At 42.3% G+C, this 57,671-nt stretch carries 50 protein-coding genes (2 of these 50 cut by a window edge); 22 read left to right on the forward strand and 28 right to left on the reverse strand.

The window, feature by feature from the left end; translation table 11 throughout:
* On the reverse strand, window positions 1–835 hold the 5' portion of the coding sequence (locus Q0993_RS00300) for a hypothetical protein (protein WP_299528624.1). 434 nt of this gene lie to the left of the window's left edge; only the first 835 of its 1,269 coding nucleotides appear in the window; the start codon lies at window positions 833–835; the stop codon falls past the left edge of the window.
* A 98-nt stretch (window positions 836–933) separates the two neighbouring features.
* Window positions 934–3,399, reverse strand: a complete 2,466-nt coding sequence (locus tag Q0993_RS00305) for a M14 family metallopeptidase (RefSeq protein WP_299528627.1) — start codon at window positions 3,397–3,399, stop codon at window positions 934–936.
* A gap of 154 nt (window positions 3,400–3,553) precedes the next feature.
* Between Q0993_RS00305 and bshC the strand changes: the two genes are divergently transcribed.
* Window positions 3,554–5,161 (forward strand): bacillithiol biosynthesis cysteine-adding enzyme BshC, encoded by a 1,608-nt coding sequence (gene bshC / locus Q0993_RS00310; protein WP_299528630.1) that lies wholly within the window; start codon window positions 3,554–3,556, stop codon window positions 5,159–5,161.
* 38 nt (window positions 5,162–5,199) lie between these two features.
* Here bshC and Q0993_RS00315 read toward each other — a convergent pair whose 3' ends face one another.
* From Q0993_RS00315 to Q0993_RS00340, 6 genes are all read right to left on the reverse strand, one after another.
* Window positions 5,200–5,745: a pyridoxamine 5'-phosphate oxidase family protein gene (locus Q0993_RS00315; RefSeq protein WP_299528633.1), complete on the reverse strand. Its 546-nt coding sequence runs from the start codon at window positions 5,743–5,745 to the stop codon at window positions 5,200–5,202.
* Between the two features lie 331 nt (window positions 5,746–6,076).
* Window positions 6,077–8,110, reverse strand: a complete 2,034-nt coding sequence (locus Q0993_RS00320) for a glycoside hydrolase family 65 protein (protein ID WP_299528636.1) — start codon at window positions 8,108–8,110, stop codon at window positions 6,077–6,079.
* Window positions 8,107–9,219 carry an ABC transporter ATP-binding protein gene (locus Q0993_RS00325; RefSeq protein WP_299528638.1) on the reverse strand — a complete coding sequence of 371 codons (1,113 nt, stop codon included), beginning with the start codon at window positions 9,217–9,219 and terminating at the stop codon, window positions 8,107–8,109. Before Q0993_RS00325 ends, Q0993_RS00320 begins: the two co-directional genes overlap by 4 nt.
* Before the next feature lie 18 nt (window positions 9,220–9,237).
* On the reverse strand, window positions 9,238–10,062 hold the full coding sequence (locus Q0993_RS00330; RefSeq protein WP_299528641.1) for a carbohydrate ABC transporter permease: 825 nt from the start codon (window positions 10,060–10,062) through the stop codon (window positions 9,238–9,240).
* A 2-nt stretch (window positions 10,063–10,064) separates the two neighbouring features.
* Window positions 10,065–10,946 carry a carbohydrate ABC transporter permease gene (locus Q0993_RS00335; RefSeq protein WP_299528644.1) on the reverse strand — a complete coding sequence of 294 codons (882 nt, stop codon included), beginning with the start codon at window positions 10,944–10,946 and terminating at the stop codon, window positions 10,065–10,067.
* A 2-nt stretch (window positions 10,947–10,948) separates the two neighbouring features.
* On the reverse strand, window positions 10,949–12,169 hold the full coding sequence (locus Q0993_RS00340; RefSeq protein ID WP_299528647.1) for an ABC transporter substrate-binding protein: 1,221 nt from the start codon (window positions 12,167–12,169) through the stop codon (window positions 10,949–10,951).
* Window positions 12,170–12,296: 127 nt separating this feature from the next.
* Here Q0993_RS00340 and Q0993_RS00345 point away from each other — a divergent pair, with 127 nt between their 5' ends.
* On the forward strand, window positions 12,297–13,172 hold the full coding sequence (locus Q0993_RS00345; RefSeq protein WP_299528650.1) for an AraC family transcriptional regulator: 876 nt from the start codon (window positions 12,297–12,299) through the stop codon (window positions 13,170–13,172).
* Between the two features lie 11 nt (window positions 13,173–13,183).
* On the opposite strand, the gene Q0993_RS00350 is transcribed toward Q0993_RS00345, so the two are convergent.
* Window positions 13,184–13,909, reverse strand: coding sequence for an SIMPL domain-containing protein (locus Q0993_RS00350; protein ID WP_299528653.1), 726 nt, complete (start codon window positions 13,907–13,909; stop codon window positions 13,184–13,186).
* A 78-nt stretch (window positions 13,910–13,987) separates the two neighbouring features.
* Here Q0993_RS00350 and guaA point away from each other — a divergent pair, with 78 nt between their 5' ends.
* From guaA to Q0993_RS00370, 4 genes are read left to right on the forward strand one after another with little or no spacing between them, the layout of a single operon-like run.
* Window positions 13,988–15,520 carry a glutamine-hydrolyzing GMP synthase gene (gene guaA, locus Q0993_RS00355; protein WP_299528656.1) on the forward strand — a complete coding sequence of 511 codons (1,533 nt, stop codon included), beginning with the start codon at window positions 13,988–13,990 and terminating at the stop codon, window positions 15,518–15,520.
* 1 nt (window position 15,521) lies between these two features.
* Window positions 15,522–17,717, forward strand: a complete 2,196-nt coding sequence (locus Q0993_RS00360; protein WP_299528659.1) for a LysM peptidoglycan-binding domain-containing protein — start codon at window positions 15,522–15,524, stop codon at window positions 17,715–17,717.
* A 5-nt stretch (window positions 17,718–17,722) separates the two neighbouring features.
* On the forward strand, window positions 17,723–18,127 hold the full coding sequence (locus Q0993_RS00365; protein ID WP_299528662.1) for an OsmC family protein: 405 nt from the start codon (window positions 17,723–17,725) through the stop codon (window positions 18,125–18,127).
* The gene (locus tag Q0993_RS00370) at window positions 18,115–18,666 is read left to right on the forward strand and encodes a DUF922 domain-containing protein (RefSeq protein WP_299528664.1); all 552 of its coding nucleotides are present in this window, start codon (window positions 18,115–18,117) and stop codon (window positions 18,664–18,666) included. The genes Q0993_RS00365 and Q0993_RS00370 overlap by 13 nt, the downstream gene beginning before the upstream one ends.
* A gap of 24 nt (window positions 18,667–18,690) precedes the next feature.
* On the opposite strand, the gene Q0993_RS00375 is transcribed toward Q0993_RS00370, so the two are convergent.
* Window positions 18,691–19,560 (reverse strand): TIM barrel protein, encoded by an 870-nt coding sequence (locus Q0993_RS00375; RefSeq protein ID WP_299528667.1) that lies wholly within the window; start codon window positions 19,558–19,560, stop codon window positions 18,691–18,693.
* 52 nt (window positions 19,561–19,612) lie between these two features.
* Here Q0993_RS00375 and Q0993_RS00380 point away from each other — a divergent pair, with 52 nt between their 5' ends.
* The 4 genes from Q0993_RS00380 to Q0993_RS00395 all read left to right on the forward strand — a co-directional run bounded on the left by Q0993_RS00380 (window position 19,613) and on the right by Q0993_RS00395 (window position 24,188).
* Window positions 19,613–19,855, forward strand: coding sequence for a DUF3820 family protein (locus Q0993_RS00380; protein WP_299528883.1), 243 nt, complete (start codon window positions 19,613–19,615; stop codon window positions 19,853–19,855).
* 48 nt (window positions 19,856–19,903) lie between these two features.
* Complete coding sequence (locus Q0993_RS00385; protein ID WP_299528670.1) at window positions 19,904–21,541, forward strand: CTP synthase; 1,638 nt, start codon at window positions 19,904–19,906, stop codon at window positions 21,539–21,541.
* 92 nt (window positions 21,542–21,633) lie between these two features.
* Window positions 21,634–23,502, forward strand: coding sequence for a membrane protein insertase YidC (gene yidC, locus Q0993_RS00390; RefSeq protein WP_299528672.1), 1,869 nt, complete (start codon window positions 21,634–21,636; stop codon window positions 23,500–23,502).
* A 137-nt stretch (window positions 23,503–23,639) separates the two neighbouring features.
* Window positions 23,640–24,188, forward strand: a complete 549-nt coding sequence (locus tag Q0993_RS00395; protein ID WP_299528674.1) for a DUF6515 family protein — start codon at window positions 23,640–23,642, stop codon at window positions 24,186–24,188.
* Window positions 24,189–24,467: 279 nt separating this feature from the next.
* Here the strand turns inward: Q0993_RS00395 and Q0993_RS00400 are convergent, their stop codons facing one another.
* From Q0993_RS00400 to Q0993_RS00410, 3 genes are all read right to left on the reverse strand, one after another.
* Complete coding sequence (locus Q0993_RS00400; protein ID WP_299528676.1) at window positions 24,468–26,972, reverse strand: fasciclin domain-containing protein; 2,505 nt, start codon at window positions 26,970–26,972, stop codon at window positions 24,468–24,470.
* Between the two features lie 334 nt (window positions 26,973–27,306).
* Window positions 27,307–28,305, reverse strand: a complete 999-nt coding sequence (locus Q0993_RS00405) for a fasciclin domain-containing protein (protein ID WP_299528678.1) — start codon at window positions 28,303–28,305, stop codon at window positions 27,307–27,309.
* Between the two features lie 285 nt (window positions 28,306–28,590).
* Window positions 28,591–30,495, reverse strand: a complete 1,905-nt coding sequence (locus Q0993_RS00410) for a fasciclin domain-containing protein (RefSeq protein WP_299528680.1) — start codon at window positions 30,493–30,495, stop codon at window positions 28,591–28,593.
* Window positions 30,496–30,790: 295 nt separating this feature from the next.
* Between Q0993_RS00410 and mnmA the strand changes: the two genes are divergently transcribed.
* The 4 genes from mnmA (at window position 30,791) to Q0993_RS00430 (ending at window position 35,353) form a co-directional block, all read left to right on the forward strand.
* The gene (gene mnmA, locus Q0993_RS00415; protein WP_299528682.1) at window positions 30,791–31,981 is read left to right on the forward strand and encodes a tRNA 2-thiouridine(34) synthase MnmA; all 1,191 of its coding nucleotides are present in this window, start codon (window positions 30,791–30,793) and stop codon (window positions 31,979–31,981) included.
* Window positions 31,982–32,014: 33 nt separating this feature from the next.
* A complete protein-coding gene (locus tag Q0993_RS00420; RefSeq protein WP_299528684.1) occupies window positions 32,015–32,968 on the forward strand; it encodes a nitronate monooxygenase family protein in 954 nt (317 codons plus the stop codon).
* 82 nt (window positions 32,969–33,050) lie between these two features.
* Window positions 33,051–34,760, forward strand: a complete 1,710-nt coding sequence (locus Q0993_RS00425; protein WP_299528686.1) for a GMC oxidoreductase — start codon at window positions 33,051–33,053, stop codon at window positions 34,758–34,760.
* 2 nt (window positions 34,761–34,762) lie between these two features.
* Window positions 34,763–35,353, forward strand: coding sequence for a gluconate 2-dehydrogenase subunit 3 family protein (locus tag Q0993_RS00430; protein WP_299528688.1), 591 nt, complete (start codon window positions 34,763–34,765; stop codon window positions 35,351–35,353).
* A gap of 32 nt (window positions 35,354–35,385) precedes the next feature.
* Here Q0993_RS00430 and Q0993_RS00435 read toward each other — a convergent pair whose 3' ends face one another.
* On the reverse strand, window positions 35,386–38,796 hold the full coding sequence (locus Q0993_RS00435) for a HEAT repeat domain-containing protein (RefSeq protein ID WP_299528690.1): 3,411 nt from the start codon (window positions 38,794–38,796) through the stop codon (window positions 35,386–35,388).
* 211 nt (window positions 38,797–39,007) lie between these two features.
* On the opposite strand from Q0993_RS00435, the gene Q0993_RS00440 reads away from it, so the two are divergent.
* A complete protein-coding gene (locus Q0993_RS00440) occupies window positions 39,008–39,424 on the forward strand; it encodes a hypothetical protein (RefSeq protein WP_299528692.1) in 417 nt (138 codons plus the stop codon).
* Between the two features lie 439 nt (window positions 39,425–39,863).
* Here the strand turns inward: Q0993_RS00440 and Q0993_RS00445 are convergent, their stop codons facing one another.
* From Q0993_RS00445 to Q0993_RS00470, 6 genes are read right to left on the reverse strand one after another with little or no spacing between them, the layout of a single operon-like run.
* On the reverse strand, window positions 39,864–41,195 hold the full coding sequence (locus tag Q0993_RS00445) for a DUF58 domain-containing protein (protein ID WP_299528694.1): 1,332 nt from the start codon (window positions 41,193–41,195) through the stop codon (window positions 39,864–39,866).
* Between the two features lie 3 nt (window positions 41,196–41,198).
* Window positions 41,199–42,197: a MoxR family ATPase gene (locus Q0993_RS00450; RefSeq protein WP_299528695.1), complete on the reverse strand. Its 999-nt coding sequence runs from the start codon at window positions 42,195–42,197 to the stop codon at window positions 41,199–41,201.
* Window positions 42,184–43,404 carry a DUF4350 domain-containing protein gene (locus Q0993_RS00455; protein WP_299528697.1) on the reverse strand — a complete coding sequence of 407 codons (1,221 nt, stop codon included), beginning with the start codon at window positions 43,402–43,404 and terminating at the stop codon, window positions 42,184–42,186. Before Q0993_RS00455 ends, Q0993_RS00450 begins: the two co-directional genes overlap by 14 nt.
* Window positions 43,397–44,137, reverse strand: coding sequence for a DUF4129 domain-containing protein (locus Q0993_RS00460; protein ID WP_299528699.1), 741 nt, complete (start codon window positions 44,135–44,137; stop codon window positions 43,397–43,399). The genes Q0993_RS00455 and Q0993_RS00460 overlap by 8 nt, the downstream gene beginning before the upstream one ends.
* A gap of 2 nt (window positions 44,138–44,139) precedes the next feature.
* Window positions 44,140–45,021 carry a hypothetical protein gene (locus Q0993_RS00465; protein ID WP_299528701.1) on the reverse strand — a complete coding sequence of 294 codons (882 nt, stop codon included), beginning with the start codon at window positions 45,019–45,021 and terminating at the stop codon, window positions 44,140–44,142.
* Window positions 45,011–45,976 (reverse strand): stage II sporulation protein M, encoded by a 966-nt coding sequence (locus tag Q0993_RS00470; RefSeq protein ID WP_299528703.1) that lies wholly within the window; start codon window positions 45,974–45,976, stop codon window positions 45,011–45,013. The genes Q0993_RS00465 and Q0993_RS00470 overlap by 11 nt, the downstream gene beginning before the upstream one ends.
* A gap of 32 nt (window positions 45,977–46,008) precedes the next feature.
* Here Q0993_RS00470 and Q0993_RS00475 point away from each other — a divergent pair, with 32 nt between their 5' ends.
* Together Q0993_RS00475 and Q0993_RS00480 are read left to right on the forward strand one after the other, a co-directional pair.
* On the forward strand, window positions 46,009–46,722 hold the full coding sequence (locus Q0993_RS00475) for an RDD family protein (RefSeq protein WP_299528704.1): 714 nt from the start codon (window positions 46,009–46,011) through the stop codon (window positions 46,720–46,722).
* A gap of 7 nt (window positions 46,723–46,729) precedes the next feature.
* On the forward strand, window positions 46,730–47,341 hold the full coding sequence (locus Q0993_RS00480) for a trimeric intracellular cation channel family protein (RefSeq protein ID WP_299528706.1): 612 nt from the start codon (window positions 46,730–46,732) through the stop codon (window positions 47,339–47,341).
* A 75-nt stretch (window positions 47,342–47,416) separates the two neighbouring features.
* Here the strand turns inward: Q0993_RS00480 and Q0993_RS00485 are convergent, their stop codons facing one another.
* On the reverse strand, window positions 47,417–48,127 hold the full coding sequence (locus tag Q0993_RS00485; RefSeq protein ID WP_299528708.1) for a peptidylprolyl isomerase: 711 nt from the start codon (window positions 48,125–48,127) through the stop codon (window positions 47,417–47,419).
* Between the two features lie 103 nt (window positions 48,128–48,230).
* Between Q0993_RS00485 and Q0993_RS00490 the strand changes: the two genes are divergently transcribed.
* The gene (locus Q0993_RS00490) at window positions 48,231–48,773 is read left to right on the forward strand and encodes a CoA pyrophosphatase (RefSeq protein WP_367279572.1); all 543 of its coding nucleotides are present in this window, start codon (window positions 48,231–48,233) and stop codon (window positions 48,771–48,773) included.
* Window positions 48,774–48,798: 25 nt separating this feature from the next.
* Window positions 48,799–49,614 carry a 1-acyl-sn-glycerol-3-phosphate acyltransferase gene (locus tag Q0993_RS00495; protein WP_299528712.1) on the forward strand — a complete coding sequence of 272 codons (816 nt, stop codon included), beginning with the start codon at window positions 48,799–48,801 and terminating at the stop codon, window positions 49,612–49,614.
* Here Q0993_RS00495 and Q0993_RS00500 read toward each other — a convergent pair.
* The 5 genes from Q0993_RS00500 to xerD all read right to left on the reverse strand — a co-directional run bounded on the left by Q0993_RS00500 (window position 49,611) and on the right by xerD (window position 54,565).
* Window positions 49,611–50,261: a hypothetical protein gene (locus Q0993_RS00500; RefSeq protein ID WP_299528714.1), complete on the reverse strand. Its 651-nt coding sequence runs from the start codon at window positions 50,259–50,261 to the stop codon at window positions 49,611–49,613. The genes Q0993_RS00495 and Q0993_RS00500 overlap by 4 nt on opposite strands.
* Before the next feature lie 4 nt (window positions 50,262–50,265).
* Window positions 50,266–50,760 carry an RNA polymerase sigma factor gene (locus Q0993_RS00505; protein ID WP_299528716.1) on the reverse strand — a complete coding sequence of 165 codons (495 nt, stop codon included), beginning with the start codon at window positions 50,758–50,760 and terminating at the stop codon, window positions 50,266–50,268.
* 76 nt (window positions 50,761–50,836) lie between these two features.
* A complete protein-coding gene (locus Q0993_RS00510; protein ID WP_299528718.1) occupies window positions 50,837–51,661 on the reverse strand; it encodes a carcinine hydrolase/isopenicillin-N N-acyltransferase family protein in 825 nt (274 codons plus the stop codon).
* A gap of 39 nt (window positions 51,662–51,700) precedes the next feature.
* Window positions 51,701–53,395: an alpha-glucosidase gene (locus Q0993_RS00515; protein ID WP_299528720.1), complete on the reverse strand. Its 1,695-nt coding sequence runs from the start codon at window positions 53,393–53,395 to the stop codon at window positions 51,701–51,703.
* A gap of 273 nt (window positions 53,396–53,668) precedes the next feature.
* Window positions 53,669–54,565, reverse strand: a complete 897-nt coding sequence (xerD, locus tag Q0993_RS00520; protein WP_299528722.1) for a site-specific tyrosine recombinase XerD — start codon at window positions 54,563–54,565, stop codon at window positions 53,669–53,671.
* 293 nt (window positions 54,566–54,858) lie between these two features.
* On the opposite strand from xerD, the gene Q0993_RS00525 reads away from it, so the two are divergent.
* From Q0993_RS00525 to aroQ, 3 genes are all read left to right on the forward strand, one after another.
* A complete protein-coding gene (locus tag Q0993_RS00525) occupies window positions 54,859–55,443 on the forward strand; it encodes a porin family protein (RefSeq protein ID WP_299528723.1) in 585 nt (194 codons plus the stop codon).
* A gap of 270 nt (window positions 55,444–55,713) precedes the next feature.
* Window positions 55,714–56,226, forward strand: a complete 513-nt coding sequence (locus Q0993_RS00530) for a hypothetical protein (protein WP_299528725.1) — start codon at window positions 55,714–55,716, stop codon at window positions 56,224–56,226.
* Between the two features lie 116 nt (window positions 56,227–56,342).
* On the forward strand, window positions 56,343–56,771 hold the full coding sequence (aroQ, locus tag Q0993_RS00535; RefSeq protein WP_299528727.1) for a type II 3-dehydroquinate dehydratase: 429 nt from the start codon (window positions 56,343–56,345) through the stop codon (window positions 56,769–56,771).
* Between the two features lie 83 nt (window positions 56,772–56,854).
* Here aroQ and Q0993_RS00540 read toward each other — a convergent pair whose 3' ends face one another.
* Window positions 56,855–57,142, reverse strand: a complete 288-nt coding sequence (locus Q0993_RS00540; RefSeq protein ID WP_299528729.1) for a DUF3817 domain-containing protein — start codon at window positions 57,140–57,142, stop codon at window positions 56,855–56,857.
* Window positions 57,143–57,203: 61 nt separating this feature from the next.
* Window positions 57,204–57,671 carry the 3' end of a dihydrolipoyl dehydrogenase gene (gene lpdA / locus Q0993_RS00545; RefSeq protein ID WP_299528731.1) on the reverse strand. 924 nt of this gene lie beyond the right edge of the window, so 468 of the gene's 1,392 nt are visible here — the last part of the coding sequence; its start codon lies beyond the right edge, outside the window; its stop codon occupies window positions 57,204–57,206.

Consider the following 57,671-nt stretch of genomic DNA (forward strand, 5'->3'; position numbering starts at 1 on the left):
CGGAAGATGCCGGTATTCCTAATCCAAGATGCCCAAAATACATACAAAGTCCAACTGCTTTGAGAAAGGTAGACTTTCCCGACATATTTGGACCATTCAAAACTATCACGTTACTGGTAGTTTCAAAGTTGTTTTTGACCGGTTCATCTATTGAGGGGTGATAAAACCTAACAAGCTTTATGCCTTTTTCGTTGATAGTTGGAAAAGTAAAATCATACTTAAGAATTCCAAGGTTTATGGAAAGAAACGCTTCAAACCTGAACAAGTCTTGCCAAAAGGTCGAAATCATTCCCTTCCCCTTGACTTTGCTAATTTTTTCGGTCAAATCAATTACATGTTTATCTTTCAAACTATGCTCTCTTACGAGGTTTTCATACTTTTTTAGCTCGAAGTTCGAAAGAAACTGCAAAATACGCCTAATATCGGTACGATAGCCTTCTGGAAACTGTTCTAAGTCTAACCGTATAAAATATTTTGATTCCAGGCGATGAAAAAATAATACAAGTTGATTAAGCTTACTTTTGTAGCTCGCTTTCTCCTTTTTAGAGGCGAATAACCTGTATCGAAACTTTCTTTGGGATAAGTCTTCAATTTTTGCATCGTTAAGAAAAAAATGAACTTCATTTAAGTACAGAACGGTATAGGAGTACTGCCGGAGAATTTCATGGTTGGCGGTAAATCCTCTGAGAACATTTTGGCGTTCTAAAATCTCGTAAGTAGATGCCAAAGGGGTTTCTAATATTTCAAGAATTACTTTCTTGGTGAAGGAGTTTAGCGAATAATTGAATAGGGGTAAAACTTCCTTCTCAATATTTAAGTCCTGTACATTGTTCATTCTTTGATTTAAAGAAATGCCTGGTTAAGGTACAAAGAACCAATGGATATGAGTATTCAGAATATCTTATAAGCCGTTTGTTGTTAGGATGCTTGCCATCACTCCAACATAAACAAGGCATTGGCCATAAAGAGTTTGCCATTTTCCCAAAAACCCCTAAAAAGAGGGTTATCCACCAGATAAACTACCTTGCCCTGTCCATGCGCTTCAACCCCAAAGACCAGGGTGCGATTCAGTTTTTTTTGGGCTTCGATACCGGCAAAACCGGCTACAGGTACCTGGGCCCCTTGCTCTAGATAAACCACGGAACCGCTGTCCAAATACTCGTAGGCATAACTTTCCTGCTTCAAGGTAAAGTAAATATCGTCATATCCGAAAGCCAGTGGATGCGTTGGATCTACCTTGGCCTTAAAAATAGCTCCCCTAATCTCCTTCCTTAACTGTTCACGTACGGTTTCCTCATACGGGAAGAGGTTTTCCATGGAATCCATTGGCGCCTCCCTTTGCTTGAGACCAAAACCATTTTCTACGGCTAAGCCTTGGATAGCCCCGCCCATTGCGATAAGTCGGCCTCCGTTGGACACCCATTTTTTAAGGCGTTGTAATTTTTTAACATCTGCGAAATCCGTATAACCGTCACCACCGGGTAGAATTAAGACATCATATCCGGACAAATCGACACTTTCCAAATAGCTCGTATCGATAATCGTTATCGGATAGCCCAATTGCCGCTCAAAGAAGTGCCATATTTCACCAAACCGCAAGGTAGAGGTAGGCTCTCCGGATAGCATTGCGACTTTTACCTTAGGGACCATACGTACATATTCCGATCCAAAATCCTTACCACTTTCAACAAAACCCGTATCTGTTGTCTCCAATGTAATATGGTGCTTATTGGCAATTTCGGTTAAAAGGGTATTGAAGTTTGCGTTGTTGGCATTATCACCTTTGGTAATGATCAAACTTCCGCGCTCATATTTTTTGCCGTTTGTGGCAAAAGGCTTTTTTGCATAACGAACCCGAATCTTTTCCTGTAAAAGCTCGGCCAAAAAACGGGCGTCCTTCATATGCTTCCACTGGGCCACATACGCGTAGTTATCTTTCGCGACACTTTTTTCTTTTGGTGGATCCATTCTCCAAGGATTATCCGTATTGGCCTCGATCTTCGTCTCAGAGGCCAAGGCATCCAAACCATAGGCATAAGGCAGGGACCAAGCGGTAATATCATAGGTAAGGGAATCACTTAATTTTGTGCTAGGTTCAAAAAGTACCTTTACCAAAGTGCCTTTGAGTTGGTCCGTTGAGACGACCATACTTTCTTCGGAGTTTTTGATGTTGCCCGTTTTTCCTGTCATAAATCGAAATCCTCTTGCAGTACCTCCTTTCCCGGACCCATATTCAATTTGATGTTGATCTAATAATTGGGCGAGGGCATTCAATTTGTCCTTTTCTCCATTAAGAAGATAACTCTTGTATTTATATTTCTTGCTCTTGAAGAACTTTTTGAATTCTGTGATGAGTTTCTCCGCATTCTTTGTGGAAATTTCTACTGTGGATAATCCAGTAGTATGATGGTGTACAATCCTATCCTTGAGGGTTAAGGTATCCCCAATTTGCGTAATGATGCCTAAACCGGCCCTTCCACTACCGCCCTGCTCATAGGTCATTCCAATTGCACCATTATAGGTAGGATACGTATCCCCATAACTGGGATAAAGCAGGTCAAAGGATTCCTTGGTAAAATAGAACCATCCTTCAGCATCGAAATATTTAGCATGATTTTTTCCAATGTCTATCTGAAAGGACCTTTGAAAAGCGGTAATTACCTCATGATAAGGTTCCGCTGCCGGAGCAAAGTAATAGGGCTCGTCAACACCTTGTTCATGAAAATCTACGTGTACGTGGGGAAACCATTTGTTGTATACTTTCAGGCGTTGCCGGCTTTCCATTTGTGTAAGCCAGGCCCAGTCCCTATTTAAGTCGAACATATAATGGTTGCTGCGGCCCGTCCACCATCCCTGATGGTGTTCCGTACTGTTGGGATCCACAGTATAAGGTGTATTCTTATATTGGTTGTACCAATTAACATAACGGTCACGTCCATCAGGATTTAAACAAGGATCAATAATCACCACGGTATTCTTTAGGTAATCGCTGTTTTCCTTCAAAAGTGAATGGATAGTCTTCATGGAAGCCTCTGTACCTACACTCTCGTTGCCATGGACATTGTAGCTAAGCCAAACGATAACTTTTGAAGCATTTCCCTCACCTCGCATGCTACGTAGATGCTCGGTGCGGATATTCTCTAAATTTCCCATGTTCTCCGCACTGGAAAGGTAGGCTAAAAAAAGAAGTCGCCCTTCGTTCGTTTTACCGTATTCCAAGAATTGCATTCGATCGGGTGCTTTTTCCGCCAAATACTTGTAGTAATCTACTACCTGATGGTGTCTCGTAAATTGGGTTCCCAGCGGATAGCCCAAAAATTCAGAAGGCGATTTCAAGTCCTGCGGAACTACCGAAAAAGGCAAGATGGCAAGCAATAAGGTGAGTAAAAATTGCTTCATAAAATAAGAATTAGATTTTGAAGTGTGTCAAATCTAACGATTATTGACTAAAATCGGTACCAAAATCCATCACAGGCCTTAAATTCGGTTTAACGTATTTTTAGGAACTCCAAAAAGTGATAGTTTTATCTTTACGCGTATTTTGACCCAATCTATGGATATTGAATGTCTTCCCTTTGATCGCACGGGATATTTTTCGGAATTGATATGTGATTATCTTAAGGAAAAAGAATCACTTCGTTCTTTTTACCATCGCTTTCCGAACTTGGAGAACTTTAGGGAACAGATACAGGAAAAGGCCAAAACATTTCCCCCGTCACATAGGGAAGTACTTTATGAGGCACTTCAAAAACAATATGACGGGGTTGACCTTACAAAAAAAACGGAAACCCATATCCGACAACTTAAGGAGCCGATTACGTTTACCGTCGTTACCGGGCACCAACTAAACCTCTTTACCGGGCCTCTTTATTTTTTGTACAAGATTATCTCTACAATCAACCTTACCCTTGAACTTAAAGCGTCATATCCCAAATACAACTTTGTGCCCATCTATTGGATGGCGACAGAGGATCACGATTTTGAAGAAATAAATTTTTTCAATTTTAAGGGTAAAAAAATACAATGGAACCCGGATAACCGTCCAGGAGGTGCCGTTGGGCATTTATCTACCATGGGGCTCGAGGAGGTTTACGAGGCCTTTGCGAATGAATTGGGAAATAACCATAGCGCCAGTACCTTAAAAGAACTCTTTAAAAAGGCGTATTTGGAACACAATACTCTTACCGATGCCACCAGATATTTGGCCAACGTTCTTTTTGGAGAATATGGATTGGTAATCATTGATGGGGATGATGTGGGGCTAAAAAGACAGATGGTTCCCTATGTTAAAAAAGATATTTTGGAAAAGACGGGGTTTCAAAAGGTATCTGAAACGATTTCGGGATTGGAAGCACTACCAACGAAATACGGTATTCAGGTCAATCCAAGGGAAATCAATTACTTTTATCTGACCAATGGTATTCGGGAACGCATCATTGAAAAAGAAGGGAGATTTTATGTAAACGAAACCGAGATAGAATTTTCAAAAGAGGAACTTTTGAAAGAACTTGCAGACCATCCGGAAAGTTTTTCGCCCAACGTGATTATGCGACCGGTGTATCAAGAGGTAATTCTGCCCAATCTATGTTATATTGGAGGCGGAGGGGAATTGGCCTATTGGTTGCAGTTGCGATCCACGTTCGAGGCCATGCACGTAACTTTTCCTATGCTGACCTTGCGAAATTCTGCTTTGGTAATCAGCAAAAAGCAGTATGGAAAGCTACAACGCCTAAATACGTCAACAGCCGACCTGTTCCTGAAACAAAGCAGTTTCATCAATAAGAAGATTCGGGAAATTTCCAATATTGACATCGATTTTGCTCCCCAAAAAAAATACCTGGAGGAGCAATTCAGGGCATTGTACGATTTGGCCGAACAAACGGACAAGTCCTTTTTGGGTGCGGTAAAGGCACAGGAAGTCAAACAGAAAAAGGGGTTGGATAAATTGGAAAAGCGTCTACTAAAGGCACAAAAGCGAAAATTAGGGAATCATGTGAGCCGGATTACGAAAATCCAAAATGAACTTTTCCCTAACCAATCACTTCAGGAACGCACCTTAAATTTTTCGGAACTCTATTTGGATTTGGGCGATGATCTCATACCCCTATTGATGAAAAAACTAAAACCCCTGCATCTGGAGTTTTTGGTGTTGACCTATTGATTTCACATGGTATTTTTCCGATGGGTACTTTTTTGGGTCTAGGGCACCAAAAATTCACTTTTCCATGAATGGTCTATTTTGGAATACTTGATTCTCAGGTGGCCAGGCTGTTGCAGTTTCAAGTACTCTATTTTGAAAGGTTCAATTTCTACCATGCAAAAATAATTGTTATCCTCAAGGTATTCCACGGCATGTGGATCTAAAATATCACTTCCGGGCGCTTCGGAGGTGGTGTAATCTTTTCGGCCTCCGGGCTTGATCTTGTTCCAATGTTTTTCCAGGGTTTTGGGATCGGTATGAATGCCCGCCAACCCCTCGATTTTAATCTGTACCATTTTTTCGGGATGATAAAAGAGAAGGCTTACTCTATTATTTTCCTTGATATGCATTATTTTTTTTGAACGTTGATCCGTATAGATGGAAAGGTCTAGATTATCCGATACTTTTCTGAGTACAACGGTCCGTAGTCGAGGCATGCGCTCCAGACCTACGGTAGCCATAGTACAATAACGGAAAGGATGCCCCTTTTCAGTTACCCCGTCTCTAAGCTCTTTCGACAATTCTTTCCAAATAACAGTATTCATTTTCAATGCTTTATACTTAAAGGTAAAAAAAAATGAATTATTAGGTAGGGTATTTTAGAAGTAGGTTGTTCTATAATAAATTGCTATGAAATTTTACTTAGTGTCATAAATAAGTTCATGTGTTTAGGTTGGTTTTTTGATTTTGACAAAAGCCTCGATGTAGGGTCGAGGCTTTTTCTTTAACCTGGACCTCAAAAATATGCCCCACTATATATAAATTGAGAACCCCGCCCGATAACTATTGGCGGGGTTTTATTTTTGCCTGACTGCAGACGAAATGAATGGTCAAAATGTCTCAAGTAGTGAGCGGATAGGAAAAGAGCGATACAGATTAATGTTCAACAAAAAATGTCTCGTTTTTTAACCCTATCCCTTTTAGGGTAAGCGACTTCCACTCCTTGGGTAGGATGGGTTTTTTTTGCACGATACCTTCTTCCGTAATGTCCAATCCCCCAAAGCCGAAAAGGACTACCTGCAGCATCCCCCCGGCCCCGGTGGCAAAATAAGGGTTGTCACTAGTGGCCGCCTCCGCCAAGGCACCAAAGGGAGGGCGTTTGTTAGGTTCATAACTTCTACGGAACAAACGGTATGCCTCTTTGGCATTGCCCAAGCGGGCATAAATCACAGCGAAGACCGATTGCCCCATAGCCGGGCCTTCCTCCGCTAATTTAGGCTCATAGTATTTTAAATCTTTCAAAACAGTTGTTTCGTCATTGACCACATCCAATGGATAGGTCAGTAAATTTACGTCAGCTTGTTTTATGCGTTCACCCTCATAGTTGGCATGCTCCTTTGTAGTACCATCCGGAAATTTCAATATCCTAATTTTGGAAGCTACCTCTACCCATTCCGGATTAGGCCTTTCCCCAACTTTGTTTGCTGCCAGGGTGGCGAACTCCAGAGCGGTAATGGCGGATCCGTTGGTAAAGGCATTATCGTCTACGTTCGGGGCGAATTCGTTGGCCCCTACCACGTTTTTGATACTGTGTGTACCGTCCTCATTTTTAGTAGATCTACTCACCCAATAATCGGCCACTTCCTTCATTAGGGGATAGCCTTTTTCCTTTAGCCATTCTAGATTTTTGGTAACCCGATAATAGTTCCAGAAGGCAATGGATACGTCTGCGGTAATGTGATGCTCAAAAGTCCCTGTCAATGCCCAGGCCGGGGTTGCCTCCTCACCGGTATCATCACTTTCCCAGGGGAACATGGCCCCTTTGTACCCAAAGTTGATGGCTTTTTCCTTGGCCTTGCCCAGCCTATCCGATCGATAATTTACCAGTGAACGGGCTATATCCTGATTGAGCATCAATAGAGGGGGAAACATCCACAATTCCGTATCCCAAAAAATATGTCCATTGTAGTTTTGGGAAGAGAGCCCCATTGGGGCAATACTCAAATCCGAATCTCCTCGCGAGAAAGCGTAAAGGTGATAGAGTGCTAAACGAACATCCAATTGATCCTGGAGATTACCTTCAATAATAATGTCCCCTTCCCATAAGTCGGCCCATAGTTTTTTGTGTTGGTCCAAAAGATCTTTTCTAGGTGTGAGCAGATTAAAAATTACAAAGCGTTCCGATTCCGATTGAGGGTCTTCAAAATCTTGAGTACTACACTCTGCACCAGTCCAGGCAAACTCGAATTCCTCCCCTTTTTTGAGTTCCTTTTCAAAGGAGAGCCGGTTATCGTATTCGGATACTTTTTCATGGACCAACTTGGGTCTCTGATGTTCCCGGGTGGAGTTAATGGCATGCCAAATAAAAGTGGCTGATGTGCCCACGGTATGTTTTCCCAATCTGCTCTTGGCCACCGTTTGAAGAATGGGCATCGTAGTCTCCAAATCTTGTAACACCCGGAATGTGCTAAGAGGTTCCAAGTACTCTTCAGGTGTGCTGATCTTACCAGTTGCCTTAACGGAAATTGATTTTGTAGGAATTAATTTAATATCCACATAACCAGAGTATTGAACATTTCTAAGTGCATAAATGGTATAAGTAATCTTAGCTTTGTCCTTAAAGTTAAAGGAGGTGGTAAAAGCGGCTGTTTTCATATCCAGAACCTGCTCAAAATCGCTTATGTTTCCCTCTGTTATCTTTTCGCCATCTATCTCCAAATCTAAATTGGCAAAGTTCATTCCCAGTAGGATTTTGCTAACCCCTAGGGGCGATTCCTTGTCATAGACATTATTCAAAATAATTGATTTGGTTTGAAAAGGCTTATCCTCTGGCAGAATACCGATTCTACCGTTGGCCGTAACGATTCCGGTATACTTCTCGACTTTCCCGGAGGAAATGGTCCATCCCTTTTCTTGGGCTATTGCACTTAGGCTTAATGTCATGATCAATATAATTGCAAGTCTTTTCACATTATTCTTTTTTCGGTTTCCTTATCAAAAAATCTTAGACGTTCTATATCTACGCCAATACATATTTCGGACCCAATTCCATAACTAAACTGGGAGTCGCTTCTAAAGCAAAAACTGTGCTCGGGATTTCCAATGAAGTGGAAATATACAAAAGTTTCGCTTCCAATGGGTTCTACCGAGTCTACGACTATTTCCATATTTTCTGAAAGTCTTTTCGATTTTTCAAATTGTTTATCATAGATGTATTCGGGACGGAAACCAAAAAATACTTCCTTACCTATATAAGGTTTTAGGCCGGGCCTTAAGTCTTTTGGAATGGCAAATTCCAAAGATTTAGATTTAAAGGTAGCTTCTTCTTTTTGTATGACTTTCCCGGGTAAAAAATTCATGGAAGGACTACCGATAAAACCTGCTACGAATTTGTTTTGTGGATTGTTGAAAAGATTCATAGGAGTATCAAACTGTTGCACTATGCCATCCTTTAAAACCACAATGCGATCTCCCATGGTCATGGCCTCAATTTGGTCATGGGTAACGTATACAATGGTAGCATCCAATTGTCTATGCAACTTTTTTATTTCGGCCCTCATTTGTACACGTAGCTTTGCATCGAGATTGGAAAGTGGCTCGTCAAATAAAAATACTTTTGGATTCCGTACTATAGATCGTCCAATGGCCACTCTTTGGCGTTGCCCGCCGGACATATCTTTAGGTCTTCTATCCAGTAGGTGGGTAATACCTAAGACCTTGGCCGCATGTTCCACCTTTTGCTTTATTTCGTCTTTTGGTGTTTTTCGCAGTTTTAGGCCAAAGGCCATATTATCAAAAACGGTCATATGGGGATATAGGGCATAATTCTGAAAGACCATGGCAATATCCCTATCCTTTGGAGACAGTTCGTTCATGCGTTCTCCATTAATTTGAAGCTCTCCATCGCTTATCTCCTCCAGACCTGCAATCATTCGGAGTAATGTTGATTTTCCACATCCCGATGGACCTACGAGAACGATAAATTCCTTATCCTTAATATTTAGATTGGCGTTTTTAATCGTGGCACTCTCTGCCCCGGGAAATACTTTTTCCAAATCTTTTACAGCAATTGTGGCCATTTTATAGCAAATTAGTTTTTATCCTTTTAATCCAGAACTCGCAACGCCCTGGACAAAGTAGCGTTGGAATACGATAAAAATCATCAATGTCGGCAATGATATCAATATGGTACCGGCCATAAGCAAAGGCCAATCCGTCAATAACTCCGTTCTTAGGCTTGCCATGCCCAGCGGCAAGGTATACATGTCTTCGGTGTAGGTTACGATTACAGGCCATAGGAATTCGTTCCACGACCCTTGAAAGGTGTAAATCGCTACCGCGGCCAGTGCAGGTTTTGAAATGGGTAGGAAGATTTGCCAAAAAATCCTAAAATAGGAACAACCATCGATTAGGGCTGCTTGTTCCAAATCTTTGGGGATAGTTTCAAAAAACTGTTTCATCAAGAAAATATTGGTGACCCCTACCAAACCTGGAATAATCAATCCTCCATAACTGTTGATCAGTTGAAATTCGTTCAATATGATGAACTTGGGGACAAGTAGTATTATTCCTGGAATCATTAAGCTGCTTAAGAGCAATCCAAATATCAATTTTCGACCCTTAAACTCCAGTCGAGCGAAGGCAAAACCTGCCAAGGCTGAAAAGAAAACGTTACTAACGGTCTGTATCAAGGTAACCAAGACACTATTGAACAACCATTTGCCAAAAGGAAGTTCCTTCCAAACGTTTTTATAATTATCCAAGGTAAATCTTTCGGGGAACAATTTTATGGGCCACTCAAAGACGTCTTTGTCCGCGTTGAAACTGATGGATAACGAAAACAAGAAGGGGCCTATATATATCAAAGTAGCCAACCCGAGGATACCAAAGAACACTATTTTTTGAACTTTAAGCTGTTTCATTTTCAATAGACGTCAGGGGGGAAGTATTTTTTTTGGATCAGTGTCGTTGCAAAGATGAGCAAGGCGAGTACGGCCGCGGATGCCGCGCCAAACCCAAATCGGAAATATTTAAAGGAGTTCTGATAAACGAAATAGGACATGGTGGTCGAGGCATTGTCCGGACCGCCACTGCTCATGATAAATATTTGGTCAAATACCTGAAAACAACCAATTAAACTCATGATTACTACAAAGTAGGTCACCGGGCGGACCATAGGAACCGTAATTTTCCAAAATTGTTGCCATTGATTGGCCCCGTCTATTTTGGCTGCCTCGTAGAGGCTGGCTGGAATATTCTGCAGCCCCGCTAAAAAAGAGACCATAAAATATCCGGAGGTAGTCCATACATTTAATATCATAATGGAAGGCAAGACGGTAACAGGGTTGGTGAGCCAATCAATATTTGAATCCACACCGAGGGCATTCAGGCCGTAATTCAAAAGTCCGGGTTTGGAATATATCCAGACAAAAATGATGGAAGTAACCACGGAAGAGGTAATGGCCGGAATATAAAAGGCGGTCCTAAAAAAAGCCCTTCCCCTTATTTTCTGGTTCATGATAAATGCGAGGAAAAGGGAGAGCAAGGTCTGTACAGGGACCACCCCGATAGTATAAATAATGGTATTTTTAATGGCCTTTATGAATACGGGGTCTTTAAAGAGTTCAAAGTAATTCCCCAACCCGACAAAGGGCTTGTCCGGAATGAGCAAGTTCCAATCATAAAAGCTTACGACAAAGGCAAAACCTATAGGGAAAAAGACAAAAATGGACAAAAGGAGCAGGGGAAAGGCCAAAAAGAGATACCCCCAGAAAAGCTGTTCTTTTTTTCTACTTTTAAATTTCATCTTTAGTCCAGTGTATATTTTTCCAGAGTTTTTCCGAGTTCCTTTAAAGTTTTTTCAATGTCCTTGTTCTTGTAAAAAATTCCTTGCATGGCCGCTTGACTTTCATCGTACCACCGTTCTTTCATATTTATCTTGTACAGTTTTGCATATTCAACACTTTGCATAAAGGTGTTCAGTACGCTATCTTCATAAAATCCATTACTGAGCGCGACACTTTTTCGAGTGGGAAGCGCTATCCCGGAATTGGTCCAAGTTTTCATACCTTCTTTTCCGGCAAGGTAGGACAACATGGTCCAGGCCTCTTTTTTATGATTACTTTGTTTGGGAATTACCATAGCTACCGTAAAGGCAAGGGTACCCCTTTTTTTACCCTGGGGAAGCTCGGAAACTCCATATTCCAAGTCGGGCGAATTGTCCCTGAGATAAGGGATCAACCAAGATCCCGAGATAGTCATGGCACACTGTTCCCTTGAAAAAACATCACCCATCCAAGCTGCCCCTTGATCCGCCGGAATTGTGGATACCCCATCGCGGTAGAGCGACATGAAAAAATTCAATGCCTCGATAAATTCAGGTTCACCCACCCGCACAGTGCCATCCTCCGCAACCAATTCTCCCCCATTTTGTAAGGCAAAGGGAAGAGCAATGTCAATCGAAGGTTCTATAACAAAACCAAATTGATCATTCTTGCCGTCCCCATCCGTATCTTTGGTAAGTCTTTTGGAAAAATCATATAATTCTTCCCAATTCTTGGGAGGACCGATGAGTCCCGCCTCGGCAAACAATTTTTTGTTATAAAAGAGTACGTAGGCATTAAAATCCTTGGCATAACCGTAGTTTTTTCCTTTATGCCTAAAGGCGTCCCGGAATACAGGGAAGAAATCTGCTTCGTCAAAATTTTGGTCTATCGACACAAAGGGATCCAAAGGCTCCAGTACCTCAAAATCCATATAGGCAGGCGCGGTATCCCCTTTTAACCAAAACAGGTCCGGTGCTTTGCCGGTACCCAGCATAAGCTGTATTTTTTCCGGATAGTTTCCCGGAATGGGTTGAAACTGATAAGCGACATCCGGATGCTCTTTCTCAAAATCCGTCAAAGTCTGCCTAATGATTCTTTCCTCGGTGGGACTGGATTGCCAGCTGGTAAATCGCACATAGTCCGCTTGCTTCGTACAGGAGAGCAACAACAAGGTACAAAAGGGAATAAGGAAAACGTGCTTCATAACAGAACAATGTTTGCCAAAAGTAGTACATCATAGGTCTAATTTCCGTTTCAATTTTTGCCAAGAGTAACTCAATATTTGCAATATTCATGATATTTATGCTAAATTATAGGCAAAATAGCGCTATATGAAAGCCGATTTTCAGAAACTCTCAACCGAATCCAATGAAAGTTCCTTCCGTGATTTTTGGGTCAAGGCCGATTATTTTGGGTTTCACTGGCATTACCATCCTGAGATTGAGATTTGCTTTGTGAAAAATGGACGCGGCAAAAGGGTCATCGGCGAAAATGTCTCGGATTTTGGCAATGGAGACCTCGTTTTGGTTGGGAGCAATACACCGCACTCTTGGATTACCGATGAATTTTTCAACAATTCCAAGGAACAAATGGAAGTTTATGTGGTACAGTTTAGCGGGGAGATTTTGAAACCCTTCCTTGGGATTATGGAATTTCAGTTGATGGATACCCTGCTTACCAAAGCGGTTAGGGGAATACAGTTTACCGATATCCGGGAAAATGGGCTGGGCAAATCGCTTTTAGAGATAGGAAAATATGAAGGGGCTACCAAATTTTTGAAACTCTTGGAGCTACTAGACCGTATGTGTCGTTGCAAAAAGGCATCTATTTTATGCTCCACCAGTTATAAGGCGGATTATAAAAGGTATCATGAAGAACGTATCCTAAAGGTCTGCAATCATATTCATGAACACTACAAGAATGTGCTTACTATTGAAAGTTTGGCGGAAATTGTGGCAATGAATCCTTCGTCCTTCTGCCGTTTCTTTAAACGGGTTTTAGGAAAAACCGTTATCGAATACATTAATGAATTGCGTATTGCCCATGTTTGCAATCAAATTCAAAATTCGGATTTACCTATTTATCAAATGGCCTTTGATGCCGGTTTTTCGAGCATAGCGCACTTCAACAAGCAATTTAAGAGGAATACGGGCAAAACCCCGGTAGCGTACCGCAAATGGTTTGGAGGGGTAAACAGGGCTAGGTAATGATTACTGGTTTAGTCCACTTTGTATTCCAGTCGCATGGTAATGGATGCAGTCTTATTTTTGGAAGAAGTATTGTACGCTCCACCCCAACTATAATCTTCCCCTGAGTTCTGCCCCGTTATTTGAAAGACCCCCATGCGAGCCGAAATCAAGTCACCTAAACGACCTCCGGCATTTTCCGCGATTCTTTCCGCACGAATCCGTGCATCCTCTGTGGCTTTTGAGATCATTTCTATTTTTAAATCCGCCAGTTTGGTATAATAATAGCGAGGTGGCGCGGAATTAAACTGAACCCCTTTATTCAAGAGCTCGGTTATTTCTCGGGAAACTTCCTCGATCATGGCAACATTGGTCGATTCGATCTGAACCGCCTGGATCAATTCATAACCTCGAAAAGTACTCCCAACAAAGTTGCCATTTTCGTATTTATTATCGCGTTGCTCAATGGTCTGCACTGAATTAAATATGATGTTGTCCGGGTCAATTCCCTTAGAGACCAAATACTCCCTTACGATATCCTTTTGTTTGTTCAGTCGATCAAATGCCGAGGTAAGTACGGTATTGAAGGCAGAAAAACGACCTTCCCATACAATGAGGTCGGAGGTGAAATTTTCATTACCCAAACCGGTCACGGAAATAACCTGCGGGGGATTAGCCCTTTGCACATAGGCATTCCCCAAAAAGTAGGCGGCCAGGACTATGGCAATTCCAAAGATAATTGCTGTTATATGTTTCATAACGGTATTGCGTAAAAGTATTTGATAAATATACCGAAAAGATACTTTTCCAAATAGGTCAAATTCTTATTTTTGCCCATGCAAAACAACGTCCTTATCCTTGATTTTGGCTCCCAATACACCCAATTGATTGCAAGACGCGTTCGGGAGCTAAATATTTTCTGTGAAATCAAACCCTACAATAAACTGCCCAATGACCTTACGGAATATGGCGCAGTGATTCTTTCGGGATCTCCCTATTCGGTTAGGGCCGAAGATGCACCGCATCCCGATCTCTCCGAAATAAAAGGAAAAAAGCCCATCTTGGCAATTTGCTATGGAGCGCAATATTTGGCCCATTTTCATGGTGGCAATGTGGCCCCCTCCAATACCAGGGAATACGGTAGGGCAAGACTGACCACCATTAAGAATGATGAGCCTTTTTTTTATGAGATTTCCGAGCGTTCCCAGGTTTGGATGAGCCACAGCGATACTATTAAGGAGCTTCCAAAGGGGGCCATTCGCCTGGCCAGTACCACGGATGTAGAAAATGCGGCGTATCGGTTAGAGGGGGAGCAGACCTTTGGGATTCAGTTTCATCCGGAGGTGTACCATACCATACAGGGAAAGCAGGTATTGGAAAATTTTTTGGTACATATAGCCGGACTCAAACAGACCTGGACCCCCGATGCCTTTGCGGAGACCACGGTGAACGAACTAAAGGAAAAAATCGGGAATGAGAAGGTTATTCTTGGCTTGTCCGGAGGTGTGGATTCTACAGTAGCCGCGGTTTTGTTACATAAGGCCATAGGAGAAAACCTACATTGTATTTTTGTAAACAACGGGCTCTTACGCAAAAATGAGTTTGCCGATGTTTTGGAACAGTATAAGGGTATGGGGCTCAATGTAAAAGGAGTAGACGCTTCGGCACGCTTTTTGGACGCCTTGGCCGGGGAAAGTGATCCGGAACGAAAACGAAAGATAATCGGTCGGGTCTTTATCGAGGTGTTTGATGATGAATCACATATGGTGGAAGATGCAAAATGGTTGGGTCAAGGTACTATTTATCCAGATGTAATCGAATCTGTTTCCGCTACTGGAGGTCCGTCAGCAACTATAAAGAGCCATCACAATGTGGGGGGATTGCCAGATTTTATGAAATTGAAAGTCGTTGAGCCTTTGAAAATGTTGTTTAAGGATGAAGTACGTAGGGTAGGGGCCAGTCTTGGAATTACAGAGGAACGTTTGGGCAGGCACCCTTTTCCGGGACCAGGACTCGCCATTCGCATCCTGGGCGATATTACCCATGAAAAAGTGGCCATTTTACAGGAAGTTGATGCGATTTTTATTGATGGACTACGGGAATGGGGCCTATATGATAAGGTTTGGCAGGCCGGAGCCATGCTTTTGCCCGTAAATAGTGTAGGGGTTATGGGAGATGAACGTACGTACGAAAAATGTGTAGCCTTGCGAGCTGTGGAGAGTACGGATGGGATGACTGCGGATTGGGTCAATCTGCCCTATGAATTTTTACAAAAAACCTCCAATGAAATAATAAATAGGGTTCCTGGCGTTAATAGAGTAGTATATGATATTAGTTCCAAGCCCCCGGCAACCATAGAATGGGAATAGGATGAATCATTTTTTTAAGAACACTATACTTCTTGTGTCATTGGTCTTTTTGGGCCATATGTCTTGGGCACAGCAATTTACGACCCATGCCGTAAAGGAAGGCGAAACCTTGGAGAGTATTGCCAAGCAATACCGGGTTACACCCTACAACATCCTTAAATTCAATAAGGAGCTAAAACAGAACGATGTTTTGGCCCCCAATACTATTTTGGTGATTCCTTCGGGTTTGGCAGCAGGCCAGGACCCCTCCACACCCGCATCTGTTCAGAAAAGGCTATTTCAGGAGGAAGAGCTCGTGGAACAGGCAGAGCCTATAGGTTTTGGGCGCCATAAGGTTCGTAAAAAGGAAACCTTATACGGCATTGCTAAACGCTACAATATTACAGAGGAGGATATAAAGCGATATAATAGGGAGCTTTACTCTAGCCAGTTGCGAAAAAAAATGATCCTGAGAATTCCACGATACCTAAAGCAACCGGGAAAAACCGAACGCGATTCTATTTTGGAGGCCGACTTTGAGATTTATACCGTAGCGCCCAAGGAGACGCGTTGGAGTATTGCCCACAAATACGGCATTACCATTGATAGCATGTTGGCGCTGAATCCCGATCTTTCCAAGATAACAGACTATTTACGGGAAGGACAGGAACTACGTTTGCCCAAAATGCCCGGGAGTACTGTTGAAAATCAAGAAACACAGTTGTACATCTCCTACACGGTACCCCCCAAAATGAATTTTTATCGACTGGAAAAGGAATTTGGGGTGAAATCTGATGAGATTGTGCGATTAAATCCTGAAATAGCCGAACGAGGAGGGTTAAAAGAGGGAATGATCATACGCCTTCCCGAAAAAAAAGTAGATCCCGGCGCCATTAATACCGAGAACTATATTTTCTATGAGGTAAAGCCGAAACAGACCCTTTTCTCCCTTACCCGTAAGTTGGGGATTTCGTATGAGGATTTGCTGCTTTTAAACCCGGACCTAAAGGAAGGTCTTAAAGCGGGAATGGTTCTTAAGCTTCCCAATGATCAGGAAGGTGATTTTGAGGTCAGAAATGCACTGGTATTGGATAAGATAAACCTTCTGGACAGTATAAACCTGGAAAACAGACCCAAGCTACTGTTCCTGTTGCCGTTTCGTCTAGATCGCCTAAATCTAAGAGATACGGAGAGCGTTGCGGCCAATATTGATAATCGCAATGATATTAAATACAGCTTAGGGCTCTATTCCGGGGCACTCGTAGCTTTGGATTCGATAGCGGAACTCGGTGTTTCTGTGGACGTAAGAACGTATGATAACCAATTGGATCTTGCCAGGACCAAGGAAGTTCTTTTTCGGGAGAACCTTTTAGATGTCGATGCCGTTGTTGGTCCCTTGGACGAACAATCTTTAAAGGAAGTGGCTGTACGCACTTCGGTTCATGGCATACCTGTAATTGCCCCTGTACCGGTTAAAAGCGATATAAGTTTAAACAATGTGTTTTTTTCGTACACTTCGGATGACATTCTAAGAAAACGGATGCTGCAACATGTTGCCGACAGTCTTTCGGGCCAAAATATTGTGGTTATCGCCGATCAAAAGAATAGTGTGGTAAGGGATTCCATTCTGGCCAAATTTCCAACGGCCAGGATTTTGGAAGTTGCGGAAGAGGAGAAAAATATTGGTATTGACCGGGAAAAATTGGCTACCATGCTATCCGAAGAGGTAGATAATTGGGTTTTTGTGGAAACTGCCAATTTTAAGCTGATTTCCAGTGTAGTTTCGATTTTGAATTCCTTCAACGATGCTTTGTTGGATGTGGAGAATAGCACCGAAAAGTTGAAAGTGAGGATGTTTACGACCAATAAGAATAGGGCATTTGAGAACGATGTTATTTCCAGTTCACATTTATCCAATCTCAGATTCACCTATCCTTCCGTATATCGGGAAGTGGCCAACGATAATTTTGTAAAACGGTACCGAAGACGTTTTGGGGATACACCGGACCGCTATGCCGTACGTGGTTTTGATATTACGTACGACCTCCTCTTAAAATTGGCCTATAAGAATAGTTTGATGGAAGCTTCCAAACTTATTGGTAAGACTGAATATACTGGGAATACCTTCGATTATGAGAAGGATTTTGCCTCGGGTTATTTCAACCAGGCATCGTATATCATGACCTATGATAACTTAAGAATCAAGGAGGTAAAATAGCACGGATGACATCAAAAGTGATTTATACGGGTGAGTTGCGTACGGAATGCGAACACCTCCGTTCAGGAAGTACTTTTATTACGGATGCCCCTCTAGACAATAATGGTAAGGGAGAGGCCTTTTCTCCCACGGATACCGTAGCTACTGCACTGGCAAGCTGTATGCTTACCGTTATGGGAATAAAGGCCAATGGATTGGAAGTGGATTTAACGGATTCCTTTGCCGAGGTCACCAAGCACATGGCCTCTGATCCTAGACGGATTTCAGAGATAGAAGTCAAGCTAAGCCTTCCATCCATGATATCCGGAAAAAATCGTAAAATATTGGAGCATACGGCCAGAACCTGCCCGGTGCTGTATAGCCTACATGCGGAAATAAAAAAGAAAATTGATTTTCATTGGGTACTTTAAGACTATTTTGCCTATCATTTTTAGTGCTGGTTCTGGGTTCCGTTTTTGGCCAGGAGCCCGAAACAATACCTTGGAGTGCCGATAGAAAATTAACTTGGGAAGACTTTAAGGGCAAGCCCCTAAAGACGGAATGGGCTGCGGCCACCACGGCCAGTGGGATTAGCTACGAATTCTCCACATCCGGACCTCTCGATGATTTAAAAGTGCATTTTAAGGTATATACGGACTTCTATCCCCAAAAATCATGGTATCGCCCAAAAATGTGCGATTCCGTGATACTAAGCCACGAACAACTGCATTTTGATATCTCGGAGTTGTTTGCAAGAAAGATGCTTAAAAGGTTAAGGGAAACCACGTTTACCAAAAATGTAAAGGCGGAGGTAAGGGAAATCTACAGGGAAACCCTAAAGAGTTTAACCGCTTTTCAAAATAAATACGACCACCAGACCAATTTTTCCAGAAATGTAGAACAACAGCGCATCTGGAACAAAAAAATCAGTGATGCGCTTTCCACAACGGAATTACAGCCTTTGGAATAGGTGATTCTTGCTTAAATCGGAATCCTATACGTCGCAAATGGTAACCCCCTGTTTTAAGGCAGCAATCTTATCCTCCCATGAAGGGACAAATTCTTGGGCTACATGACCTTTGTAACCGGTTTTTAAAATGGCCTTCATTATGGCCGGGTAATACAACTCCTGGGTTTCATCGATTTCATGCCGTCCAGGATTTCCTCCGGTATGGTAGTGACCAATGTATTGATGGTAATCTTGAATATTTCGGATTATGTCTCCTTCCATGATCTGCATGTGATAAATATCATACAGCAGCTTAAAATTTTCAGACCCTAACTGCTTGCACAACTCCGCGCCCCATGCGGTATGGTCGCACATATAATCTTTATGGTCTACCTTTGAATTGAGCAATTCCATTTGGATGACCACTCCATGCTCTTCCGCCGTGGGAACAATTTTGTTGAGTCCGTCAACACAGTTTTTTAGTCCGATACCATCGTCCATTCCATTACGGTTACCGCTAAAACAGATGAGATTGGTATATCCTGCCTCGGCCACCTTGGGAATTATCTGCAAATAGTCCGCTATAAGTGCTTCGTGGTATTGTGGATCGTTCCATCCCTTTTCTATACCCATTCCCGCACCCCAGCACATAGAGGCGTGAATATCATATTTTTTTAATAGGGGCCAATCTTCAGGACCTACAAGGTCTATGGCCTTTATCCCTAGACGTTTTAAGTCTTGCAGAAACGTTTCCAGGGGTATGGAGTTATAGCACCAGTAGCAGGCACTGTGATTTATGTTATTTTTTAGCTTTAGGGGGTTTGGGGCTAAAGGTTGCTTGGCATTTCCTGTTGTACCGGTCAGCATGCCCACAGAGGCCACTGCCGAGGTTTCGATAAATGCTCTTCGTTTCATGATGAATTTTCGTTTTTGTTCCGATTTAAAGATAGAACAATTAAATTTATCCATGGATGTATTTCCGGATGGGGAAAAGTTAAGGGAACTGGCGCATTATAAAATGCCGTTTGGAAAATATAAGGATAGCTATTTGATTGATTTACCCGAACCCTATTTGGCTTGGTTTAAGCGCAACGGTTTTCCAAATGGAAAACTAGGCAATTTGTTGCAGGCGACTTTGGAAATAAAAATCAACGGACTGGAACACTTGATTCGTAAGATCCAAAAAGATTTTCCCATGGATACCCTTTAATTTCCTTGGGCAATTCGTATCTTTGAATCCCGTAATAACGAATGTGCCATGTCCACTACCAAATACATCTTCGTTACGGGAGGAGTTACTTCATCACTTGGGAAAGGAATTATTGCGGCTTCATTGGCCAAATTGCTTCAGGCCCGTGGCTACAAGACCACCATCCAAAAGCTTGACCCTTATATCAACGTAGATCCCGGAACCTTGAATCCTTATGAACACGGTGAGTGCTATGTAACGGATGATGGTGCCGAGACCGATTTGGATCTTGGGCATTACGAACGTTTTTTGAACGTTCGGACATCACAGGCAAATAACGTAACTACAGGAAGAATCTATCAAAGTGTCATAGAAAAAGAACGAAGAGGTGAATTTTTAGGCAAGACCGTCCAGGTTGTGCCACATATTACCAATGAGATAAAGGAACGTATACAGATTCTTGGGAAAAGTGGTGAATATGATATCGTTATTACTGAAATAGGAGGTACTGTTGGGGATATAGAATCCCTTCCCTATATTGAAGCGGTAAGACAACTTTTATGGGAGTTGGGCGATAATAACGGTATCGTAATACACCTTACCTTGGTGCCCTATCTTTCCGCCGCTGGAGAGTTAAAGACAAAACCTACCCAGCATTCCGTAAAAACATTGATGGAAAGCGGAATTAAAGCCGATATTTTGGTCTGTAGGACGGAACACGAAATATCCGATGAAATTAAGGACAAATTGGCCTTATTCTGCAATGTGAAGCGCGAAGCAGTCGTTCAGTCCATAGATGCCTCTACCATATATGATGTGCCAATTTTGATGCATAAGGAAGGTCTGGATACCGTGGCGCTTCAAAAATTGGCCTTAACGGATACTGTATCGCCGGATTTGCGTCAATGGAGGGAATTTCTGGAACGACACAAGAATCCCAAGAATGAAATAACCGTAGGACTTATTGGTAAATATGTAGAGTTACAGGATTCCTATAAATCCATATTGGAGTCCTTCATTCATGCCGGAGCTGCCAATGAGGTTAGGGTGAACGTAAGGTCCATCCATTCCGAATATTTGTCGGAAAAGAATTTGGAAAAAGAATTGCAGGGCCTCCATGGGCTGCTTGTTGCCCCAGGCTTTGGCGAGCGGGGTATAGAAGGTAAAATCAAGGCTGTACAGTATGCCCGTGAAAATGGTATTCCGTTTTTAGGCATTTGTCTAGGGATGCAGATGGCCGTAATTGAATACGCCCGAAATGTTTTAGGGCTTACTGACGCCAATTCCACGGAGATGGACGAGTATACGGCCCACCCTGTTATTAATTTGATGGAGGAACAGAAGACCATTGTAAATAAAGGAGGTACAATGCGATTGGGAGCCTGGAATTGTACGCTTTTTGAGGATAGTTTGGTTGCACGGATTTATCAAGGGGTTACCGAAATCTCTGAAAGACATCGCCATCGCTATGAGTTCAACAATAGTTACAGGGAACAGTTAAAGGATGCCGGACTTTTGGCCTCAGGTATAAATGCGGAAACCGGCCTGGTAGAAATTGTGGAATTACCAGGGCATCCTTGGTTCATTGGGGTACAATATCACCCGGAATATAAAAGCACGGTGGCCAATCCACATCCACTTTTCGTGGGCTTTGTAAAGGCCGCGTTAACACATAAAAAAAGACAAATCAATGCCAGTTTGGCATAAACTCCCGATTTGGACATATATTTGCAGACCTTAGCAAATGAGATGGACCTAGAGTTCTAAAATAACCAAAAGGTTATCAAATCAAGTTTTAGATGGAAGAAAAGAAAATAGACATCAATTCTATAATAGGCTTTGTGCTCATTTTTGGGATACTTATTTATATGTTCTATCAAAATAAGCCTACCCCGGAAGAATTGGAAGCTGAAAAGGCCAGACAGGAACAGGTTGAGGTCACTGAGGCGGAAGCAGAAGATATTCTCCAAAAGGATATGGATGCTGCCCCGACTTTGGACCTTCAGGACTCCTTGGCCGTTGCCAACTATAAAAATACAATTGGTGCTTTTGGACACACCACCGCATCGGATGCTACCACCCAATTGGAAAATGATTTGGTTCTCTTGGAAATAAGCAATAAAGGTGGCCAAATTACGGAAGCCAGGATGAAACGGTTTAGTACCTACGATTCTATACCTGTTTTTTTGGTAAAGGATGGCAACGCCTCATTTGGATTGACTTTTTCCACTTCGGATAATAGGGTGTTGGATAGCCAAAACCTGTATTTTGAACCATCGTTGTCCCAAAATGGTGATAACACGGTACTTTCCATGAAGGCCAAAGTATCCTCGAACCAATTTTTGGAATACCGTTACGAAATGAAACCCGATGATTATATGGTCGGATTTACCGTACGTTCCCAAGGTCTTAACGGGATAATAAACACCAGCCAGCCCATACATTTGGAATGGAACCTTAAGGGTATTCGTCATTCTAAAAGCATTAAATACGAAAACAGATATACCCGGCTAACGTATAGTCATGAAGATGGGAAAATAAGCAAGCTTTCCGAAGGTAGTGATGACGAGGAGACCGAGGAGGATGTAAAATGGATATCCTATCGCCAGCATTTTTTTAGCTCTATATTGGCTACCAAGAGTAACTTTAAGGAAGCCGACCTATCTTCCAAGAACTTGGTGGAAGAGGAAAGTAAGACCGCCGCATTTACCAAAATGTATAGTTCCAAGATGCCTATCGATCCAAGTGGAGGGGAGTTGTCTTTGGATATGGATTGGTATTTTGGGCCTACTGATGTAGCCGTTTTGGATGATTACGGGGAGTATGACCTGGCCGATTCCATTCCCTTTGGCTGGGGAATTTTTGGATGGATTAACCGATATATCTTCACACCTTTCTATTCTTTTTTAAGTTCTTTTTTGCCTTTTGGTATTGCCATTGTAGTTATGACCATTTTGGTGCGTTTGGCCATGTCCCCGGTGACCTATAAGTCCTATCTTTCCCAGGCCAAGATGAAGGTGCTAAAGCCCGAAATTACCGAGTTAGGGGAAAAGTATAAGGACAATGCCATGAAAAAACAGCAAGAAACCATGAAGTTGTACAACAAGGCAGGTGTTAGCCCTATGAGTGGTTGTGTCCCCGCTTTGTTGCAAATGCCCATATTCTATGCGCTATTTATGTTTTTCCCAACTTCGTTTGCTCTTCGTCAAAAATCATTCCTATGGGCAGATGACCTTTCGTCCTACGATACCATTTTTGAGTGGTCGGCAAATATTCCTGTAATTTCAACATTTTATGGAAACCACGTGAGTTTGTTCCCAATTTTAGCCTCTGTGGCCATTTTCTTTTATATGATGATGACCACGGGCCAGAACATGCCCCAGCAACCCGGGATGCCCAACATGAAGTTCATAATGTATCTGATGCCCTTTATGATGTTGATTTTCTTTAACAACTATGCCAGTGGGTTAAGTTTATACTACTTTGTGTCTAATTTAATTACTATAGGAATTATGTTGGTCATTAAAAGGTTTATTCTGGATGAGGATAAAATTCATGCCCAGATTCAAGAAAATAAAAAGAAGCCCAAGAAGGAAAATAAATTTCAACGTAAAATGCGTGAAATGATGGAACAGGCCGAGGAGCAAAAGAAAGTTGGCCGGCGATAATTTGAGACCACATAATTAATATTAAAGAAACCTTGAAACTGTTTTGTTCAAGGTTTTTTTTTGTCATTTCCTTTTGTGCATATTAAACCTTACATTAAAAACGTTATCTAAGACATAACAATCAAATTGGTTTTAAAATGAAAAACATTAAATATGGTATTGCCGTTTTCTTAATGGCGTTCCTCTTTTCCGGATATCAGGCCGAGGCCCAGGTAAGGCGCCCGGTAGTAAAAACAGTAAGGGTCAGTAAAAAGACAAAACGAAAGGTGAGACGGCATAATAGAAGGGTAAGGCGTAGGACCTTAAGGCGTTTGCCCGCAGGCAGTAGGGCAGTAATCTTTAGGAATGTTTCCTATTATCCGGTTAGGGGCATGTATTTTGTGGCAAGAAGGGGAGTATATGTAAGAGCCTTTCCGCCAAGAGGTTTCCGTTTACGGGTTTTACCGACTTCCGCGATTACATTACATGTACGTGGGGAAAAATATTCCTATGCCGATGGAATATTCTATCAAGGAACTAACGATGAGTACGAAATAGTAGATCCTCCGGTAGGAGCTGTGGTTAATGAGCTCCCCGAAGATGCAGAGGAAATCGACTTCAAAGGGGTTTCCGTGTATGAACTTAACAATGCCCTATATGAGGCCGTTGAGGACGGTTATGAAGTTATGGATCTTTTGGAGGATTGATTTAGATAAAAATAACCAAATACAAAAAGCCCGGGCAACTTTGTCCGGGCTTTTGCTTTAAATAGAGGTTTAGTCTGGTAAGATTTGGGACGGTAAATATGGGACGTATGTTCCGCTAAAAAAAAATGAAGTTGTAAAGTGTCCTTTTTTGTATGCTAACCCGTTCGAAATTGATGTTTGGGATTTCAAGGGTCCTGGAAGACCATACAAAAACCCCCAAGAAAAATCATCCTTGGGAGTTTAAGCTAACCAAAATTTATAAACAAACTAACAAACTTCTTAATGACTTGGGGGGTTCAATGCGTCCAGAACTGCTTGGGGCAACAATACTTTGTCAATAAGGTGAACAATACCATTACTGGCCACTTGATCCGGTACTATTACATTGGCGTCCGTATCGGTTTTGTCACGAATATCAATATCAGGTCCATGGACAATGGCGAACAAGGATTCCCCTTGAACCGTTCCAATTTCTTGATGGTTGGTAAGCGAAGAAGATTCTACCGCTGCACCGGATACCACATGGTATGTCAAGACCGCAGCCAATAAGTCCTTTTCTGCTTGGGTATCGAAATCAGCGAGGCTGTGGTAATCATCACCCAGGGCGTCCAATAAGTCTGCAAAAGCCTGATTTGTTGGCGCAAATACCGTAAAAGGGCCCGCTCCACTTAGAACATCTACCAAACCGGCATCCGCCTGAATGAGAGCTTCTACCAATAGACTTAAGTCATCTACGGACTGTGCCAATTGTACAATATTAGGCGTAGGTGGATTTAGGATATCCAAAACCTCTTGTGGTAAAAGTACCTTGTTTATAATATGCACCACTCCATTGCTGGCCTCAACATCCGGACCAACCACCTCTGCTTTCTCATCCGTTGCATCCTTTATGAAGACTCCGCCATTTATCTTTATGGTTACGTCCTCCCCTTGTTCGGTGGTAATCTGCTGCCCGTTCATTAATCCAGAGGAGAAAGCTGCGGTGCCGGCCACTACGTGATAGGTCAATACTTTTACCAATAAGGCTTTTTCCTCGTCCGTGTCAAAATCGGCTAAACTATGATAGTCATCTCCAAGGGCATCCAATAAGGCCGCAAACGCATGATTATTTGGAGCAAAAACTGTAAATGGACCAGTCCCCCCAAGTACTTCTACCAGACCGGCATTAGCCTGAATTAAAGCCTCGACCAATAGATCTAAATCATCTGTTTCAACGGCAATTTCAACAATGGTCTTTAAAGTCATTGCGGTCAATAAATCCAAAACCTCTTGTGGTAACAGTACCTTGTCTATAATATGAACTACTCCATTGCTGGCTTCGACATCGGCACCAACGACCTCCGCTTTCTCGTCCGTTGCATCCTTTATGAAGACTCCACCATTTATCTTTATGGTTACGTCCTCCCCTTGTTCGGTGGTAATCTGCTGCCCGTCCATTAATCCAGAGGAGAAAGCTGCGGTACCGGCCACGACGTGATAGGTCAATACCTTTACCAAAAGTGCTTTTTCCTCGTCCGTATCAAAATCGGCCAAACTATGATAGTCATCGCCTAGGGCATCCAACAATGCTGCAAAGGCCTCATTTGTTGGCGCAAATACCGTAAAGGGACCTTCACCGCCCAATACCTCTACAAGTCCGGCATCAGCCTGTACCAACGCTTCGACCAACAAACTCAGGTCATCAGTTTCCACGGCCAATTCTACAATGTTCTTCATCTTTAAGGACAGTACAAAATCAATGGCCGATTGCGGTAACAATACCTTATCTATGGTATGCGCAACGCCATTGGAGGCCAAAATATCCGTTCCTGTAATGTTCGCATCTACATCCGAGGCATCTCCAATTACAAAAGTCTCACCAGAAGCTATGATATGCAAGTTGTTTTCTGGGAGAGCAGTGGGTACGGTACTTTCAGCCAATTCTGCCGCCAAAACCTCATCGGCTACTACATGATACAAAAGAATATCCTTCAATAAGGCAATTTCAGCCTCTTCGTCAAAGTCGTCCAAACTATTGTAATCATCCCCCAATATGTCCAACAAGGCAATAAAGGCATCATTGGTAGGAGCAAATACCGTAAAGGGACCATCTCCGCTCAAAGTCTCTGCAAGCCCCGCTTTAATGACCGCATCTTCTAGAACGGAAAGCGCATCGGTGGAAACGACTAGGTCTACTAGGTTGTCCTCCTCCCCATCATCGTTCAAAGCATCAATAATTGCTTGGGGAAGCAATACTTTGTCAATGACATGTACTACACCGTTACTTGTATCCACATTAGGTATGATTACCTCGGCGTCAGTATCCGTTGCGTCTTCAATAAAGACACCATTGTCTAAATTTACCTTTAAGTTACCACCTTGTACGGTTGGAAGTTCTTGTTCATTTTCCAAATCGGTAGACCTGGCCGCCACACCGGCAATAACATGATATTGCAGGATAGTCGCCAATACTGCCCTGTCTTCTGCATCATCAAAGTCATCCAATCCGTCATAATCGTCCAATGCTTCGAATAAGGCCTTAAAGGCTTCGTTTGTTGGGGCGAATACCGTAAATGGACCCTCTCCACTTAATGTTGCTACAAGGTCCGAGTCGTCATTTTCATCGGCCTTTAGTAGTGCAGATACCAAATCGGTCAAGGCATCGGTATCCTGTGCGGTTTCAACGATATTCTTTTCAACGGCCTTCGCCGACTCGCCATCATCGTCGTCATTGTCACAAGACAAGACGAAGAGGGAAAAAATACTTAGAAGCAATACGCTTTTCATGTGGGATAATTTTCTCATAATCTCCTGTTTTTAGTGTTAATAGTGTTTGTTAAAAAAAAAATTAATTAAACAAAAAAACAAATGTGTTCAAATGAAGTATATTTCAAAATATGGCCTATCTATTAGAAATAAATAAGTTGTTGGTCGATAATTATCCATAAATGTTGAACAATTAGTTATTTTGTTTAAACATTAGTTAGATACATGTAAATTCAAAGGGTTGCTTTTGTTTTATATTTTTTATAAAAAGTTTAACAAATGTATATGTAACCCAACCCGCGTGGATGGAAAGACAAGGGCATAAAAAAACCGCCCCAAGGGCGGTTTTTAAATATTCCGAAAAGTTAGTATTCTAATTATCCGTATCGGGTAACATAACTTGGTCAATAAGGTGGATTACTCCGTTACTTGCCTGGATGTCCACAAACCCGATGTTGATATCATTGTTGCCCGCGCCATCTGTAATGGCGGCTATAAATGGAGCGTTTACCTGCAAGGAGATAGTAATATCATCACCTTCAAAAGTGGTTAGACTCAATCCTTCGGACAAACCACTACTCCTATTATTTCCGGGGGCAACATGGTGTTGGAGTACCGAAAATAGTAATGATTCATCAATATCGGAAAGCGAAGACCAATCCGGATTCGAGTTCAATAATTCTTCAAAGGCCTGGTCCACAGGGGCAAAAACGGTGAAGGGGCCATCTTCTGATAAAAAAGCAGCGATATCCGATCCGGGGGTGGCCGTAGATATTGCTGTGGCCAATTCCTCAAAATTAAAATCCTCATTAATAAAGGTGACCACCGTAGGTAACTCGATTACAGCGTCTACTAAATGTATGGTTCCATTGGAGGCAACTACGTCACCCCCGCCATTAACCACACGGGATATCCCATTAAACTCTATACCGTCGGTAGCATCAAAATAGAGTGACAAAAAAGAACCCGCCGTTGGTCCCTCGGCCAAGGTGGCCGCGTAATTTCGTTGAAGCAGAGTAAAGTCGCCTGAGTTCAACTCCGTCTCGATTACATGGTTTAATAATACTTGAGTCAGTGCACCAACCGGCACGTCCTGGATAGAGGAGTAGTTGTTTTGACCGAGAAAGGCATTAAAGGCGGAATTGGTAGGAGCCAATACGGTAAATGTCCCGCTGGCTGTCAAAGCATCGGTTAAATTGGCGCGTCGCAAAGCTTCTACCAAGATACTCAAATTAGGTTCGGCCTCAGCCAGTTCCACAATGTTTTCGGCTGGCCGTGGTGGGCCGTCATTGTCGTCCGAACTACAGGAGCTCGCTACAGCCAAAACCACCACCAATGGCAAAAATTTGAATAACATAAGATACTTTTTCATAATCAATCGTTTTGAATTTTAGGTTAAAGTCGTAATATTTTTAGAAGTCATAACAAATGGAGGGGGTATTTTATGAAAATTTTAATATCCTTAACACCCACTTACTAAAACGTCGGACTCTTTGAAAAATTGATTCAAATAGCCGGTTTTTGTTTTGAAAGGAAGTAAATCCAAGGCTAATTTAAAGTTTGCGAACAATCTTTATAATAAACCGAATTATACGATAAAGGCCGCAAAACTGCGGCCTTCATGTTATATAAGCATTAAAGATGTGTCAATTGCAATTTAGTTGGTGGTATCCGGTACCAAAACCTTGTCCACTACATGAATCACGCCGTTACCTGCCTGCACATCCACGGCAATAATGCCAATATCAGAATTTCCACTACCATCGGTAAGATCCGCAATGTTACTGTCAGTCCCTGGCAAGGTAATCGTAATGCCATCGCCTTCTAGGGTGGTTGCCGGGGTGGTTCCGTCGGGTGTAAGGTCTTCAGATCGTATGTTGGCTCCGGCTACAACATGGTGCAAAAGAACAGCTTCCAATTCAAAGAAATCGGGAATGGCGTCCTGTGCTTCTAGCGCCGTATTGGTGGGTGCAAATATTGTGAATGGAGGGTCTATTCCATCGCCGTTTCCACCAGATGTTCGCGATAATATTCCCACGAAATCGGTATCCGGAGTAAGCTCAGTAAGCGCTGCAACCAAGGTTGAGAAGTCAGGGTTTGCCGCGGCAAAGGTGACAACAGTAGGAATGTCTATTACGCCATCTACTGCGTGAATCACTCCGTTGGTAGCAACAATATCTGCGGCCGCTACGCTACTCACCCCATTTAGTCTTACACCATCATCCGTATTGACATAAAGGCTTATGTTATCACCATCTGCGTTGGTGGCCGCGGTAGTTATGTCGTATCCCGTTACAAGGTCGCCGGAAAGCGCAGCAGTTCCTACCACCACATGATTGGAAAGTATATTGTCAATCTCGTTTTCACTGGTGAATCCGTCAAAGGCCATGTTTACCGGCGCAAAAACTGTGAAATCCGTATCGGTACTTGAGAGTAAATCCGTAAAAGTGGTGTTGTTATCCGCCGTCAACAATCCCACTAAGCTGGATAGGTCCGAATTGGCCACCGCATGGTCCACAATATTGGGGAGGCCTATGACCGCATCCACAATATGTACCACTCCGTTTATCGCCTTGTTGTCAGGGGCTGTTACCTCGGAAACACCGTTCAAAGTAACTACGTCAGCAACATCAACAAGCATACTTAAGTTATTCCCTCCGGCCCCTGCGGTTGATAGGGTAGAAATGTAACCTGTACTTAAATCAGTGGAAAGGTTGGTTCCGTTTACTACGTGGTTCAAAAGTACTTGGGTCAAAACATCAACCGGCACCTCCGATAAATCGGCAAAATCGTTCGCTTCCAAAAATGCGGTGAAAGCGTCATCGGTCGGAGCGAAAACGGTAAAGGGACCATCTCCGGCCAAGACTGTCGGTAAATCTCCATCGGCAGCTTGTAGGGCAGCGACTAAATTGCTTAGTGTAGAAGTAGCGATTGCCAAATCCGTTATGGAAACCAAAAGAACGTCCTGCAAAGCATCCAAAGCAGCCTGCGGGAGTAACACTTTATCTATAATGTGTACAATACCATTGGTCGTCATTACATCTGGAGTAATAACTTCTGCCGCTTCACCAGCCGCGTCGGTGAAGAAAACCCCGCCATCCAAGCTTACGGTCAGGGCGCCTCCTTCTAGTGTAGTAACGGATTGATCCGCGGTTAAGTCACCTGAGGCCACTGCCGCCCCGGAAACTACATGATAAGTTAAGATGGTGGCCAACAAGTTCTGAAGTTGCTCCGAATTAAAGTCATCCAAGGAGTCGAATCCATCCAATCGGGCAAGCAAGTCGGTAAATGCATCATTGGTAGGAGCTAGAACGGTAAATGTACTATTCTCGTCACTTAATGCCGCTACTAGATCATTGGCAGCACTTTCGTCTGCCTTTAATAATGCGGCTACCAAACTATTCAGGGCGTTCTCTCCTTGTGCAGTTTCCACAATATTCAGTTCATCCATAGGTTGTTCCGGGGGCGTTGTAGGCCCGTTATCATCATCGGAACAGGAAGTCACTATGAGCAATATCATAGCTAAAGTAGAGAAGCTAAAAATTTTAAAGATTTTTTTCATAATATCGTTTATTAGAGATTTGTGTTTAACAAATATAACCGAATAGTTAAACAAAATATTTTGTTTATTAAATGTTTAACAAACCAATTTTTAGTTTAGCTATTTGCTCTATGGTAGTATTTTAGGATTTTGTGGCACAGCCACAGGCAAGATGACCTATGCTGAAAAAAGTTGCTTTTGTTTTATATTTTTTATAAAAAGTTTAACATTAATGGAATTATATCGATGTTGCACTGTTTCAATTTACCCTTATTGACAAGGTATTTTTGTAATTTTGCCGCCTATATTAAGGGAGATGAAAACAGTAGTAGTTGGACTTTCAGGTGGAGTGGATTCTAGTGTTGCGGCCTATCTTTTGAAAAAACAAGGGTATAAGGTCATTGGACTATTTATGAAGAATTGGCACGATGATTCGGTTACGATATCCGATGAGTGTCCTTGGTTGGAAGACAGTAACGATGCTCTCATTGTAGCTGAAAAATTAGGTATCCCTTTTCAGACTATAGATTTAAGCACCGAATATAAGGAACGTATTGTCGATTACATGTTCCGGGAGTATGAGATCGGGCGTACACCTAATCCGGATGTACTATGCAACCGCGAAATCAAATTTGATGTCTTTCTTAAAATTGCGCTTCAGTTAGGGGCGGATTATGTGGCTACAGGGCACTATTGTAGAAAGGCCGTACAGAGAGGTGACGAGGGTACCCAGACCTATCGGTTATTGGCCGGTCGGGATGATAATAAGGACCAATCTTATTTTCTATGCCAACTTTCGCAAGAGCAATTATCCAAAACACTTTTTCCTATAGGGGAATTGACCAAACCTGAGGTCCGCAAGATTGCCTCGGAAAACGACCTGGTAACGGCTGACAAGAAAGATTCCCAGGGACTTTGCTTTATCGGTAAGGTGCGATTGCCGGATTTTTTACAGCAAAAATTGAAGCCCAAAAAAGGTGTTATTGTGGAAGTGCCCGCAAATATTCCCCAATATCTTAACTCGAATCGGAAATTCGGTTCAAAGGAAGAAGAATTGGAATTTATGTCCGAAAAGCCTAGTTATCACCTGGAAGATGGCAAGGTGGTAGGTGAGCACCAGGGCGCGCATTATTTCACCAAGGGGCAACGTAAAGGATTGGATGTGGGCGGTACCAAAGAACCCCTTTTTGTCATTGAAACGGATGTTGAGGAAAACATTATTTATACCGGACAGGGTAAATCACATCCAGGATTGTATAGGAGAACGCTATTCGTTAAAGATGATGAAATCCATTGGATACGTCCGGATTTGGCCTTGGACACTGATGAAACAATGCAGGTAAGGGCCCGAATCCGTTATCGCCAACCTTTGCAAGAAGCAATATTGTACAAGATTGAGAGTGGGCTTTATGTTGATTTTAAAGAAAAACAGTCCGCTATTACTGAAGGACAATTTGTAGCTTGGTATAAAGACGACGAACTTTTGGGCTCAGGAGTTATTTCCTGAGGTTTAAGGTTTGATACTCCGGATGTTATATTTATGCAAAATAGGATAACAGAACTCTTCAATATTCAATATCCCATTGTTCAGGCGGGCATGGTCTGGGCTAGTGGATGGCGCCTTGCCTCTACAGTCTCCAATGCCGGTGGATTGGGTCTTATAGGTTCAGGTAGTATGTACCCCGAAGTGTTGCGAGAGCATATCCAAAAGTGCAAACAGGCCACTGAAAAACCGTTTGGCGTAAATGTCCCTATGCTGTATCCAGACATTGATAGGATAATAAACATCATTGTTGAGACCGGCGTTAAAATCGTGTTTATGTCTGCCGGAAACCCCAAGACTTGGACGTCCTATTTAAAGAAAAAAGGGATAACCGTAGTGCATGTGGTAAGTAGCGTAAAGTTTGCCTTAAAGGCACAGGAAGCGGGAGTAGATGCTATAGTGGCAGAAGGGTTTGAGGCAGGTGGACACAATGGACGTGATGAAACTACGACCTTGGTATTGATACCCGCTATTAGGGAAAAGATTCAAATACCCGTATTGGCTGCAGGAGGAATTGCTTCGGGTAGGGCCATGTTGGCGGCGATGATACTTGGCGCGGACGGGGTACAGGTCGGTAGCCGATTTGTCGCCAGTCTGGAGGCTTCCTCTCATGAGCTATTTAAACAGGAGGTACTTAAAGCTCAAGAAGGCGATACAATTCTTACCTTAAAGGAACTGGCTCCGGTACGGTTGCTAAAAAACAAATTCTATAAAGACATACAAAAGGCATATGCAGATGATTCCAACGCTGAGCAGCTAAAGGCTTTGTTGGGCCGTGGCCGTGCCAAGAAAGGTATGTTCGAAGGGGATTTGGAAGAGGGTGAATTAGAAATTGGTCAGGTCTCCGCTTTGATCAATGTCATAAAGCCAGCAGCGACTATTGTGGAGGAAATGATGAATGAGTTCTTCCAGACAAAAAACGAGATAAGGACTGCTCGATACCTACCATAAACGATTTCTTTGCCTAAGTATTTAGACTTTTTTACGTAATGTTGATTATCTTGTGCGAAGATTAACGATCAACAATAGCTTAATGGCAAATATTAATGGCAAGGCCGTTCAACAAAACACTTATGACGCTATAGTGGTAGGGTCAGGCATCAGCGGAGGCTGGGCGGCAAAAGAATTATGTGAAAAAGGTTTAAAGACCTTGGTCTTGGAAAGGGGAAGGATGGTAAAACATGTGCAGGACTATCCTACCATGACCAAGGATCCTTGGGATTTTGAGCTTAGGGGATCACTGGAATATGGGGAAAAACAAAAACATAAAAGTTCAATTACCAGAGTAGGCTGGGGAGGAGAAGATACCGAACATTTTTTTGCGAACGATGAGGATAATCCGTATACGGAAATAAAACCATTCATATGGATTCGTGGACATCAGGTTGGGGGTAGATCCTTAACTTGGGGTAAGCAAACGTACCGATGGAGTGACCTGGATTTTGAAGCCAATGCAAAAGATGGCCATGGTGTGGATTGGCCCATTCGATACAAGGATATCGAGCCGTGGTACACCTATGTTGAAAAATTTGCCGGAATCAGTGGTGAGCCTCTTGGTCTACCACACTTACCGGACAGCCATTTTCTGCCTCCTATGGAACTCAACTGTGTGGAGAAGCATGCCAAAAAGAATATTGAGGAGAAATTTGAGGGGAGGCATCTCATCATTGGTAGATGTGCCCACTTGACGCAACCTTTGAACGGACGTGGAAAATGCCAGTTTAGAAACCGTTGCTCAAGGGGTTGCCCATATGGGGCCTATTTTAGTAGTAATGCGGTAACACTGCCAGCTGCCGAAAAGACCGGTAATCTTACCATGCGACCCAATTCCATTGTGAGTTCCATTATTTATGATGACCAAAAAGGAATGGCCACCGGGGTACGGATCGTAGATTCCGAGACTATGGAAGAGATGGAATTCCACGCAAAAATCATTTTTTGCAATGCCTCGGCCATAAGTTCTACGAAGATCTTATTGAATTCCAAATCCGATCGTTTTCCCAATGGCCTGGGCAATGACAGTGGGGAATTGGGCCACAATCTTATGGATCACACCTACAAGGTGGGCGCTATGGGCTCTATCGAAGGCTTTGAAGATCAGTACTATTCGGGACGTAGACCTAATGGTATATACATACCGCGCTACGTGAATCTGGATGAAAAGACCAAGTCCGATAGTTTTCTTCGCGGTTTTGGCTACCAAGGGGGAGCAGGCCGATCAAACTGGGGCTCTGGAATCAATTCTGACGATTTTGGGGGCGATTTCAAGGACAAGCTATTTAAGCCAGGACCTTGGGGCTTTTTCATTACCGGATTTGCCGAATGTCTTCCCTATCACGATAACAAGGTTACACTTAATACCGACTTAAAGGATAAGTGGGGCTTGCCCACGGTAAATATCGATTGTGAGTTTAAGGAAAACGAACTCAGAATGAACGATCAAATTAAATCAGATGCCGTGGAGATGTTGGAAAAATCCGGGTTCAAGGATATTTTGCCCTTTGATAACGAGAGTCCACCGGGTCATGGTATCCATGAAATGGGAACTGCCCGAATGGGTAAAGATCCCAAGACCTCGGTCTTGAACCGTTTCAATCAGGTGCATGCCGCAAAAAATGTGTTTGTAACGGATGGCGCCTGTATGACTTCCTCTTCCTGTGTTAATCCATCCCTTACCTATATGGCAATTACGGCGCGTGCCGCGGACCATGCCGTAAAAGAATTAAAAAGACAAAATATATAAGCATGGATAGAAGAATAGCCTTAAAAAATACCGCATTATTGATAGGTGCAACTTTGGGAAGTTCCACTTTGGCCGGTCTTTTGCAATCCTGCCAGAATCAAAAACGCTTGGATTGGAATCCTGTTTTTTTTACCGGGGAACAAGCTGCCATAGTTTCGGAAATTACGGAAATGATCTTGCCCAGAACGGAAACTCCCGGGGCCAAGGACCTTAAGGTCGATATCTTTGTAGACCTAATGTTAGATAAGACACTCTCCCCAGAAGATCAAGAACATGTAAAAAAGGGATACGATCGATTTGAAGCCATTTGCCAAGAAAAATATGTTAAATCCTTTCTTGATTTGGGTAATGCCGAACGTCAGGAGGTTCTAAAACAGGTGGAAGCCGAAACCAATACATTCAATCCCGCGGTTTGGGGGAGTCCTTTGGGTAAACAGGAACCTGTCGATTTTTATCGAAGGGTGAAACAATTTACATTGATAGGTTATTTTACCTCCGAGGAAATCGGAAAGAACCATCTGCAATATGACCCCATCCCCGGAGATTACAAGGGATGTATTCCATATAATGGTGAAAGCTCCTGGACATTGTAATATCATGGGACTTTCACATTTTCATTGAGAGGTCATTCGCCCTTTAAGCTGGCTAGAAATTCCATAAGGTCACGTAGCTCACGTTTCTCGATAAGTAAACCCATGGCCGGCATTGCAGATGGCATGTTTTCCCTCTTTTTTATTCTTGAAACGGCTATTTCCATGGGTTCGGCATCCGATGTCCTTAGTATAAGTTCTTTCTCTGTCTCTTCCTCAAGAACCCCAGTAACCTTTTGCCCATCTTTTAGCGTAAGTCTTACACTGCCGTAACCTGGGGCCAACCGGGCACTTGGTTCTATGAGCGATTCCAGAAGTTGTTCCCGCGTCAGGACTGAAGCAATATTATCCAACGGTGGGCCCACTTGCCCACCAGCACCGTTTACGGCATGACACCTAACACATTGCGCCGCGGGATTATTGGTAAAAACACTTCGTCCGCCCCACCAGTTACCGCCATAGAGGGTTTCCCGGAAGGAGTCCACCGTGTTACCACTGTTTTTTATTACCTTAAGTTGCGCTATCAGTTTCTCTGAACCAGTGGCTTCCACAGCCTCTATAAGATCCAGGATTACCCCTTGGGAGAGTGTATTGTTATCCGCCATTTGAATTAATCCATGCAACACATTTTCACTCTTGTCCAAGGGAAGCTCTCCCAAGACCCCTAGCATCTCCTGCTGCTCCAGCACAGATCCGTTTTTAAAGATAGGATTTACGATCTTGGGCAATCTCTCCTTGTTGACGTCCAATTTTCCAATAAGCCCAACGGCAACCGATCTTACTTTTTCGCTTTTATCCTTCATGCCGGTTTCCATGGCCCGTTGGATATTTGCCCTATCCAATTGGGCCAGGGCCCCAAGTGTGGCAGCACGAACCTCGGCATCCGAATGTCTTCGCAATAGACTGTACAGATCTGAGTTGTGCGAGTCGATTCCTAAAGCACCTAAGACCTTGGTTACGCCGATGAGAATGGCCGGGTCCGTATCACTCAAAAAAAGCGGAATATCCCTTTCAATTTTTTGCTTGACGGTATTGGGATCCCGGGTAATTTCTCCCCTAAAACGCCCATCCACACGATCTAAAACAGATGGGGACGCCCAGGAACCAATAACCTCCAAAGCTTCTCTTCTTAAATTACTATGTACATTAGGTCGTTTGGCAAAGGCAATAAGATTATTCAGTTCCTTTTCACCACCAACACGCAATGCCGCGTTGATACTTCTTCGTAACAAAGGTTCGGAAGATAACCGCTCTTGTGTAAGGGTTTCCGCCAAATCTGGTAATGCCTCTTCAATGGACCAATCATCGTTGATGGCCCGTGCTGCCTCTGTAACAATGTACTCATCAGGGTCTTTCAAAAATTGTGATATCTGTGCCTCCTGCAACCTTCTGAGGACAAGTACGGCCGCAATACGAAGGCTTTTTTTTGGATGGTCCACAAGCGCGATCATTGGTTCTGCTTTTCCAATACGTGACAAGGCCAAAACGCCGGCATGCCTTAGATATAGATCCTTGTCATCATTGGCCGATATCATATCCAGCAAGGGCTGTATGGCTTCTACATATTGTATTCTACCAAGGGCCTGTGAGGCAAAGAATTTAACCCTATCGTTTTCATGCTTCAGTAATGGAATCAAAGCAGCACCAGCTTTGGAATATTTTATGTCGCCCAAGACTTTGGCTGCCTGGGCAATAATTTCAGGGTCTTTATCCGAAAAAAGTTCCGTCAAAATTTCCGCTTTGCCCAAATTTTTTGAGGCGATTTGACCAATGCCCCAAATGGCATGGATACGTGCAAACTGGTTTGTATTTTCCTTAGCTACGTCTTTTAAGGCCCTATACCCCCAGAAGGTACTTTTGGCTAATTGAAATTGCGCTTTTTTGCGGATGCGCATATCGGGATAGGACAATAGATCGACCAACTCTTCCGTAGATCGGCCTTCATAATCCAAGGTCATCAACCGTTGGGTTTCTTTACGTTCCTGGCTTAGATCATTTTTCCCTTCCTCCACGTCTAATTTCCAGATACGGCCATAATTTTTGGTACCCCAACCGTTGATCCAATCGGCTAAGTACAATGCGCCATCGGGCCCAAATTGGATTGCAGTAGGCAATACTCCACTAAGAACATCCAGATCTGAATGGAGTTCAAAAGAAGCTCCTTTGGGCTTTAGGTCGAAAGACCAGATATGCGAACGCCCGGGATCACCCACGAATTCGACCAAAAAGAAACGGTCTAACCACTCCTTACCCAGAGCCGTACCAGGATTATAGGCCATTCCGGTAGGGCCGTTGTGAAAATTGGCAATCGGAGGAATTATATAAGCCGCCTGTCCTTCCCATCTTGGAATGTAGAGTTTTTCGTCCATCCAGACCTTGTAGCTATTGTTCGTCGGATCGGTATATTTACCGTATTGCCAATTGGCCCGCCATCCAGCATCGGATCCCTCGACAATATGGACCAGACGTTCGCTCTCCCCGGCATGATCCCCATCGTTATCCGAGGAAATTATATTGCCATATGCATCAAAGACAAATTCGTGCGTATTTCGTAATCCCCGGGCGAATACTTCAAAATCACTCCCATCGGGATTGCTCCGGACAATAACGCCTTGATTGGGATAATGGTGCTTTTTGCCATCTACTGTGGTTATACTTGCACCAATATCCCCAATACCCCAATAAATCTTTCCATCCGGACCCTCCACGGCACCTGACATGCCATGTGCACCAAACCCAATATGGACAGCAAACCCATGCGCTATTGAAGTTTTCTCGTCCAGCACCTTATCTTCATTGGTATCGGTAAGCCGCCACATATCAGGGCCGATACCCACGAACACTTCCTTATCCCGGACCAATAGGGCTCCGGCCACATCCGTAATTTCCTCATTGAAATCTTCTAGAATTCGGGTCGACTTGTCAGCAACACCATTGTTATTAATGTCTTCCAGCATCCAAACTTCATCCTTTTCCACGGTCAAGTCCTTCCAATCATGGATGCTGTCGTTGTTCAAATCTGGAAACCATTCGTTCTCCTTGCTTTTTTCGGGGGCAAAAGTGGAACGCAAAAAATTTCGCCTATCCTCAACGGATTGTAAGGAAATGGACGCTGTCATCCAATCTTGATGCCCACGTATATCAAACTCTGAATTTTTTTGACGATTGGTACTTGTCAAATAGATTTTCCCAAAATCATCGATATCCATGGCTATGGGATCTGGGGCCAGGGAATCTGAGGCCCACAGACTTAAAACGAGCCCATCTGTAAGTATGGGAGCCATATTTTTTTTGGCTTCCCCGTCTTTGGTCAATTCTAGTATAGAATCCTCATGGACAACCAAGGGTGTTTCCTTGGCTTTTTTGGATTTTGTGTTACAAGAAGTAACAACAGTAAGTAATGCTAATAGGAATATGGAGATTTGGGAGGGGATATTACATTTCATTGTGTGCCGATGTTTTGGTATTGAAGGTTTGTACGGACTAAAATAAGGAATTCCCACTCAAGAAGAATTGTATCGCGTCCATTGTTTTCAAACAGAAGTATTGTTATGGATTAGCCTTTATTTGAAATCAATGCTTGAAAAGGAACTTGACTAATGTAGATTTTTTAGCGTTAGGCAATTTTGATTGAAACTATTGTTACTTTTGAAGTTCATGAAATATGTAATCACACTATTTATATTGACCCTAATGACCTTTCAAGGCTATGCCCAACTAGAACGGGACAAAGTATTGCACTTTGGGATTGGGGCCCTATGCGGCATAGGTGGTGCTATTCTTGCCGATGAACTCTCGGATGGAAATCGGTTTTGGGTCTTTACCGGTGCGGTGGCAGGCAGTCTTTTGGCCGGTACGGCCAAGGAAGCTTTGGATGAACAGCAGAACAACGCATGGGACAATGGCGATTTGGCAGCCACTGTTTTGGGTGGAATTTCCGTAGGTGTTACCATAGAGTTGTTTTCCGGAAAAAAGAAAAGAGCAAGACAGCAGGCTAAGATAGCGTTTTACGAAAAGACCATGGGAGCCTCTATTGACCAAACCCCGGGGTTTAAGGATTTTTCGATGAAGTGAATACGCTTGTCCAATATTATAAGGCAAATTTGGAAAAAAGGGGAAGCCGATCCACACCCACTAATATCAAATCGATACCTAGGGAATAAGCCTACAATTCCAGTTTTTAGCTTTGGTTATGGTCTATTTTAATGTTCCTAATGCCTTCCTGATAGGGGGTGGGGTAAGGCCAAATCGCTTTTCAAATTTGCCGATATCAAAAAAATGGTGCTATTATATTGATACAGTATTTCCACTATTTCGGTTTACCATTGATATGTTTTTGGTGTATTGCGTAAGTGCCTTGGCCGGTTCCGTACCTATAGCACCCCCGGAGCCCAAAATTGTTTGTATGGCATTTATCCTTTAAGATTGGTGAATCCTGTTAAAGTTGACAAACTTTCGTCTTTTGCCTGCTGCACCTTAGGTTTTTTATTTCCCTAGCTTTTTAACGAATCACCTATAGGAGTCCGCGCGCCTTTATTTCTAAGTATTTGTTGATGGTATTAATAGTGAGGTCTTTGGGTTTGGTAAGGATGGTTTGTATGGCATACCGTTGCAATTCTTTTTGCATTAGCCGTTTTTCCAGCGAAAACTTTTCCGCTATAGTTTTATGGTAAATGGCCTGTAAGTCCTCTGCATCAGTGGATATGAGTTCTTCCAGTTCAGTGTTCTCAAAAAAGATTACTACCAGCACATGATATTTTGCCATGGCCAAAAGAAAGGGCAATTGCCTTTTGAGGGCAGAGATGTGTTCAAAGTTTGTGTAGAGTAGCAATAAACTTCTATGGGTTACCTTGCGTTTCACATGAGCGTAAAGCAGCCCGAAATCGGAATCGGTAAACTCGGTCGTTATGTTGTATAATTTTTCCAAAATGGTATTAAGGTGGGTAATCTTCTGTAGTGCTGGGACAAAGGATTCTATGTTCTTTGAAAACGTAAGCATTCCCGCCTTGTCATTTCTTTTTAAGGCCACATTGGAAAAGGCCAGGGTAGCATTTATGGCATAGTCCAATAACTTGAGCTCATTAAAAGGCATTTTCATAACCCGCCCCGTGTCTATTAGAGAGTAGACAGGTTGTGATTTTTCGTCCTGATATTGATTTACCATTAACTGATTATGCTTTGCGGTGGCTTTCCAATTTATGGTCCTAAAATCATCTCCCCTTACATACTCCTTTATCTGTTCAAATTCTTGGGTATGGCCGATACGACGCATTTTTTTTAAACCGAATTCCGTCAGCTTATTGTTTATGGCCAAAAAATCATAGTGTTGCATCTGGATGATACTCGGGTACACAGGCACCATCTGATCTTTTTGAAAGACAAAGCGTCGCCTCACAATTTTTAAGGGTGATGATGCGTAAAGGTTTAGGCCGCCGAATAGATACTCACCCCGGTCCACCGGTCGCACGGAATATTCAAAAGTTTTCGTTTCACCCTTAAAGATGGATGTTTTATGTATAAAATCCCTTTTTTGAAACTGTATGGGGAGTTCATCAATAATGGATAGGTAAGTTTTAAAAGGATAATGTGTGGCAAACCGAATTCTTATCGGGTTTAAATCACTGTTCGATAACTTTTTGGGAAGCTCTCTCTGAGCTTCCAGACCCCTGGCATTGAAATAAAGCAAATAAATATCGAATAGGAATAGTCCCAAAAGTACCCAAATAAGTAGCCAAGCCATGGGATAAATATCAGGTATCCAATACGATAATACGAAACAGGCGGACAATACCGCCAGATACCTGAAAAATGTGTTATGAATATAGAACGACCTTAAAAAATGCACAACTTATCTCGGTATTTCAACAGATTGCATGATCATGTGTACAACGCTATCCGTGGTCATCCCTTCCATTTCTCGCTCGGGAGTCAGTATAATTCGATGATTTAGTACGGGAACCAGAGCCTGTTTAATATCTTCAGGAATAACGAAGTCTCGACCATTGATGGCCGCAAAAGCCTTGGCAGCATTTAAGATGGCAATAGAGGCCCGGGGAGAACCACCAAGGTACAAATGTGGATGGTTACGGGTTTTGGTAACAATTTCAGCAATGTACTTTACTATTTTCTCTTCCACCTTAATCTCTTGAATCTTCGATTTATAGTCGGCCAATTGTTTCGGTGTAATAACTGATTGTACCATTTCCTGAGGTTTCGAACCTTTACGGTCATGATGGGTCCGAATGATTTGTATTTCTTCCTCTACAGATGGGTAGGCAACCTTTATCTTAAAGATAAATCGATCTAACTGGGCCTCCGGTAAGGCATAAGTACCTTCCTGTTCAATAGGGTTTTGGGTGGCCAACACCATAAAAGGCGTATCCATGTTGTAGGTTCTACCATCCATGGTTGCTTGACCCTCTTCCATAATCTCGAACAAGGCGGCCTGGGTCTTCGCGGGTGCTCTATTTATCTCATCGATCAAGACAACGTTTGAAAAAATAGGGCCTTGCTTAAACTCAAATTCCGAGGAGTTTATATTAAATATGGAAGTCCCCAAAATATCACTTGGCATTAGGTCAGGAGTGAATTGGATTCTACTAAAACCAGTTTTTAATGTTTTGGCGAATAGTTTGGCGGTAATAGTTTTGGCAATTCCGGGGACCCCTTCGATAAGCACATGTCCATCCACCAGTAGGGATACGATCAGAAGTTCGATAAAATCTTTTTGACCTATGATAACCTTTGAAAGTTCAGTCTTAATAGTATCAACTGTTTTTTTTAGGTCTTCCAATGGAATGCGGCTGTTAAAGCTAAGTTCCTCCTCAGAATTGTTATTTTCCTCCATTTGCTTTTGCTTTAAATTTTTCGATTAGAGTATTCAGTTTTTTAAGTTCCATGTCACTTATTTCCGTGCGGACTTTTAGTTTTTCCATAAAGTTGAATAGCTCTTTTATTTCCTCTGGGGAATGATGGCTCCGGGAGGCAAGGTTGGCGTAAAACCCCTTATCCCTGTTTTGGGTGTCCAAATAAAAACGGGACCGTAGATATTCCAAAAAATAGGCCATTTTATGCTCGGCTATTTGTTTTTGTTCCCCCTTTTCAAAATACATATCCGCAATTGTCCTTGTAAAGGCGAGCGTCTGATTTTTCAGGGGACGTATCAAGGGTATGGCCCGTTGTTTTCTTTTTCCTTCGAAAACCACATAAAAAAGGGCACCTATCAATATAATATAATAGGCCCATTTTAATTCCTTGGTACTGAGAAAAATATGCATTGGAGAAGTAAAGACCGCTTTTCCGGCCTTATAATGATTATCCATATAGATGGTTTGCGAACCATCTAAATAGGACAATAGACCGGCCGTATAATCCTTGTTGTTCTCTTTTAGCATAAAGTAATTGGTAAATGCCTTGGGAAAGAGTGAGAGGATGATTTCACCTTCCCCAAACTTTTGTTTGATTACATCAAATTGTGCTGTTTGGATACTATCGACTCCCGAAGAGATTTCTACAGCTCCCAAAATTATTGTGTTCAACGTATCCAAGGCTTCAAAATAGGCAGCATAACCATCCTTATTAAATGTATAAGGGGAGTTTCGGCTTAACATAGGATGGACCAATCTGTGAAATTGATCTCCCTGCTCACCAAAATCGGCATAAAGGGTACCAATTTCTACATGTAATGTGTCCAATAACTGTTCTTCAAACCCCCCGGCAGCTATAAATAGGTTGTTGCCACGGGCCGTCCAGTCCAAGAGTGTATGCAACTCGGTTTCCCCAAATTGGATATGGTCGTTTACAAAAAAGTAGGTGCCTTCTATATCGGAATGGTCAGTTAAAAACTCAAAAGGAGACGTGCGTACTTGTGTTATCTTGTCCCCAAAAAAATTAACCAGGACCCTGTTCAAAATGTAGGTTCCATAAGGTATTTTGTGATGCTCTACATAGGAAGGAAACCAATTGATTTTTTTAGGCTTATTGTATTGCATGAGCATTAGGAGAGCTATGGTGAATACAGCGATAGTGATATATACAGTCCCCTTTCTACCCATTTTCCAGAATTCTTTTTTTTAGGGAGGCAAAAGTAGTTTCAAATCTGGTATACCTACCCTCATCAATATGGAAGCCTCCGTACCAAATGTAGTCGTACAGACGTGTAACGTGGCCAAACGGTTGTTTTAATTCCGGTTCCTCAATTTCGGAAATGTAGTCCGCATTTGTTTTTTGAAGTTGCCAGTCAATAATTTCCGCTTCGCTAAGGATTTTTAAAATATATAAATAGTAGTATCGAATGGCCAAACGATAGTCCTTTTGTTGGAGGGCGTTTTGAATTAATTGTTGGATATCTTCATTTTTTATAATACGCTCTTCCTCTGAAAGTGTTATCAGGGATTGATTCTTTTTGGAATATAGCAGCGATCTTGCATTGACGTTAATAAAAAACCTGATGAGCAGAAAAAGTAGCAAGCCCAAAAGGATATAGGGTATCCAACTGAAAAACTCGGCTAAAAAACCAGCTGCCTTTTCCACGCCAAAAAGCCATTCGAAAAAACGGAGTAGTAAATTCCAAAGCCAGGTCAAGAAATTATCCCACCAAGTGGGCTCGGATTTTATGACCTCATAGTTGAAGTCTGGGTCGCTCCTATAAGCCAATAAATCCTCATCCATGATTTCTTGGATTTCCAACGGCCCTTTATCGAAAACAATACCTGTAGAATCCTTCTGTCCCAAGGCCGAAATTATTCCTAGAATTAAAAGGCAGTAAAAAGGCAGAAGTTTCGCCATACCTAGTTTTCTGGGGTTTTGCCCAAGTTTTGAATGCGCTCGTAGGTACCGGTAAAATTCTTTTTCTCGTTTAGGTTGAAATAAACAAAGGCGGCTGCGATAACAGAGATCAAGTTGAGCAGAAGACTGGCCAAAGTACTCAGTATATTCAAGAGGATGTAGATGGGATCAACAAAATTTCCCGTCATATTTTCAGCATCCACTTCTCCGGAGAAAATACCCATTTTCATCCAACTGTAGACGGCGGCCGGTATGTTAAAGGCGTAACTGGCAATACCCACAATTATTCCAATTACCAAAAGTGTGGCGAAGGTAATCCACCACTCGTCCTTAACCAGGGTAAAGCTGTACCCATAAGCCTCGGTAGCCCCTTTTTGGTTAAACACCAATACGGAAAAGGAAAGTACCAATGGTACATATAGGTAGACCCCGGGGATGATGCAGGCCATCAATCCGGCCATGATGGACAGAACTACCAAAAACCCCAGTCCAATAAAACTCCATAATGTGGCATAGACCTCCCTTTTAATCTCGGTCACATCAATACTACCCTTCGTATTGGCATAGGATTTTATATAGTGCAAGGTTGTGGATTGGGATATGGAATAGACCAATACCAAGGAAGTCAAAAAAAATAAAAGGGATAATACCATTAGAGCTCCACTAAATACCTGGTCGGAAGCGCCGGAAGCAATATCAAAAAAAGGTTGAAAAGAATAGAGATAAAACCCGGAGGCTATGAGCATTACCACTAGATAAGGACCTACTATTTTGAAGTACGTACTAAAGAAGGGCTTAAATTGACTACGCAGAAAAGCCAAGGTATCCGATAAAATCTCACCAAGCTCCCGTTGTTTTTTAAATTCAATATAGTCATCCTTCATGGTACAGCTTTTTGTGGATTTGTCTGGGATAAATAATGTAATAAAACACAATCAACGCCAATGAGCCGCCGATGATAAGAACGGCAAGTATATCCGGCATTTCGGTGTGTCGGGTAACGAATCCTTCCAGGAACCCGGCAATAATGAAGAAAGGAACCGTACTGATCATGATTTTTAAACCGTTTTTCACTCCCCTTTTAAACGATTCCATTCGGGTGTAGGTTCCAGGGAACAACATACCATTGGCCAGCACCAAACCTGCACATCCTGCTATGACAATGACAGAGATTTCTATGGTGCCATGGATCCAAATGGTACGAGCGGACTCCCATAACAGCCCCTTATCGTAAAAAAAATACTGAAAACTACCGAGCATAATGCCATTCTGCAGCATAATGATCAAGGTGCCTACCCCAAGAAAAATTCCATACGCAAAGGCCAAAAGAGCCACGCGGATATTATGTATCGTAATACCCAGAAACATGTTAAATTCGCCCATTTCCTTGTAAACCGCCATCGGGTCGCCCTTTTCTATATTTTCCAAAGTCATGTTTACATAGCCGTCCCCCAAGATAGATCTTACAAAATCCCCCTCATTGGCCGAGGAAAAAGCTCCTACCACCACAAAAAAGGTAAAAACTAGAAAAGCAATGAGCAACTCCCTACGATGGTAATAGAACATTGTGGGAAACTCGGTCTTCCAAAATTCGACAATACGATTTTTTGGTTCCTTTTTGGTTCTATATATCTTTTGATGCGCTTGGGATGCCAAGGAATTTAAGTAGAATTCCGTATTGCTTCCCCGGTAAAAGGTTTTGGCATAACTAAGATGATCTGTTATTTCAATGTAGAGGTCAGACAATACATCGGGCGCTATCTTCGTTTTGTTGGACAGGGCATTTTCAAAAACAGCCCATTTGTCTTTATTTTGCTTTACGAATGCCGCCTCGCGCATCAACTTTGGGTTTACCTCAAAGAAACGAAACTATGGAACAATTTCAAATAGAAACGGCCCAAAATGTAAGTATCGATCAAAATACGGCACATCTCGGAGACCGCTTGCTGGCTTATATTATCGATAGTTTTGTGATATTGGTCTATACGATACTAGTGATTTGGTTATTGCTGGCCCTGGAGATTGATTTTGCCGATATGTGGGCTCTCTATGTATTACTGAGTCTACCCGCTTTTTTGTACTATGTTCTTTTGGAAACCCTTATGGACGGGAAGACGGTCGGTAAGAACCTTATGCATATACGTGTGGTAAAACTGGATGGCTCAAAGCCTAATTTTGCCAGTTATTTTGTACGATGGATTTTACGGATAATAGATGTGAGCCTAAGTTCGGGCGGGGTAGCAGTTTTGACCATTTTAATTCGAGGCAAGGGACAACGGGTTGGAGATATTGCGGCAGGAACTACAGTTATTAGCGAGCGGAAAAGAATTTTTCTGAAGGACACCCTGCTTCGTGAGATACCCCAGGATTATATGCCAAAATTTCCTCAAATAACGGTTTTTAAGGATCGGGAGATGCAGACCATTAAGGAGCTTTATGATACCGCAAGAGTAAACGGTGACCACCAAATTATTGTCTCTCTTAGTGATAAGATCAAGGAAGTGGCCGAAATAGTAACGGACCTGAAACCCATGGAATTTGTGGATATTGCCATTAAGGATTACAACTACTATACCCAACAGTGATAACTCCATGTTCTATTATGTAATCGATATTTTGGGGACCATCGCCTTTGCGATTTCCGGGGTATTGGTCGCCATGGAGAAAAAACTGGATTTGTTCGGGGTATTTATTATTGCCTTTGTAACAGCGGTAGGAGGGGGAACCCTCAGGGACATTCTTATTGGTGATACCCCGGTTATATGGATGCGCAGTTCTGATTATGTCATTACCATTGCGGGTTCTGTAATTTTTGCCATTCTTTTTGTAAACCAATTGAAGTATCTAAGGAAGACCCTTTTCCTTTTCGATACCATAGGTATTGGGCTTTTTACAATGGTTGGTATAGAGAAAGGAATTTCGGCCGATCTTATACCCATTATGTGTATTTTCCTTGGAACCATTACAGCTTCCTTTGGAGGGGTGATACGTGATATTCTATGTAATGAAATCCCGGTTATTTTTAGAAGGGAGATTTATGCTACCGCATGTATTTTTGGGGGAATCTGCTATTTTCTTTTGATTCAGTTGCCTTGGGATGGGACCATTCCCTATATCTCGGCCATTCTTATTATCATCATTTCGCGTTTATTGGCGGTACGGTTTAAAATTACGTTACCCAACATCTACAGAAATGAAAAGTGAAATTTCAAATTCCAAATTACAAGCACCAAACTCAAATTTTCTGAAAGAAGTTTTGCTTTGAGCTTAAATAGACATCTATTCTAAAACCTCCGCTTTTTCTATATACACATTTTGAAAGGGCCAATCTCCTTTGCCCACCCTGACCTGGTTTATTTTGTCGACCACGTCCATTCCTTGGATTACTTTTCCAAAGGGTGTGTATTCGCCATCCAGATGGTAGGACCCTGGATTGGTAACTACGATAAAGAACTCATAGGGTGAGGCCAGCATATGCGGGTTATTGATTTCACTACTGGGCATGGACAACGTACCCCTATGATGTTTATATCCTTTGCGGGTGTCCGGTGGTAGTAGATAGCGCCCTATTTTCCGACGTTTTTCCGGAGTGGCCTTGTCATCGGCATTGCCACCTTGTATGATGAAGTTTTTTACGATACGGTGGAATTGGGTACCATCAAAATACCCCTTCTGGGCCAAAAAAATAAAATTGGCTTTATGATAGGGGACATTGTCATAAAGCTCCACGGTAAAACTACCCAGACTGGTGGTTAATTTGACCTTATTTACCTTTAGGTCTTTCTGGTACTCAAAGAAAAAATCGATTGCATTTTCCTCGGTAAGGAGGAATTTTTCCTCTTCTTCCGGGGATTCTATAGAATTAGTCTGTGTGGTATCCTTTTCTGTGGATTCTGCCTGATGCTTAGTCTGTTTTTTGGCCGTTGAATCCCCACATCCAGCCAAAAATAGTAGTAATATTGTATGTACAGCGATTTTTTTCAATAACATGGATTTCGATTTATTCTCCCAACAGCTTTCAAAAATAAAAAAACTACCCTTACCGGGTGAAGCATCCCATTTTAAAATGGCACCTAAAACAAGGATACGCCTTATGCAGCAAGCAAAACAAAAAGGGAAAAACCCTAAAAGGGCTGCGGTAATGGCCTTGTTCTATCCAGATGTTAACGCTTTGTCTCACTTACTCCTAATTCTAAGGAAGGCACATCCAAAGGATGTGCATTCGGGGCAAGTGGGTTTTCCCGGTGGTCAATCCGAGCATGGTGATGCGGATTTAAGGCAAACAGCACTTAGGGAAACCCATGAGGAGGTAGGCATTCCTCCGGTTGAAATTGAAATCATTAGGTCGCTGAGCCAGGTTTACATACCTCCCAGCAATTTTGAAGTGCAGCCTTATATTGGTCTTTACCAAAATAAGGAGCCTTTGTTCACCCCCCAAAAGTCGGAGGTTGAGGCTTTAGTAGAGGTCCCGGTTGCGGATTTTATGGACGATTCCAAAATTTTCATGGAAAAGCTCACCACTTCCTATGCCATAAATATTGATGTACCTGCCTTTAATTTAAATGGTTACACCGTTTGGGGCGCCACGGCCATGATGTTAAGCGAGATCAAGGAGCTACTGAAAAAGGTCTTATAGCATCATATTTTGTAGTTTTGCCTCTATGGGCTTATTTAAGCGAAATCCTTTTGGGCACATACTCTTCTTAAAGAAATGGCTCATTCGAATCATGGGGCTGATGACACGCTCACGCTACAAGGGATTCAATACATTGGAGATTGAGGGTTCTAAAATCCTAAGAAATCTTCCTGGAGAGAACGTACTTTTTGTAAGTAATCACCAAACCTACTTTGCGGATGTGGTAGCCATGTTCCATGTTTTTAATGCCAGCTTGGCGGGAAGGGAAGATTCCCTTAAGAACTTGGGTTATTTATGGAACCCGAAATTGAACGTGTACTATGTGGCGGCGGCCGAGACCATGAAAAAGAACTTGCTCACCAAAATTTTTGCCTATGCGGGCTCTATTAGCGTAGAACGGACCTGGAGGTCCCAAGGACAGGACATACAACGACAGGTAAAAATGAGCGATATCTCCAATATTGGCAAAGCGTTGACCGATGGGTGGGTCATTACATTCCCCCAGGGAACGACCACTCCCTGGAAGCCTTTGCGAAAAGGTACGGCCCACATCATTAAAAAATATCGGCCTGTAGTGGTTCCTGTAGTTATTGACGGGTTTCGCCGTTCGTTCGATAAAAAGGGACTTCGGGTTAAAAAAAAGGGGATTTTGCAGTCCATGGTCATTAAAGAACCTCTTGAAATAGATTACGATAACGAATCTCCGGAATCCATTATTGAAAAACTGGAATATGCCATAGAACAACATCCTTCATTTTTAAAGGTGATTCCCCAAGAGGAATTGTTGGCCTATGAACAAGAAAATGAGCTGCGTAGGTACCGCAATCGCAAGAAATTTTAAATTTCTAGGCGTTTTAGTTCCCTGTAGTTACTTTTGAGCTTCCCGAGCAAGATTCCGTAAAGCAGAAAATAGATTCCTCCCATTACAAGGGTAAAAAAGAAACCGCCCAGGATAACTCCCCAGAATACCATACTGCGAATCTCTTCTAGGGACCTCTTTTTTAAAACCTCCTCAAAACCTTCAATGCTCATTAGGACATCATCCATGAAATACATTTCCAAAGCGTAGTACAAAAAGAAAACAAAAAACATGCTTAGAGAAAACACGATATAGTAGAAAACCGTTTTTCTTGTCAGGATTATTTTGTCCATTAGGTTTTTTGCGTTTTCCAAAACGGAAATCTCCTTATATCGCTTGTAAAACAAATAGATAAAATAGATGACTACCGCATAGTAAAAAATAGACAGGATTAGGATACCCAGGTTAAACGTAGAGTTGTCAAAAAGGGCCATTGAATTTCTAATGGATGGGAACAAAAACAACAATTGGGGTAGTGAAATTTCCAAAACACTGATAATCAATATCCACCTCACAATGGAGGATGATTTTTTCCACAGCATATTTTGTATTTCATCAAAGGACAATTTGGGAAGCTCCGCCCCTTTTTTTTGCCAATCTTTCTTCAACAGTTCTAATTCGTCCATCATATCCTTAAGGATTCAATATGGTTTTCAGTTTATTTTTGATGCGGTTCATCTTAACCCTGGCGTTTACCTCGGTAATACCCAAAGTTTCCGCAATCTCTCTATAGTCCTTGTCTTCCAAATAAAGAAAAACCAAGGCCTTTTCAATATCGCCCAATTGTTTTACGGCATTGTACATTAGCTTTAGCTGTTTTTCCTGGGTCTCATCATATTCGTCGGCCTTTATCTTAAAAATTACTGACTCATAGTCTTGGGTGATGACCTGCCTTTTGGATTTTCTATATAATGTAATTGCCGTGTTCAGTGCAACGCGGTACATCCATGTACTAAATTTGGATTCGCCACGAAATTTTGGATAGGCTTTCCATAGTTGTATGGTAATTTCCTGAAAAAGATCATTATGCGAATCCCTATCATTGGTGTATAGCGAACACACCTTATGAACAATATTTTGATTGTTCTCAAGTTCTGTAACAAATTGATGTTCCAGTTCTTTGTTCACGTACGGGTTGGTGAGTTGTTATTTATTAGTATGGGGTTACTTTGTTTTGTTACAGAATTGGTTTGGAAGTTTGGGGTCATAGTGAGTTTAACACGATCTTCCTTCCCTTGGGGCTCTCAAACTCTGCGCGCAGGTTTAGCTTTGCTATTTTTTTATTGTCCAGTTTATAGACTAGTATCAATTCCATATCTGAAATATTGATGAAAGTAGAGTAGAGAGTGCCGCCAGTTCGCCCCTCTTTGCCCGTAGTCGGAATTTGAACCGCATTGCTGACGGTGTTCGCGGCTTTCAAAAAGCTTATGGAATCCTGGCTATTTTCCAAGGTTTCCAAGTTTTTTTGGATAGTATTGTACCTTGGGCACGGGTGATTTCCCTTTTCGGGGTCGGCTAACAAAAAATTGGTCATTACCAATGTATTGTTCTTTATAGGGACTATTTTTTGTTCTCCGTCCAACCATTCAATAACCACTGCGTTTCCAGTGGCATCACCGAACATGATATGGGCATTGGGCAAGGCGATTTTTCTTTTTTCAATAAATGCAATGGCATCCTGGACGGTTTTGCACGAAGCCAAAATATCGTCGCCTAAATTTCCTTTTATCTTTTTGGAACCTTTTATTTTAGGTTGTTCAGGGGTTACGGCACCATCAAAGAACAATCCTGCTTCATTAATTCCACCCTGTGCAAAATTATCCCAACCGTACCAAAGACGGGCCAACTCTTTTTTGTGTTTTGCAACTATCTGGATATAGGCATCAACATCGTACCAATAATCCTCATTATTGGCCACATAGATTTTTCCTGTGCTAGAATCTATATAGTATACCACGGAGCAAGCATGGGCCACAGCAGAAAAATAGAGGAGTGCGAAAAGAAAAAGAAATCGTTGTTTTTTTAGCATACCCTCTTTTATATTGGCTTAAAGATACTAAAATGGATTTCAACCCAGATGGTAAATAAGGGCCTGATAGGGCTGCAATACAAATTTCTTATCATTTTTGAGGTGGGGTGCCTCGTCATTGCTAATGACAAGTTTGGCAAGCCCCAAATCCAATTCATTTAAGGTAAGCTCCGTTATCCTAGAGGAAAAACTGAGCAAGACCAAGAACGTATTTTTACTATCGCTACGCGTATATGCGTAAATTTCTTCGTTTTCTGGATCTAGTAAGGAATAATCCCCATAGATTAGAGTAGCATGGGACTTACGTACGTGAGTCATTCTCCTAAAATAATTGAGCACGGAGTCTTCTTCCGATTCCTGAACCAAGACGTTTACACCCTCTAGATAATTTTTGTTGACATTTATCCAAGGTTTAATTGGGGTGAACCCGGCATTTTCTGAAAGGTCCCATTGCATTGGCGTACGGGCATTGTCCCTGCCGGCGTGTTTTTCATTTTCGATGAACGCTTCAAGATTTCCTCCTTCTTTTTTAATTGTTTCAAAACGGTTCAGGGTATTTATATCCCGATAATCCTCAATATCGTTGAACTTTATATTGGTCATTCCAATTTCCTCGCCATAGAGAAAATAAGGAGTACCCCTCATCGTAAGTACAAAGGTGTGTAACATGGTAGCCGCATTGCGCCAGTGCACCTTGGAATCATTTCCCCAACGACTTACGGCCCTAGGAAAATCATGATTATTCAAATAAATACTTCCCCAACCTTTTTGAGCGAAAATGGAATCCCATTGGGAATGTACCCGCTTGAAATCGGTAAGCTTCCATTTTTCCTTTCGCATGGTAAACATTTGCCCTGGCTCCCGATCAAGGTCCATTAAGTCAAAATGAAAGAACATATTAAGCTCCTTACGGTCCTCATTCACAAAATCCAATGCTTGCTCTATGGATATACCGGTTCCTTCCCCAACCGTCATTACATCGTACTTACTCAATACCTCCGTATTCATTTCGTGCAAATACTCATGAAGTCTTGGACCATTGGCATAATATGGAATAAAGTCCCCATTGTATTTTTCCGGAAGTTCAGGAAAGTCCGTATCCTTTGAGATAAAGGAAATGACGTCCATACGAAAACCATCGACCCCCTTGTCGAACCAGAATTTCATAAGGTCATGGATTTCCTGGCGAACTTTGGAGTTTTCCCAATTTAGATCGGGCTGTTTTACGGAAAAGCAATGCAAATAATAAGCCTTGGTACACGGGTCATATTTCCAAGCATTTTCTTCCAGATCAAAAAAGCTCCAGCGTTTGGGAGGTGTTCCTTTTTCCTCAGGCCACCAATGGTAATAATCCCTGTAGGGATTGTCACGGGATTTTTTGGATTCCAAAAACCAAGGATGTTCATCACTACTATGATTTACTACAAGGTCCATGACCAATTTTAAACCTCTTTGTTTCATTCCCATGAGCAGTTCATCAAAATCGGACATAGTGCCGAATTCTTCCATAATGCTCCGGTAATCACTTATGTCATAGCCATGGTCATCATTTGGGGATTTGTAAATGGGGTTCAACCAAATAATATCAACCCCCAGACTTTTAATGTAATCCAACCTATGGATAATACCCCTTAGGTCTCCTATGCCATTGCCGGTCGTATCTTGAAAACTCCTAGGATAAATCTGATAGACAATACCTTCTTTCCACCATTTTCGTCTTGAACTTTCTTCCATATAAACTCTTTGTGGAGCCCTAATATATTGTTTTCTTTCAGAAAAATCGGGTCTTCAAAAGTCTTAAATCAACTATAACGATTGCGTTCCCTATTTTTTTGCAAATGAATTCTTTGATCCTCCCGCTGGGGTATTAAAATTAGGATTGGAATTGGAAATAAGGCCAAACATAACATACCAGGTCATCCAATTGGAAAGTTAGGTTACACAGGGTGTTTCGGCCCTATCAATAGTCCGTAAAAGAAATTTAAGCCCTCATGTAAGTCTCCCTTTTTATTTTCTAGGATGGTATTTGTTCATGACATCGGACAAATGGCTACGGTCCACATGCATGTAAACCTCTGTTGTGGTAATGCTTTCATGACCCAACATCTGTTGTATGGCCCTGAGGTCCGCTCCGTTTTCCAAAAGGTGGGTGGCAAAGGAATGTCTGAATGTGTGGGGACTAATACTTTTTTGTAGCCCGATTTTTTCCGCAAGTTGCTTTGTGATGGTAAATATCATGGCCCGTGTCAGCTGTTTTCCCCTTCTATTTAGAAAAAGAATGTCCTCGTTGCCCTTTTGGATTTTTTGATGTATTCGAATTTCGTTTTTGTACATGTTGATGTACTTTATATTTACGGTCCCAATTGGCACAAACCGCTGTTTGTCCCCTTTGCCCGTTACCTTGATAAAACCTTCCTCAAAAAAAAGATCTGAAAGCTTTAAGCCGACCAATTCTGAAACACGAAGCCCACACCCGTACAAGGTCTCTAACATAGCTCGGTTCCGCTCTCCTTCCAGTTTGCTCAAATCTATGGCCCCAATAAGGGAGTCTATTTCCGATTCGGAGAGGGTATCCGGTAGTTTTCGTCCAATTTTTGGGGACTCCAAAAGATCCATGGGGTTATCCGTCCGATATTCCTCAAAGGCCAAATAATTAAAAAAACCTTTAAGTCCGGAGATGATACGGGCCTGGGAGCGCGGGTTAACGGTTTTGGCAATCTCGTAAATAAACCTTTGTATTGTTTCACTACCTACGTTGGTAGGATCTTCCGCTATCTTATGTATCTCCAGATAAAGAATAAGCTTGTTTACGTCCCTTTGGTAACTCTTAATGGAATTCTGGGCCAAGCCACGCTCTATTCTTAGGTAGTGTTGATAATCCTTCAATGCCTGTTGCCAATTCATAATTCAAAGATACACCATGTCCACCTTAGTTATATGGGCTATAAATTCGGTACTGAGATAAATGGAATGCTATGGATATTTAAAGAAGATTACACATGGTTCATTCTTAAAGGAAGGAGCCGTTTTGCGTCGTAAACCAAGGAATTTTCATCTAAATTAACATTTTGTTAATCAACAATATTGGGGAGTACGATAGTTTTGTAAGACTTTTCTTTTTAACATGGGAATGGATTTTAAGGACTCATTTCCCCAAAAAAAGTATTTTTGTGAATACAACCATTAAATATGAAAACATGAAAAAAATAGCTTTCCTAATCGTTTTGTTTTCCTTTCTTAGTAGCCAAAATACTTTGGCCCAGATACAAGGTACCAGCAATATAGGTGCCGACGGTACAGTAGCCGTAAAGGCGGGATTCAACCTTTCTGCCTTAGGTGGAGACAGTAGATATGACTACGGTACCAAACCCGGTTTTCATCTTGGGGGACTGGTAGAGATTCCATTTTCCGACGTAATCATTCTTCAACCTGAAGTCCTTTTATCTTTTCAAGGTAGCGGTACATTCTTGGAGGATGATATTAACCTGTTCTACCTCAACGTGCCCTTGATCGGTAAATACAATGTTTGGGACAACCTTTTTATAGAGGCCGGACCGCAGTTGAGCGTACTGCTTTCCAGTAACATTGATGAAGATACTTATGGCACTTTGGTTACACCGGACAAGAATACGCTGGACATTGGTTTTGCCTTTGGAGCGGGATATCGACTGGATGAGAATTTTTATTTTCAGTTGCGTTTTATTCCCGGATTTATCAATGTGGTCAAAGATTTCGATTCCAAGAACCGCGTGGCACAGATTTCGGCAAGCTACTTCTTTTAAAACCTGTAGGGATGAATAGCCGTAATGGGTTGCGAACTGTCTATTAATGACCCTTCGGACATCTTTGCGTTGACCCAACCTTATTCAATTTAACATAATAGGGCTCCGCAAAAATTGGAAATTGCGTTTCCAATTTTAGGGAGTCTTACTATGCCTTTAATGCATTCGGAAAGCCCATGTACAACGGTTTTTTCGAATTTGGCAACAAAATTGCTCTATGATGTAGGGTGATGGACGTATTTGACGTTATGGTTCCTATACTCTATCGTTATGAAACACACCCTATACGCCTTGACCCTTATCTTATTCGGATTTTCGACCCATGCACAGGAAGGATTTAAGCTGGGCATTCAAGGTGGATTGCCCCTAGGGGATTTCAATGATGAAGTAAGTCTATTTGTTGGGGCCGATGTAGGATATATGTGGGCTTTGGGCGAGGTGGTCGATTTAGGGGCCACTGCCGGATTCATCCATGGTTTTGCCGAAACCTTTCAAGAAGAATCCGTCTCGGTGGATTTGCCCAACGTACAATTTTTACCTCTTGCCGCTTCCATTCGAATATGGCCCTCCAATTCTTTTTCCTTTGGAATAAACGCCGGTACCGCCTTAGGTATTAACGACGGCAACGATGGAGGACTTTACTATAGGCCTATCGTTGGATTTTTATTGGGTCCACAAACCGAATTGAACCTTTCCTATACCGGAATACAATTGGATGAAAGAACATGGACTTCAGCCAATCTGGGTGTCATCTATACTTTTCCTAGCGAGAGAAGTCGTTAGTTCTTTGACGGCCCGAAAGCACCAATTTTTTTTACGGGGACTAATTTGCTAATTTTAACTCCATCTACCTACTTATGGGGTAGGTCGGACCTATCGGTAACACTAGAATTGAATAGATGAAAATCATAATAATCAATGGCCCCAACTTAAACCTTTTGGGCAAACGGGAGCCAGAGGTATATGGCCACCAGACCTTTGAAGACTATTTTTCGATACTGCAATTCAAGTTCAAGGACGTGCAGTTGGAGTATTATCAATCCAATATTGAAGGGGAAATTATCGGCAAGCTTCAAGAAGTTGGGTTTTCCTATAATGGCATTGTACTTAACGCGGCTTCCTATACCCACACTTCTGTAGGTATTGGCGATGCTGTAAAGGCCATTGAAACACCGGTCGTGGAGGTACATATCTCCAATACCCATAAACGGGAAGAATTTCGTCATGTATCCTATATTTCTTCAGGCGCAAAGGGGGTTATTTTGGGCTTTGGCCTTCAGAGCTATGATTTGGCCATACAGAGTTTTTTAGATGGTACTACGGAATAAGAAATTTTCCTTGACGACTTTTGAAGCACAAAGAAACCCCTTGTTTAAGACTTAAGAAATCAGATGTAAAAAATTCCTGCCTACTACCTCGATTGCAGTGGTTTTAGATACTTCTTGTCCATATAAAATGTCCCAAAAGGCAACAAGGAGGCCAAGAGCAGTATAAACAATCGTTTTAGGGTCCACTTTTTTTCCATCCAAAAAACAATGGCCAATAGAAGATAGGCTATGAACAAGGATCCATGGGCATAGCCGATGTAGATATTGGGTTCGCGAATGTCCGCCCAATACTTCAAGGGCATGCTTATGGCAAAAAGCATGAGGTAGGAAATACCTTCGAGGACGGCTGTAAGTCTAAAGACAGGAAGCATTTTATATCATATGGGCAAGGTCCGGATTTAGAAATCTAGGCCGTGTCCATTTTATAGCATTTTACAAATGGATTACTTCATCATAGGCATCGGCCACGGCTTCCATCACGGCCTCACTCATGGTAGGGTGGGGGTGGACCGCTTTTAGTACCTCGTGCCCGGTAGTTTCTAGTTTTCGTGCTACTACGGCCTCGGCTATCATGTCCGTGACGCCAGCTCCGATCATGTGGCAACCCAACCATTCACCATATTTGGCATCGAAGATGACCTTAACGAATCCATCCGCGTTGCCGGAGGCCTTGGCTTTTCCACTTGCCGAAAACGGAAATTTTCCCACCTTAATATCATGTCCGGCCTCTTTTGCCTGTGTTTCGGTAAGTCCAACGGAAGCCACTTCGGGCATGCAGTAGGTACATCCCGGAATGTTCCCATAATCCAAAGGCTCCACATGCATACCCTTTATTTTTTCAACACAAAGGATACCTTCGGCGGAGGCCACGTGGGCCAAGGCCTGTCCTGGGGTAACGTC

This window comes from Ulvibacterium sp. (assembly GCF_028285715.1).
GTDB lineage: Bacteria > Bacteroidota > Bacteroidia > Flavobacteriales > Flavobacteriaceae > Ulvibacterium.

Coding starts and splice junctions, on each gene's coding strand:
- bshC (WP_299528630.1), top strand. CDS start 3,554: ATGGATATTGAATGTCTTCCCTTTGATCGCACGGGATATTTTTCGGAA.
- Q0993_RS00345 (WP_299528650.1), top strand. CDS start 12,297: ATGAAAGCCGATTTTCAGAAACTCTCAACCGAATCCAATGAAAGTTCC.
- Q0993_RS00380 (WP_299528883.1), top strand. CDS start 19,613: ATGGATGTATTTCCGGATGGGGAAAAGTTAAGGGAACTGGCGCATTAT.
- Q0993_RS00515 (WP_299528720.1), bottom strand. CDS start 53,395: ATGGAAGAAAGTTCAAGACGAAAATGGTGGAAAGAAGGTATTGTCTAT.
- Q0993_RS00335 (WP_299528644.1), bottom strand. CDS start 10,946: ATGAAATTTAAAAGTAGAAAAAAAGAACAGCTTTTCTGGGGGTATCTC.
- Q0993_RS00385 (WP_299528670.1), top strand. CDS start 19,904: ATGTCCACTACCAAATACATCTTCGTTACGGGAGGAGTTACTTCATCA.
- Q0993_RS00455 (WP_299528697.1), bottom strand. CDS start 43,404: ATGGGTAGAAAGGGGACTGTATATATCACTATCGCTGTATTCACCATA.
- Q0993_RS00540 (WP_299528729.1), bottom strand. CDS start 57,142: ATGCTTCCTGTCTTTAGACTTACAGCCGTCCTCGAAGGTATTTCCTAC.
- Q0993_RS00340 (WP_299528647.1), bottom strand. CDS start 12,169: ATGAAGCACGTTTTCCTTATTCCCTTTTGTACCTTGTTGTTGCTCTCC.
- Q0993_RS00405 (WP_299528678.1), bottom strand. CDS start 28,305: ATGAAAAAGTATCTTATGTTATTCAAATTTTTGCCATTGGTGGTGGTT.
- Q0993_RS00305 (WP_299528627.1), bottom strand. CDS start 3,399: ATGAAGCAATTTTTACTCACCTTATTGCTTGCCATCTTGCCTTTTTCG.
- Q0993_RS00475 (WP_299528704.1), top strand. CDS start 46,009: ATGGAACAATTTCAAATAGAAACGGCCCAAAATGTAAGTATCGATCAA.
- Q0993_RS00325 (WP_299528638.1), bottom strand. CDS start 9,219: ATGGCCACAATTGCTGTAAAAGATTTGGAAAAAGTATTTCCCGGGGCA.
- aroQ (WP_299528727.1), top strand. CDS start 56,343: ATGAAAATCATAATAATCAATGGCCCCAACTTAAACCTTTTGGGCAAA.
- Q0993_RS00425 (WP_299528686.1), top strand. CDS start 33,051: ATGGCAAATATTAATGGCAAGGCCGTTCAACAAAACACTTATGACGCT.
- Q0993_RS00395 (WP_299528674.1), top strand. CDS start 23,640: ATGAAAAACATTAAATATGGTATTGCCGTTTTCTTAATGGCGTTCCTC.
- Q0993_RS00360 (WP_299528659.1), top strand. CDS start 15,522: ATGAATCATTTTTTTAAGAACACTATACTTCTTGTGTCATTGGTCTTT.
- Q0993_RS00400 (WP_299528676.1), bottom strand. CDS start 26,972: ATGAGAAAATTATCCCACATGAAAAGCGTATTGCTTCTAAGTATTTTT.
- Q0993_RS00435 (WP_299528690.1), bottom strand. CDS start 38,796: ATGAAATGTAATATCCCCTCCCAAATCTCCATATTCCTATTAGCATTA.
- Q0993_RS00350 (WP_299528653.1), bottom strand. CDS start 13,909: ATGAAACATATAACAGCAATTATCTTTGGAATTGCCATAGTCCTGGCC.
- Q0993_RS00525 (WP_299528723.1), top strand. CDS start 54,859: ATGAAAAAAATAGCTTTCCTAATCGTTTTGTTTTCCTTTCTTAGTAGC.
- Q0993_RS00330 (WP_299528641.1), bottom strand. CDS start 10,062: ATGAAACAGCTTAAAGTTCAAAAAATAGTGTTCTTTGGTATCCTCGGG.
- Q0993_RS00500 (WP_299528714.1), bottom strand. CDS start 50,261: ATGATGGACGAATTAGAACTGTTGAAGAAAGATTGGCAAAAAAAAGGG.
- xerD (WP_299528722.1), bottom strand. CDS start 54,565: ATGAATTGGCAACAGGCATTGAAGGATTATCAACACTACCTAAGAATA.
- Q0993_RS00480 (WP_299528706.1), top strand. CDS start 46,730: ATGTTCTATTATGTAATCGATATTTTGGGGACCATCGCCTTTGCGATT.
- Q0993_RS00450 (WP_299528695.1), bottom strand. CDS start 42,197: ATGGAGGAAAATAACAATTCTGAGGAGGAACTTAGCTTTAACAGCCGC.
- Q0993_RS00470 (WP_299528703.1), bottom strand. CDS start 45,976: ATGCGCGAGGCGGCATTCGTAAAGCAAAATAAAGACAAATGGGCTGTT.
- guaA (WP_299528656.1), top strand. CDS start 13,988: ATGCAAAACAACGTCCTTATCCTTGATTTTGGCTCCCAATACACCCAA.
- Q0993_RS00530 (WP_299528725.1), top strand. CDS start 55,714: ATGAAACACACCCTATACGCCTTGACCCTTATCTTATTCGGATTTTCG.
- Q0993_RS00420 (WP_299528684.1), top strand. CDS start 32,015: ATGCAAAATAGGATAACAGAACTCTTCAATATTCAATATCCCATTGTT.
- Q0993_RS00510 (WP_299528718.1), bottom strand. CDS start 51,661: ATGCTAAAAAAACAACGATTTCTTTTTCTTTTCGCACTCCTCTATTTT.
- Q0993_RS00430 (WP_299528688.1), top strand. CDS start 34,763: ATGGATAGAAGAATAGCCTTAAAAAATACCGCATTATTGATAGGTGCA.
- Q0993_RS00410 (WP_299528680.1), bottom strand. CDS start 30,495: ATGAAAAAAATCTTTAAAATTTTTAGCTTCTCTACTTTAGCTATGATA.
- yidC (WP_299528672.1), top strand. CDS start 21,634: ATGGAAGAAAAGAAAATAGACATCAATTCTATAATAGGCTTTGTGCTC.
- mnmA (WP_299528682.1), top strand. CDS start 30,791: ATGAAAACAGTAGTAGTTGGACTTTCAGGTGGAGTGGATTCTAGTGTT.
- Q0993_RS00440 (WP_299528692.1), top strand. CDS start 39,008: ATGAAATATGTAATCACACTATTTATATTGACCCTAATGACCTTTCAA.
- Q0993_RS00365 (WP_299528662.1), top strand. CDS start 17,723: ATGACATCAAAAGTGATTTATACGGGTGAGTTGCGTACGGAATGCGAA.
- Q0993_RS00465 (WP_299528701.1), bottom strand. CDS start 45,021: ATGAAGGATGACTATATTGAATTTAAAAAACAACGGGAGCTTGGTGAG.
- Q0993_RS00315 (WP_299528633.1), bottom strand. CDS start 5,745: ATGAATACTGTTATTTGGAAAGAATTGTCGAAAGAGCTTAGAGACGGG.
- Q0993_RS00495 (WP_299528712.1), top strand. CDS start 48,799: ATGGGCTTATTTAAGCGAAATCCTTTTGGGCACATACTCTTCTTAAAG.
- Q0993_RS00375 (WP_299528667.1), bottom strand. CDS start 19,560: ATGAAACGAAGAGCATTTATCGAAACCTCGGCAGTGGCCTCTGTGGGC.
- Q0993_RS00485 (WP_299528708.1), bottom strand. CDS start 48,127: ATGTTATTGAAAAAAATCGCTGTACATACAATATTACTACTATTTTTG.
- Q0993_RS00460 (WP_299528699.1), bottom strand. CDS start 44,137: ATGGCGAAACTTCTGCCTTTTTACTGCCTTTTAATTCTAGGAATAATT.
- Q0993_RS00490 (WP_367279572.1), top strand. CDS start 48,231: ATGCAGCAAGCAAAACAAAAAGGGAAAAACCCTAAAAGGGCTGCGGTA.